Here is a 52576-nt window from a genome sequence, read left to right on the forward strand (position 1 = left end):
CCCGCGGGCCGGCGTCCCCGGGTCGGGGAACCGTCCGTCAGCGGTCACAGCCCTGCCAGCCTGGCTTCGCCCCGCGCCGCCAGCTGCTCGCGGAGGCGGGCGCCCTCGGCTGCGGGGAGCCCCGGGATCCTGGCGTTGGTTCCCGGCGATGCCGTGTGGAGCTTGACCGTGCACAGGCCCAGGCCGCGCTCCACCGGTCCCACCGCGATGTCCACGTACTGCATCCGGCCGTACGGGACGGCCATGGTGCGCTGGAAGAAGATGCCGGTCCGGATCAGGAGGTCGTCATCGCGCTCGGCATAGCCGATGGCGCGGACCTGGCGGGGAATCAGCACCAGCCGCCACACGGCCACAACCAGCATCGCCGCCGGTACCGTTATGGCCAGCCACAGCGGCGGCCACCGCCACCAGCCCTGGAGGACCATAAAAAGGGGCAGGCAGAGGATCAGGACGGTGACCAGGTTTCCCAGCGCCCATTCCACCAGCCGTACGGTGATGTACTTGGGCGACACCCGCTGCCAGGCGATACCCGGCGGATCAATCGCCGCGGTATGCATATTCACCTTCCCCGGCGGCTTCCCCGCGGACGGCGCGGCCGGGCTTGCCGTCCACGCCCTTGGTGTCGCCGTCCTCGGGCGGGATCCGGCAGAACCGCTCCACCACCAGGCCCACCACGATCATCGCCAACCCGCCGCCCGCCATGGCAAGTGCCAGCCAGGTGATCCCCTGGTCGCTACGGAGGCTCCAGACGCGCAGCTGGTCCAGGAAGATCCCAACGTGCCAGCCCAGCAGGACCGTACCCGCGTAGGCGCACGCCTGCGCGAGGACCAGGGTCCGGGCGGCCAGGAGCGGATCGAGGGCCGTCTTCTTTTTGCTGCTGTCCTTGAGGCTGTTGCGCCACTTCAGGACCCGGATCCCCAGGACCAGGGTGATGGCGACAATCACGCCCATGGTGGCCAGCGCGGTGGCCGGCAGGACAGGGGTTGCCATGCTGTACCGGTTGGTTACCACCGTGGCGGACCAGCCTGCGACTGCCAGCACGACGCCAATCAGCAGCAGGCGCAGGGGGTTGATGGGCTTCATCGTTCCTCCACAGCCCCGGCCGTGGGCATCCCGTCCAGGTCACCGAAGCCGTCAAACGGTGCCAGATCCCCGAAATCCGAGGCGCGTGACGCCAGCACGCTGATGCGTTCCCCGTCCAGCTCAGCGCCCGGTTCGATCAGCGACCACGGGTACAGCACGAAGGCGCGGCTCGCGGCGCGGGGGTGCGGCAGGGTGAGCACCGGGTCGTCGCTGCGCAGGTCGCCGTAGGTGATGATGTCGACGTCGAGGGTCCGCGGCCCCCAGCGGACTTCACGTACGCGGTGGTGCTTGTTTTCGACCGCCTGGCAGTGCGCGAGCAGCTCCAGCGGCGGGAGGCTGGTCTCCACGGTTATGACCATGTTCAGGAAGTCGGGCTGGTTGGGCGGGCCGCCCACAGCCTTGGTCTGCACGATCGGCGAGACATCCAGGAGGCGTACCTCGGGCGGATCCACGAGGTCTGCCACCGCCTCGGTCAAGGTGTCATTCCGCTCGCCAAGGTTGCTTCCGAGGGCGAGCACCGCCTTTGCGTACCCCGTGTTCACGCCGTGTCCCCGTCCACTGGCCTTTCCCGGTGTAACCGGGCCGCGCTTTGGCCCCGGACTGCACGATTGCCTCGTGCTTCGCGATGGCCTCGTGCTTCGCGGTGGACGCTGACCGCCACGTCTCCGAAAGGCACCTCGATGGGCGCCTGCGGCTTGTGCACCGTGATGTCTACGGCCTCGAGTCGGAACTCTGCCAGCAGGCTGTCCGCTATCCGCACGGCCAGGGCCTCAATCAGGTTCAGCGGTTCCCCGGTAACCCATTCGGTAATACGCTGCGCCACTTCGCCGTAGTGTGCGGTGTCGCGGACGTCATCGGATTCCGCAGCCTTGGCGAAGTCGAGGTACAACACTGCATCCACGACAAAAGGCTGGCCCTCGCGGCGTTCAAAATCAAACACGCCGTGATAGCCGACGGCGGTCACACCGGTCAGCGTAATCCTGTCCATGGGTCCCCGGCCCTTTACTGTGTTTTGGGTGCGGTCTTAGCTGCTGCCGCCAGGCGGGCGGCAACCTTGACGGCGTCCAGGCTGGAGCCGACGTCGTGCACGCGCACCGCCCAGGCGCCACGCGAGGCGCTGATGGCTGTGATTGCGGCGGTGGCGGCGTCACGCTCCTCCGGCGAGGCGGACTTGCCGGCCACGGTGAGCAGGGTGCCGAGGAACCGCTTGCGGGAAGCGCCCACCAGTACCTTGTGGCCCAGGCTGTCCAGCTGGTCCAGGTTCTGCAGCAGTTCCCAGTTCTGTGCGTCGTTCTTGGCGAATCCCAGGCCCGGGTCGATGATGATCTGGTCCTGGCTGACGCCTGCCGCGTAGAGCTTGTCGCGCACGCCGGCCAGTTCGGCTGCCACTTCCGCTGCAACGTCCGTGTACTCGGCCAGGGAGTTCATGGTGCGGGCGTCACCGCGGCGGTGGGTGAGGACGTACGGGACCTTCGTGGCGGCCACGAGTTCGGCCATTTCCGGTTCGATGCTCAGGCCGGAGATGTCATTGATAATGGCGGCGCCAGCCTGGACGGCGGCGGCGGCGGTGGATGCGTGGGTGGTGTCGATGCTGACCAGCGCGCCGGCTTTGACCAGCGCTTCGATGACCGGCAGGACCCGGCGCTGTTCCTCTTCCGGGCTGACGTCCTCGGCGCCGGGCCGGGTTGATTCGCCGCCCACGTCAATGATGTCCGCGCCTGCATAGAACATCCGCAGGCCGGCCGCGACCGCGGTGTCCGCCGTGGCGTGCTTGCCGCCGTCGCTGAAGGAGTCGGGGGTGACGTTCAGGATTCCCATGACCAGGGTGCGGTCGATGGGGAGGTCCTCAAAACGGGCTGCCGGACGCGGTTTGCGCAGGATGGGCAGCGGCGAGGTTGCGGGCCCGGTTCCCGGGGCTGCAGCTAGTGAGTCCATGGTCTGTTTGGTTACCTTCCGAGGATGAGGCTCATGGCCTCGGCACGGGTGGCCGGGTCATGAAGCTGCCCGCGGACCGCACTGGTGACGGTCTTGGCTCCGGGCTTGCGGATACCGCGCATTGACATGCACATGTGCTCGCATTCAACAACAACGATGGCGCCGCGCGGCTGGAGGTGGCGGACCAGCGCTTCGACAATCTCCGTGGTGAGCCGCTCCTGCACCTGGGGGCGTCGGGCATAGATATCCACCAGCCGGGCCAGCTTGCTCAGCCCGGTCACTTTCCCGTCATGCGAGGGGATATATCCCACGTGGGCCATGCCGTGGAACGGCACCAGGTGGTGCTCGCAGGTGGAGTAGAAGGGGATGTCCTTGACCAGGACCAGCTCCTCGTGGTCCAGGTCGAAGGTGGTGGACAGGACGTCCGCAGGGTCGTGGTGCAATCCCGCAAACACCTCCGCGTAGGCCTTGGCCACCCGCTTGGGGGTGTCCACCAGGCCGCCCCGGTCCGGGTCCTCGCCAATGGCAAGGAGGATCTCGCGGACGGCCGCCTCGATCCTGGGCCGGTCCACTTTGGAGTGCTTGGCGTGGGAGGCAGCGTCCTCCGCCAGGGTGCCGGTGGAGGTGGGAGCGTCGTCGTCGTCGAAGGAAGTCACGAAGAAAGCTTAGCCGCGAAGGGTGTCGGGCCCCGATTCGGGGACGCCTCCCTGAAACGGAGCGTCTTCCGGAACGCCCTGCGGATGCGGCGGCTGGGCGTCCAGCGGCTCATCCAGGCGGGCCTGGGTGGCTTCCTCCTGGGCCTCGCGTTCGGCCCGTTCCCGCGGGGTTTCGACAGGGCCGGCCATCTGCACCGGGCGGGTCTCCTTGGACAGCCACACCTCGCGGAAATCGCGCTTGCGGACGTCACGGAAGATGTCGGCAATCTCGGCCTGGTTCAGGGTTTCGCGTTCCAGCAGCTCCAGGGCCAGGCGGTCCAGGACGTCGCGGTTTTCCGTCAGGATGGCGTAGGCCTCGTCGTGTGCCTGGTCGATCAGGCGGCGCACTTCCTCGTCCACAACATAGGCGATCTGGTCCGAGTAGTTGCGCTCGTGTCCGGCGTCGCGGCCCAGGAACGGCTCGCCGCCGCCCTGGCCGAGGCGTACAGCACCAACGCGTTCGCTCATGCCGTATTCGGTCACCATCTTGCGGGCGGTGCCGGTGGCCTTCTCAATGTCGTTCGACGCGCCGGTGGACGGATCGTGGAACACGATCTCCTCTGCCACGCGCCCGCCCATGGCGTACGCCATCTGGTCGAGGAGCTCGTTGCGGGTCACGGAGTATTTGTCGTTCTCCGGCACCACCATGGTGTAGCCCAGGGCGCGGCCGCGGGGAAGGATGGTGATCTTGGTGACCGGGGCGGAGTTCCGGAGGGCGGCCGCCACCAGCGCGTGCCCGCCTTCGTGGTAGGCGGTGATCTTGCGCTCGTGTTCCTTCATGACCCGGCTGCGCTTCTGCGGGCCGGCCATAACGCGGTCGATGGCCTCGTCCAGGGCGCGGTCGTCGATGAGGTTGGCGTTGGAGCGGGCGGTCAGCAGCGCGGCTTCGTTCAGCACATTGGCAAGGTCGGCACCGGTGTAGCCCGGGGTCTTCTTGGCCACGGCCTTGAGGTCCACGCCGGGCGCCATCGGCTTGCCCTTGGAGTGCACCTGCAGGATCTGGTCGCGGCCGATCAGGTCCGGGGCCTCGACGCCGATCTGCCGGTCGAAGCGGCCCGGGCGCAGCAGTGCGGGGTCCAGCACGTCGGGGCGGTTGGTGGCGGCGATGAGGATGACGTTGGTCTTGACGTCGAAACCGTCCATTTCGACCAGCAGCTGGTTGAGGGTCTGCTCGCGTTCGTCGTTGCCGCCGCCGATGCCGGCGCCGCGGTGCCGGCCGACGGCGTCGATTTCGTCCACGAAGATGATGGCCGGGGAGTTCGCCTTGGCCTGTTCAAAGAGGTCGCGGACGCGGGAGGCACCCACACCGACGAACATTTCCACGAAGTCGGAACCGGAGATGGAGAAGAACGGGACACCGGCTTCACCGGCGACAGCACGGGCCAGGAGGGTCTTGCCGGTACCAGGAGGGCCGTACAGCAGCACACCCTTGGGGATCTTGGCGCCGACGGCCTGGAACTTGGTGGGCTCCTGCAGGAATTCCTTGATTTCCTGCAGTTCCTCGACGGCTTCGTCGGAGCCGGCGACGTCCGCGAAGGTCACCTGCGGCATGTCCTTGCTGACCATCTTGGCCTTGGACTTGCCGAACTGCATGATCTTGGAGCCGCCGCCCTGCATGCGGGTCATCAGGAACCAGAACAGGGCGCCCAGGAGGATGACGGGGATCAGGAGGGACAGCAGACCGGAGAACCAGTTGCTTTCAATGGGCTGGTCCGTGTAGCCCTGCGCGGGCTTGGCGTCGGTGACGGCTTTGACGACGTCGTCGGCGCGGGCGTCCACGAAGAAGAACTGGACGCTCTTGCCCTTGTCCTGGCCGTCCAGGTTCAGGTTGTCCTTCAGGGTGAGGTCAACACGGTTCTCGCCGTCGAAGATCTTCGCCTGCTCCACCTGGTTGCCGGAGAGCAGTTCAAGGCCCTTGTCGGTGTCGATCCGTGCGGCACCGCCGGGAGCCAGCGTTGCAAAAGCCACCAGGAGCAGACCGACCACGACGACGATCCAGATGCCCGGGCCTTTGAAAAAGTTCTTAGCTTTCATCTGTTCGGGGCTGGCCCCGTCCCTTCTGGTAGTGCTGCACGGCGTGTAGTTTGCGCGCGTGATGGTGCTGCGTCAGCTTCTAGCTATACACCGTCCGGACTAGATCACGCATGATGAAAAGCAAAAGTTCCCTATGGGCGTAGCCGGGCCCAGGTACCCGCTTCTCCTGCCGGCCCGGCATTGCCAACCGGCCCAGTGCCGTAGCCGGCCCAGGGCCGTACCCGGAGCCTCAGACGTGCTGGTCCAGGTAGACGGGGTTGCCGTCCGGGTCGATCACGATGCAGCTCGCAGGCCCTGACGTGTCCTCGTCGGCTTCGGTGGCAAACGGCACGCCCTGTCCTTTCAGCTGCCGCTGCAGCTCCCGAACGTCGGTGAAGGATTCCACCGGTGCGGCGTTCTGGTCCCAGCCCGGGTTGAAGATCAGCACGTTCTTCTCGAGCATGCCCTTGAACAGCCCGATGTTCGTGTCCCCGTTCTTCATGATGACCCAGTTCTGGTCCGGATCTCCTGCGTACGGAGTAAAACCGAGCTTCCCGTAGAACTCCATGGAAGCTGCCAGGTCCTGCACGGCCAGGCCCACCGAAAAACCGCCGAGCTGCATGGGAGCCTACTCGTAGACGTGCGGGGCCAGGGTGCCCACGAAGTCCAGGTTGCGGTACTTTTCGGCGTAATCCAGGCCGTAGCCCACTACGAACTCGTTGGGGATATCGAAGCCGACGTACTTGACGTCGATCTCCACCTTCGCGGCCGTGGGCTTGCGGAAAGCGGTGCAGATCTCCACGGAGGCGGTGCCGCGGGATTCCAGGTTGGTCTTCAGCCAGGACAGGGTCAGGCCGGAGTCGATGATGTCCTCGACGATCAGCACGTCCTTGCCCATCAGGTCCGTGTCCAGGTCCTTCAGGATGCGCACCACGCCGGAGGACTGGGTCCCGGAACCGTAGGAGGACACGGCCATCCAGTCCATGGACACGTGGCTGTGCAGGGCGCGTGCAAGGTCCGCCATAACCATCACGGCTCCCTTGAGCACGCCCACGATGAGCAGTTCGCGGCCTTCATAGTCTTTGTCGATCTGCGCGGCGAGTTCGGTGATCCGCTGCTGGATCTGTTCCTTGGTGTAGAGAACGTGCTTGAGGTCTGCCTGGACGTCGTTTGAATCCACCAATGGCTCCTGTGTAGATACGGGGGTGCGACTATTTTTCGGGCGGTTTTTGAGGCCGGAACACTAGCTTCCCACAGCGCGGCCCTCCACGGGGAACGGATCCGGGGCCGGCACCCTCTGGCTGCGCACCGGCGCTGTCCAGCTGGGCAAGGGACAACCGATATACGCTGACGCCGCCGGGAAGTTCGACCGGCCCCGCAGAGCCCTGCCGCCGCAGCAGCGCTTCGGCGGCCAACAGCCGCTGGTAGCTGGGCTGCTGCCCGCCGACGTCGGCCGCTGCCTTGGCGATCACGCGGAACCTGATGGCGGGGGCGAGGGCGCGCAACGCCTCCTCGGGAAGGGCCACACCGGGCCCTTGGTGCTCAGCCAGTGACGCATAAGTGCTTTCCGCCACATCCTCCAGGTAGTCGGCGTCCAGCTGCAGGATGGCCGCCGTCCGGGCGAGGGACTCTGCGACGCCGGGCCCCAGCTTTTCCTCCAGGTGAGGCAGGACCTCCACGCGGGTGCGCGACCGGGCGAATGCCAGGTCCGTGTTGGTCGGATCATGCCACGGGTCCAGCTCCTCCACTGCACAGATTTCTTCCGTATCCGCCCGGCGGAGCCCCAGGAAAGGCCGCAGCAGGATGCTGTCCCCGCTGCCGGGACGGGATGGACGCATCCCTGCCAGCGACCGCGTTCCCGATCCCCGGGCCAGGCCCAGCAGCACCTGTTCGGCCTGGTCGTCCAGCGTGTGTCCCAAAAGGATGGCGTCGGCACCCTGCCCGGCGGCGGCCGCTTCCAGCGCTTCGAGCCGGGCCTCGCGGGCGGCCGCCTCCGGCCCCATCCCGGTACGCGCCACAGTCACTGTCCGGACCTCCACCGGCGCGAGGCCGAGATCCCGAAGGGCCTTCGCGGTGTGCGCCGCCACCTGGCCGGACCCGTCCTGCAGCTGGTGGTCCACCACGACGGCGCCCGCGGTGACGGGATGGCCGTCAACGTGGCCGCGGCGCGAGAAATAGGCCGCCACGGCGGCGAGGGCCAGGGAATCCGGTCCCCCGCTGCAGGCCACCAGCAGGTGCCGCGGGTACCCGGCCTGCGCCAGCGCGTCACCCAGCATCTTCCGGGCGGTGCCGACGACGGGCGTCAGCCGGCCGGGCTTCCGTCGTCCGCTCCGCTGTGCTGCCGGCGGCGCGGGTTCGGAAGGAGAAGGTGAGGAAGGCATGGGTGCCGCTGGCGGAAGGGTAGCGTCGGGCAACTACAGCCCCATCCGCTCAAGCCACAGCTTGGCATCGTGGATTTCAGGTTCGGTGGGCAGGTGGTCCACGGATTCCCAGACCCGGTTGAAGCCTTCCATGCCGGCAACGTCCACCACGGCCCGGACGAACCGGGCGCCGTCGGAGTACTGGCGCATCTTGGCGTCCAGGCCCAGGAGGCTGCGGATGAACTTTTCGATCACGCCGCGGTCCTTGCCGCGGTCGTTGAAACGCTGCCGGATGGTTTTCACGGACGGGACAATGCTGGCGTCGACGGCGTCCATCACCACGTTCGCGTGGCCTTCCAGCAGGCTCATTACAGCCGTGAGGTGCGAGATGGCGGCCTTCTCCTCAGGATCCTGCAGCAGGTCCAGGATGGCGCCGCGGCCGGGGGTGTTCCCCGGAGCGGTGCGGTCCTTGAGGGAGCGGGCGGCTGCCGTGGCGCGTTCCATCAGGGAGTCCACGTTCCCGAGCAGGTGCCCGCTCAGGTCGTCGATCTGCTGCAGCATGTGCTCCCGCAGCCAGGGTGCCGCGGCGAACTGCACGCGGTGCGTCTGTTCGTGCAGGCACACCCAAAGCCGGAAGTCCTCCGGGGTGACATTGAGTTCCCGCTCTACGGAGACGATGTTCGGTGCCACCAGCAGCAGCCGGCCGCCGGAAGGAGCGTTGGACCCCTCGGCCAGCGCGGCAAAGGGGTCGTACTGGCCGAGGACCTTGCTGGAAAGGAAGGCCAGGACCGCTCCCAGCTGGCTGCCGGTGATGGCACCGCTGACGCTTGCCGCCGCAGGGCTCAGCGTGCCGCGCCGGTTCTCGAGCATTTTCTGCATGGCGGGCTTGAGCATCACCGAGAAGCTCTGCGTGTTGGCCTTGGCCCACGACGCCCGGTCCACCACGAGAACAGTGGAATCGCGGAGGTCCCTGGCGGCCTCCAGCCCGGAGATCTCGTGGACGTGCTCAACCGACTGGTCCGCCAGGCGGCGAAGGCTGTCGACGGCGTCACCAATTTCGGCAGCGGACAGGACGGGCCCGGCGGGGGTAAGCCGCGCGGCTGTGGAGGCGGCGAGGTCCCAGTTGATCAGGGCCGATGCCGGGCCGGACACGGCCGGTGCTGACGAATCACGTGCGGTGGACTCCATAGGTCCCATCAGAACACAGCAGGCTGGGACTCGTCCTTAAGTTCGCTCACCGGCGAACCATCCTGCCCCTCCCGGATTCGCGACGGAGCACTGCGCCAGCCGGGCACCACCGGGCCGGTCCGGCACGAGTCCTAGCGGCAGCCGCAAGACGCCAGCGCTGTCGCGGCACGGTCCAGCGCCGCCCTGTTTCCGGCTGCGCCGGGGGTGAGCCCGTTGCCGATGAAGGAGAACACCAGCAGCCGGCCGTCGGCGTCCACCACATACCCGCTCAGCGCCAGCACCGTATTCAGCGTGCCGGTCTTGGCCCGCACCAGCCCGGCACCTGCCACCGTCGTCTCGTCCGCGTACCGGGTGTCCAGTGTCCCGGTCAGGCCCGCGACGGGGAAGCCGTCCAGCGCCTCCCGCAGCCTGCTGTCCGTTCCGGAGGTGATGGCACGGACGACGTCGGTGAACTGGCGGGCCGTCACCTGGTTGCCCATGGCCAGGCCGCATACATCCACCAGCGTGGTGGAGTCCGCGAGGATCCCCGCGTCGGCAAGCTGGCCACGGACGGCCGCGGCTGCACCGTCATTGCTGCCGGCCATTCCCGCTGCAAGGGCGGCCATCCGGCCCAGCACCTCCGCCAGGTAGTTGTCCGACGTCTGCAGCATGAGGTTGACCTGTTCGGCGACGGTGGCGGACTCGGCCTTCGCCAGGACGGTTTGGGGGCTTTCCGCTGAGGGCCCGGGCGCGCGTTCGACGCCGGCCGCCACCGTCAGCCCCCCGGCCGCACCCGCGGTCCGCAGCGCTGCGGCGAACGCCTCCGCGGCCGTTAGGGCGGAGTCCTGGGGGCGCGGCCCGGCAGCATCGGGGGCAAAGCGTGCGGAATTGAGCGCGAGCGGGTACAGCGGCGCCACTTCTCCGGCAGCGACGTCCCCTTCCTGCCAGGCCGGGTTCAGCGCCGGACCGGTGAACAGGGAATCGTCCACCAGGACTTTGACCTCGCCGGTTGTTCCCGCGCCCTTCAGCGCCTCAACCGTGCCGGCCGCGAGCGTGGCAAGCCCGGCGTGGCCCAGTACCTGTTCCGTATCGGATTCCCCGGCTTCCAGCAGGACGTCTCCACCACCGGTGAGGACCACCTGCCCCGCGGCCGGCCCGGCCAGCACGCGGGTTTCGAACCGGTGCTCCGGACCCAGCGAGCGCAGGGCGGCGACGGCGGTCAGCAGTTTCAGGTTCGACGCCGGCACGCGGCTGGCAGAGCCGCCCCGGTCAAAAAGGACCTGGCCCGTCAGCGCATCCTGGACCATTCCCGTGAAAGTACCCTCGCCGTCGGCCTTCAGCAGCGGCTCGACCTGCGCGGTCAACAACTCCCGGGACGGAACCGGCGCTGGACCGCCCGGGGACACGAGGCCCTGCCGGTCCGACAGCGTGGCCGGGGCCTGCTGCCACGCGGGGGCCGGCGGTGCGGGCGGCGGGGGCGGAGGCCCCAGGAATCCGGGGGCAACCAGAAACGCGGCGGGGAGGAGAAGGGAAACCAGGAGGGCGGTCAACAGGACCAGCGGCCAGTGCCGGACAAGGCCGGACGCTCCGTGCCCGCCAACCCGGCGGGTGCGGTCGGTCCACGCGTCCGCGCCGGTTGTTTTGGTCATGCTGGTGCTGGTCCTCAAGTCCTGAAATATCCCCACAAGTTCCTGATTCCAGGGCCTCTCGCTATATTCTCAATAGTAGTCGGCGGCTCGGACATCCCCTTGTGGTGGTCCGTCACGTATGCCGCGCACCCCCTGCAATTGCCGAGGAGCATTCCATGAAGCACGACGTGACCATCGAGATCCCCAAGGGATCACGCGTCAAGTACGAAGTTGACCACGAGACCGGCCGCGTCCGCCTGGACCGCGTCCTGTTCACTGCCATGCAGTACCCCACCCACTACGGCTACTTCGAGAACACCCTCGGCGAAGACGGCGACCCGCTGGACGCACTGGTGCTCCTGCAGGACTTCGACCTGCACCCCGGCGTTATCGTCGAATCCCGCCCCATCGGCGTCTTCAACATGACCGACGACGGCGGCGGGGACGCCAAGATCCTGTGCGTACCGGTTGATGCCCGGTTCGACCACATCCAGGAAGTCAGTGACGTCAACGAGTTCCTGATCAAGGAAATCGAGCACTTCTTCACCCGCTACAAGGACCTCGAGCCGGGCAAGTGGGTCAAGGCCGAGGGCTGGGGCGACCGCGCCGCCGCCGAAGCCGAACTGGAAGCCTCCATCAAGCGCTACGTCCCCACCGGACACTGAATTTCGCGCCTGCGACGCAACGCGGGGTCTCTTCGCGCCTATTCCATCAACGGAATTGGGCCGGAAGTGACCCCGCGTTGGTGGTTTAAGGTGGAGGGTGCTCTCAGAACCAGCCTTCACCCCGCCGTGCGGACCCGTGACCGGCCGGCGGGACGGGGACGTCCTGCGCGCAGCAGGCATTCCCTATGCCACTGCTGCCAGGTTCCAGCCGCCTGCCCCGGCCCCTGACTGGACTGAGCCGCGCGCCGCCACGTCCCCCGCCCCGGCCTGCCCGCAGGGCCCCGTCCCGTTCCTCGACGACGTCCTGGGCACCCGCTACGGCGAACTTCCGGGCAGTGAGGACTGCCAAAACCTGTCCGTCACCATGCCCGCCGATCTTGCTCCCGGCGAGCGGCTGCCGGTCATGGTCTGGATCCACGGCGGTTCCTACACGACCGGTTCAGGCGACCTCGCCATCTTCGATCCGGCAGCCCTGGTGGCCGAAAACCGCGTCATTGTGGTCTCTGTGACCTACCGGCTGGGGCTGTTCGGGTTCCTGGCCACCCGGAACGGACGGCCCGCGAACCTGGGCCTGCTGGACCAGCTGGAAGCGTTCCGGTGGGTGCAGCGCAACATCGCCGCGTTCGGCGGCGACCCGGGCCGCGTCACGGCATTCGGGCAGTCCGCCGGCGGTGACGCCATCGCGCACCTGATGGCGACTCCGGAAGCGCCGTCGCTGTTCCAGCGCGCCATCATCCAGAGCGCGCCGCTGGGCATCGCCCGGGGCCGGGCCAGGATGAACCACGCCATGGGCATCGCCGCGGAAGCCGTGACGGAAGAAACCCCGGCCATGGAGGTGGTGGACCTCGAGGCGCACGTGGCGCAGGTGGCACGGAAGTTCGGCATGCTGGCCGCAATGCCTTTCGGCACCCAGTACGGGCACGCACCCCTGCCGGCGGAAAAGGAAATCGAGGCCGCATGGAACCGCACGGCCCCGAACATTGACGTCCTCATCGGCCACACCTCCGGGGAGGCGCGCCTGTTCCTGCCGCGGAGCCCGGTCCTGATGCGCCTGCTGAAAGTTCCCGGGATCGGCCCCGCCGCAGTCCGCGCCGTCGACAAGGTGGTGACCGAAACCGTCTACGGCAGGGCGTCACGGCGGTTCGCGCGCCGCCACGCACGGGCAGGCGGAAAGGCACACCACTACCTGCTGGACTGGCAGGCTCCGGGAAACCTCTTCGGCGCAGCCCACACCATCGACCTTCCGCTGCTCTTTGGCAATCGCAGCACATGGGATGGCGTGGGACTCATCGCGGGTGCTGACTGGGCGCAGGTGGACATGACCGGCCGGGCCGTACGGGCGCTGTGGAGCTCCTTCGCCCGCGGTGACGACCTCGGCGAGGCCGGAGCCATCAACGGTGCCCTCCGCTACCACAGGATCGGGGACGCGTGAGGACCCTCGGCGTTGACCTGGCCGCGGCGGCGAAAAAGACCGCAGTGGCTGTCCTGGAGTGGGATGAGGATTCCCCCGGCCATGGTTCGGCCAGGCTCGTGCACGCGGCGCTTGGCGTGGAGGACCAGGACATCGTGGACCTGTTCGGTGGCAGTGACATGACCGGGGTGGATTGCCCGGTCGGCTGGCCGGACGCCTTGGTCCCGTTCCTCACCGGGCATGCAAAGTTCGACGCCGGCCCCGTCTTGGAGCACGACGGCATCGCGGGTCGGCGGCTGCTTGCCTACCGGGACACCGACCGGTTCTGCACCGCCCGGACAGGGCTGATTCCGCTGAGCGTCTCGGCGGACCGCCTGGCGCACCCGGCGATGCGCTGCGCCGTGATCCAGGCGAAGATCGCGGGGCTGCACGGCCCCCAGCCCAGGGACGGTTCCGGCCGGCTGGCCGAGGTCTGCCCCGCGGCATCACTGAAGATCTGGGGCCTCGGCGGGCGCGGCTACAAGGGAAGCGGCGCTGCGGAGGCGCAGCGCCTCGGCGTGCTGCTCGGCAGTCTCCGGGCGCAGGCACCGTGGCTGGACCTGGCCGGGCACGAGGACGCACTGGCACGTTCGGACGACCTGTTCGACGCCGTCGTCGCCTCCCTCACCGCCCGCGCCGTGGCCCGCCGTCGTACCCTCCTGCCGGACGATGCGCACGCGGCGGCAGCCCGCAGCGAAGGCTGGATCCACCTGCCTGCCAGCGGCCTGGACGGGCTGCCTGGCTGAAGGCTAGCCGCCCAGCTTCCAGTTGCGGATTTCCTCCGGGTCCTCGCCGTGGGTCCGGGTGTGCTCCCATGCGTGCATCCGCCGGTCCTGCAGGTCCTGCCGCAGGAGCGAGTGCTTCTCGGCCAGCCCCGGCACCCGGTCGATGGCGTCGATGGCCAGCTGGAAGCGGTCGATGCCGTTGAGCATGGCCATGTCGAACGGCGTGGTGGTGGTGCCTTCCTCCTTGTAGCCGCGGACGTGCAGGCCCTCCTGATTGGTGCGCCGGTAGGCCAGCCGGTGGATCAGCGACGGGTAGCCGTGGTACGCGAAAATGATCGGCTTGTCGGTGGTGAAGATCCCGTCGAAGTCGCGCGCCGGGAGCCCGTGCGGATGCTCGCTTTCGTCCTGCAGGCGCATCAGGTCCACGACATTGACCACACGGACCTTCAGCCCCGGTGCGCCTTCCCGCAGCAGTTCCGCGGCGGCCACGGTCTCAACGGTGGGGACGTCACCGGCGCAGGCCAGGACGACGTCGGGCTCCTCGCCGGGGACCTCGGATCCGGCGAATGTCCAGATCCCCAGGCCGCGGCGGCAGTGGTTGGCGGCGTCCGCTGGGCCCAGCCAGGTGGGTGAAGGCTGTTTGCCACTGACCACGATGTTGACGTAGTCCGTCGAATCCAGGCAGTGCTCCATCACGGACAGCAGGGTGTTCGCGTCGGCCGGCAGGTACACCCGGATGACCTCGGCCTTCTTGTTCACGGCGTGGTCGATAAAGCCCGGGTCCTGGTGCGAGAACCCGTTGTGGTCCTGCTGCCAGACGTGCGAGGACAGGATGTAGTTCAGCGACGCAACGGGCTGGCGCCAGGGCAGCGTCCGGTGCACCTTCAGCCACTTGGCGTGCTGGTTGAACATCGAGTCGACAATGTGGATGAAGGCTTCGTAGCAGCTGAAGACCCCGTGCCGCCCGGTCAGGAGGTAGCCTTCCAGCCAGCCCTGGCACAGGTGTTCGCTCAGCACCTCCATGACCCGGCCGGACCGCGCGAGGTGCTCGTCGACGTCGTCAATCCGGTACTGCCACACCTTGTCGGTGACCTCGTAGACGTTCTGCAGACGGTTCGACGCCGTCTCATCAGGGCCGAACAACCTGAAGTTCTCCATGTTCAGCGCCACGACGTCCCGCATCCAGGACCCCAGCGTCATCATGGGGCTGACGCGCTCGGTGCCGGGCTCGGCAACCTCGACGGCGTAATCCCGGTAGGCGGGCAGCTTCAGCGCCCGTCGCAGCAGGCCGCCGTTGGCGTGCGGGGTGGCGCTCATCCGGTAGTCCCCGGTGGGCGCGGCCTCGGCGACGTCGGGCCGGAGCCGGCCGTCGCCGTCGAACAGTTCATCCGGCAGGTAGGAGCGCATCCATTCCTCCAGCTGCCGCAGGTGCTCGCCGTTGGTCCGGACCTCAGACAGCGGAACCTGGTGGCTGCGCCATGTCCCCTCCACCTGCAGGCCGTCCACCTTGCGCGGTCCGGTCCAGCCCTTTGGCGAGCGGAGCACGATCACGGGCCAGCGGGCCGCGCCGGTTTCCCCCGCACCCGCGGCGCCTTCCCTTCCGTTGCGCCCGCTGCGGTGGGAGTCCTGGATGGCGCGGATATCCGCGAGGCACCGGTCCAGGACCTCGGCAAAGTCCCGATGTGCCTTCTCCGTGGCGTCGGGATCATCAACGGTGACGAAGTACGGCTCGTGGCCATAACCGCGCAGCAACTGCTCCAGCTGCCGCTCCGGCATGCGGGCCAGGACGGTGGGGTTGGCGATCTTGTAGCCGTTCAGGTGCAGGATGGGCAGCACCGCCCCGTCCGTGGCCGGGTCCAGGAAGTTGTGTGAGTGCCAGCTGGCAGCGAGCGGCCCGGTTTCGGCCTCTCCGTCTCCAATCACGACGGCGGTGACCAACTGGGGGTTGTCGAACACCGAGCCGTAGGCGTGCGCCAGCGAGTACCCGAGTTCGCCGCCCTCACTGATGGAGCCGGGGCTTTCCGGCGCCGCGTGGCTGGGAATGCCGCCGGGGTAAGAGAACTGGCGGAAGAGCTCGGCCATCCCGGCCTCGTCGTTACCCACGTGGGCGTAGGTTTCGGAGTACGTTCCCTCCAGCCAGGCATTGGCGACGACGGCGGGGCCGCCATGGCCGGGACCTGCCACGAAGAGCATCTCGGTTGAGTCGCGGCGAATGGCGCGGTTCAGGTGCGCGTACACGAAGTTCAGCCCCGGGGTGGTCCCCCAGTGGCCCAGCAACCGGGACTTGGTGTGTTCCGGCTGGAGCGGCTCGCGCAGCAGGGGGTTGGAACGGAGGTAGATCTGGCCCACCGAAAGATAGTTCGCGGCGCGCCACCAGCGGTCCACGAGTTCGAGCTCTTCCCGCTGTATTCCGTCCTGCCGCACTTCATCCTGCCCGGTGCTGCCTGCCATAACCATCCTTACGTCGGGTGTGCCGCTGCAGGCGGCCGCTCCCCCCATCGCAACAGATGGAGGGGAAGGCAGGCAAGCCCCGCCGTCAGAAGCTTGCCATCCTCACAAGGGGCACCTGTAGGGTACTAAGCAAGCTTAGCTTCTGCCGAGGTGGAGGCTGGGAACATCCAACGTGGGGAGACCAAGACATGCCAGCCGAAGACGACATCGTAATTCCCGGGGTTCCATCCAGCGAGCCTCCTGCACGTGAAGAGCCCACCACCCCCCGTGAGCCTCTGCCGCCGAAACCCGACCAGCGCGCCCCTGAAGCGGTCTCCCCCACGGGAAGCCCCACCGGTGCGCCGGCCTCCGCACGGGCCCAGTCCGGCCAGTACCTGACCACGGCCCAAGGGCTCCGGTTGCATGACACCGACCATTCGCTGAAAGCCGGTGCGCGCGGCCCAATCTTGCTGCAGGACCACCACCTGCGCGAGAAGATCACCCATTTCGACCACGAGCGGATCCCGGAGCGCGTTGTCCATGCGCGGGGAGCGGGAGCCCACGGAGTGTTCCGCTCCTACGGGACCGCGGCCAAGGTCACCCATGCCGGCTTCCTTGCTCCGGACGTGGAAACACCGGTGTTCGTGCGGTTCTCCACGGTGCTGGGTTCCCGCGGGTCCGCCGACGCTGTCCGGGACACGCGCGGCTTCTCCACGAAGTTCTATACCGACGAGGGCACCTACGACCTTGTCGGGAACAACATTCCGGTGTTCTTCATCCAGGACGGCATCAAGTTCCCGGACATAGTGCACGCTGCCAAGCCGCACCCCGACCGGGAAATCCCGCAGGCCCAGAGCGCGCACGACACGTTCTGGGACTTCGTATCGCTCCACACCGAGGCCCAGGCCCACACCATGTGGAACATGTCCGACCGGGGCATCCCCCGGTCCTACCGGACCATGGAGGGCTTTGGCGTCCACACCTTCCGCCTGGTCAACGCCGCCGGTGACACCACCCTGGTGAAGTTCCACTGGAAGCCGAAGCAGGGCGTGCACTCCCTGGTGTGGGAGGAAGCCCAAATCATCAACGGCATGGACCCGGACTTCCACCGGCGTGACCTGGCCGACGCCATTGAGGCCGGCGCCTACCCGGAGTGGGAACTGGGCATCCAGACCTTCCCGGACACCGAAGACCAGATGTTCCAGGGCATCGACCTCCTGGACCCCACGAAGTTCGTCCCCGAGGAACTCGCGCCGGTGCAGCCGATCGGCCTCATGACCCTCAATGCGAACCCCACCAACTACTTCGCGGAGACCGAACAGGTGGCGTTCCACCCGGGGCATCTGGTGCCGGGCATCGACGTCACCAACGATCCGCTGCTGCAGGTCCGCCTGTTCTCCTACCTGGACACGCAGATCTCCCGCCTGGGCGGGCCCAACTTCGCACAGATCCCCATCAACCGTCCGCACGCCCCGGTCAACGACATGCTCCGCGACGGCATGCACCAGACGGCGGACCACGCCGGAGTTGCGCCCTACCGGCCCAATTCGCTGGACGGCGGGTGCCCGTTCCTGGCAGGGCAGGACATGGGGGCGTTCGTGGATGTCCCGGAAGCGGTTGCGGAATCCCTCAAGGAGCGGCGCAACCCGGCCACCTTCGACGACCACTTCAGCCAGGCCCGGCTGTTCTTCCGGAGCCTGAGCCCGGTGGAACAGGACCACGTGATCCAGGCGTACACGTTCGAGCTCGGCAAGTGCTACGAAACCGCCGTCCGCGAACGCCAGCTCCAGGCCCTGGCCAACATCGACGCCGGTCTTTGCGCCGCCGTCGCGGACGGGCTGGGCATGCCCGCGCCCGAGGCCACTGAGCAGGTCCAGGACCGCGACCCCAGCCCTGCGCTCTCCCAGGTGGGCGAAACCTGGCCGGTTGCCGGGCGGGTGGTGGGCATCATCGCCGATTCCTCCAGCGACCTGGCCCAGGTTGAGGACGCCCGGAAGGCGCTCGACGGCAGGAGCATGCTTCCGCTGGTCATCGCACCCACCGGCGGCACGCTTTCCTCCGACGGGCTTTCGGTGACGGTGCAGCGGACCTTCCTGACGGCCCGGTCAACCGAGTTCGACGCGCTGATCGTGGCCGGAGGCAAGCAGCCCGCCCCTGACGCTACAGCGGGCCGCGACGCCAAGGCCGGAGAGCCGGTTGAAACCCCAGACCCCCGGGTGGCCCTCATGCTCTCCGAGGCGTACCGGCATGCCAAAGCCATCGGCGTCTGGGGCTCCGGCTCGACCGTCCTGGGAGCGGTGGGCATCGGACAGGAGACTGTTGGCATCGCCGCCGGGGACAGCGCAACTGAAGTGGCGGCCCAAGTCGCCGGGCTGCTTGCCGCGCACCGCGCCTGGGACCGGTTCCCGGCACACGGCGTGGCTGGATCCGGAGCCGCGCCCGGGATTGGGGAGCAGTAAGCCGCAACCGCTACCTGCTCCTGAATGCCGGTGTGCCCGGGCCCGCATCGAACCTGATGCGGGCCCGGTGTTTCCTGGGCGGGAATACCGGGCACCTGTCAATGAAACAAGCCGTTTCGCAATTCCTACTTCCGGGTAGTGTGGATCCAGAATGTTCACCCTCACCATTAACCAGACGGACAGCCGGCGCGACGGTGACCGGGTTCCGCAGCTGCTCAAGGACCTGCGGCATATCCCCGCGCGCCTGGACTTTGACCGCTCGGTTGAGGACGAAGTCCAGGGCATCGTGGACTGCCCGCACCAGGCTGTGGACGCGGCCCTGATCGCACTGCGCAACGGCGCCTGGTACGTGGGGATCGGCGCCGGCCCGGTCAACGAGCCGCTTCCCAACCAGATCAAGGACGCCTCCGGTCATGGACTGGTCTACGCCCGGCGCGCCGTGGACCGGCTGCGCAACAGCAAGGAACGGATCCCCGTGGCCGTCGAGGGTCCGCTGGCGGATGTGGCGCACGACGCCGAAGCGGTGCTGAGGCTGCTCGGCCACATCGTCCGTGAGCGTTCGGGGGCGGAGTGGCGCGTGCTTGACCTGCTGACCCCGGGGGTCCGCGGCCAGCAGAAGGCCGTGGCGCAGGAACTGGGCATCACCACGCAGGCAGTCAGCAAAGCCGTGGCCAGGGCGCAGTGGAACGAGGAACACGCTGCACGCCCCGCCGCCGCCCGGCTCCTCGCACTAATCCTGGAAGTGCGCTGATCCTGGAAGTGCGCTGATTGTCCAAGCGAGCTGACGCCCGAGGCGCGTTGATGCCCGACGTCCGCTGACGGCGGAAGCCGCGTCCCGCCGTCGGGCGGCCTGCCGGGGCTTTAGTTGCCGGTGGCGGCCAGCACGGGCTCGCCGTTGAAGTATTCCAGCTGCCAGCCGTTGATGGTGTGGTGGTGGGCCAGGTTGAGGACCGCGTTGTTCACGCTGGTGAGGGTCTGGCCGGTGGCACGGCTGAGGGTGACCCGGAGCAGCGTGCCGTGGGTGACCACCAGCAGCCGCTGGCCGCGGAACTCCTCGGCGAGGGCCTCGAGCGCGGCGAGCCCGCGGGTTGCTGCCTCGTCTTCGCTTTCGGCGCCCTTGAACCCGCCGGGTTCACGGAGCGCCTCCAGTTCCGGACCTGCCTGCATGCCCTCGGCCGGGCCGAAGCTGCGCTCGGTCAGTTCCGGAACGCGGCGCGCCACCTTCAGGCCGAGGCCTTCAGCGATGATGTCCGCCGTTTCGGCGGCACGGCCCAGCGGCGAGGAGACGATCGCGTCCCATTCGTACGGGGCAAGGACGGCGACGGCGTCCCTCGCCTGCCCGCGCCCGACGTCATTCAGCGGAATGTCGGTGGATCCCTGCAGCCGGCGCTCGGCGTTCCAGTCGGTCTGGCCGTGGCGGACGAGGGCGAACGTCGTAAGGGTCATGCCTTCTATTCTGCCTTGGCTCCGGGCAGGGTCCGGACGGAGGCGACTTCGACGCGTCTCACAGCAGGCTGCGTAGCACGTGCGCCGCGCCGTCGTCGAACACCGAATGGGTGACTTCGTCGGCGACCGTGATGACTTCCTCGGGCGCCTGGCCCATCGCCACGCCCCGGCCGGCCCAGCCAAGCATTTCGATGTCGTTCCGGCCGTCTCCGATGGCAACGGTGTGGTTGGGGTCGATGCCGAGCTGGAGCCGGAGGTTTTCCAGGGCGCTGGCCTTGGTGACCCCGGCTGCTGCGATGTCCAGCCAGGCAGTCCAGCCCACCGAGTACGTCACGCCGGCAAGGCCGATATGCTCGATCGCCTCGGTGAACTCCTCAGGCGTGTTCTCGGTGCTGAACACCACCACGCGGACGGCTGTGGCCTCGAGCATGGTCTGGAAATCCACGCCCACAGCCTCGACGCCGAAGCTGGCGTCCTGGAAGCGTTCGGTGGACAGGAAGTTCCCCTCGGCGTCCTCCAGTGCGTACTTGGCGGAGGGCAGCCGCTCGCGCAGTGCCCGGAGAGCCGGTGCGGGATCGAACGTGGCCTTGTGGATGACCTCGTAGCCGTTCTCGAGCTCCGGGTGGAGCCGGAGCGTGACGCCGCCGTTGCAGCAGACGGCGTAGCCGCGTTCCATGCCGATTTTCTCGATGATGGGCAGGGTGGCGTTGAGGGACCGGCCGGTGGCGATCATGACTTCATGCCCTGCGGCGACGACCGCCTGCGCGGATTCCCGTACGCCGGGCGACATGTGGCCGTCGTGGTCCACGAGGGTGCCGTCCACGTCCAGTGCGACCATCAGCTTGCGGCCGTTGAGCCCGGAAGTGTTGTTGTAGTTGTCTCGCCGGTCATCGTTGCCGGCGACTGAGGTTTCAGTCAGCGTTGTCATTCCCACAGTGAACCAGACGTAACTGACCTGCGCTAGGACGCGCGCCACAGATTTGTTGAATACCGCGTAAACACTTACCGGGCCGCCCTGGACCGTCCCGGCCCCCAAAGAAGCTTGTCCGCGAATCCGGCCCTTCAAGGCCCGGAGCCGCGGACAAGCCCGGGAATAGAAACCCTAGAGGACCGGCAGGACCTCGAGGCCGCCCAGATACCCTTGCAGTGCCTTGGGGACGTTGACGGACCCGTCCGGGTTCTGGTGGTGCTCCAGCAACGCCACGATCCAGCGGGTGGTGGCCAGGGTGCCGTTCAGCGTTGCCACGGCGCGGGTGCCCTTGGATACGCCATCCGCGTTCACCGCACGCTCACGGATGTTCAGGCGGCGGGCCTGGAAGGTGGTGCAGTTGGAGGTGGAGGTCAGCTCGCGGTATGCGCCCTGGGTGGGGACCCAGGCTTCGCAGTCGAACTTCCGGGCCGCGGAGGTGCCGAGGTCGCCGGCGGCGGTGTCGATCACCCGGTAGGGCAGCTCGCACTTGGCCAGCATCTCCTCTTCCCAGGCGAGCAGGCGCTTATGCTCGGCGGCGGCCTCTTCAACGGTGGTGTAGATGAACATCTCCACCTTGTTGAACTGGTGCACCCGGATGATGCCGCGGGTGTCCTTGCCGTGGGAGCCGGCCTCGCGGCGGTAGCAGGAGCTCTGCCCGGCGTAGCGGATGGGACCTGCGGAGAGGTCCAGGATTTCGTCGGCGTGGTAGCCGGCCAGGGACACCTCGGACGTGCCCACCAGGTAAAGGTCGTCTTCGGCCAGACGGTAGATCTCGGCGTCGTGCTTGACGTCGAAGCCCGTGCCCTGCATCGTCTCCGGACGCACCAGGGTTGGGGTGATCATGGGGATGAAGCCCGCCTCGATGGCCTGGTCCATGGCCATCTGCAGCAGCGCCATTTCCAGCCGGGCGCCCACGCCGCGGAGGAAGTAGAACCGGGCACCGGAAACCTTGGCGCCGCGTTCCATGTCGATGGCGCCGATCAGTTCACCGATTTCCAGGTGGTCACGGGGTTCGAAGTCCGGGAACTCGCGCGGGGTGCCGACGGTCTTGACCACCACGTAGTCGTCCTCGCCACCCTCGGGAACGCCGTCCTCGATCAGGTTGGGGATGGTCCGCAGCAGTTCGTCCTGCTTGGTCTGCGCGGCGTCCGCCTCGGCGGATGCGGCCTTGACTGCGTTGGCCAGTTCCTTGACCTCGGCGAGCAGGGCCTGCTTCTCCTCGCCCTTGGCCTGCGCCACCTTCTTGCCGAACGCGTTCTGCTCGGCGCGCAGGTTTTCGAACCGGATCAGCGCTGCCCGGCGGGCGGAATCGGCGGAAATGATCGCATCCACCACGGATTCGTCCGCGCCGCGGGCGCGCTGGCTGGCACGGAACTTGTCCGGGTTTTCGCTGAGGTCTTTTACGTCGATCACCAGACAAGGGTATCCAATACGCGCACGACGGCGGGCGGCCGCCACGCGTGCCGGGCCGCGCACCGCGCGCCGGGCTACTGTTGAACCACCATGAGCGACTGGATACTCTACGTGCTGATCGGGGTGGCGCTTGCCTTCGCCATCTCCAGCTGGTGGGGCGTGCGCAAGCTCAAGGCCCTGCATGTCCGCAGCGCCGTGGGAGAAGCGGCACACGAGTCAGGGCTCGCCCGGCAGCGGGTGGCCGTGATCCTCAACCCGATCAAGGCCCGCTCCGGGGAAGCAAAGGAAACCATCCACCGTGCCTGCCTGGCCGCGGGCTGGGATGAGCCGGCCTTCTTCGAGACCACGGCTGAGGATCCCGGGTTCTCCCAGGCACACGCCGCTTTGGCGCTGAAACCCGACGTCGTCCTGGTGGGCGGCGGGGACGGTACCGTGCGGGTGGTGGCCGAGTCCCTGGCCCATACCGGCGTTGCCATGGGCGTCATCCCCCTCGGAACCGGCAACCTCCTGGCCCGCAATATTGAGCTGGACGTCAGCGACCTCCACGGCAACGTGCAGACCGCGCTCTTTGGCCGGCAGCGTTTCATCGACACCGCCAGGATGGGAATTGAGAATTCCCGGACCGGGCATTCCTCGGAGCACGTGTTCCTGGTCATCGCCGGCATCGGCATGGACGCCGAAGTCCTGGCGGACACCAACGCCGGCCTGAAGAAAGCGGTGGGCTGGCTCGCCTACACCGAAGCTGGCATGCGGCACCTGCCCGGCCGGCGGAAAAAGATCTCCATCTCGCTGGACGGCAGCCCGGAACAGGTGCGCAACATCCGCAGCGTCCTGTTCGCCAACTGCGGCCTGGTGCCCGGCGGCATCGACTTCATCCCACAGGCCATGATCGACGACGGCATGCTGGACGTGGTCGTGATGAGTCCCCGCAGCGCCCTGGGGTGGCTGCTGATGTACGTGAAGATCATGTTCAAGCACAGCGGGAAACTGCCGATCATGACGGTCTACCGGTCCGGCAGGATCGTCATCAAGTGCCCTGAACCCATGCCCACACAGCTCGACGGCGACACCTCGGGTGAGGCGACGCGCCTCACCGTGCAGGTGGACCCGAGGTCCCTGCTGGTGCGCGTCAAGGGCGGAATATAGGACGACGACGGCCGGCCGGCTGATGCTTCCGGCTGACGGATGCCTGGGCTGCTGGTGTTTCTGTTGCGCGGGCGGTCGGGTTTCGCAGGCGGTCGGAATTGCGGCTTGCGGCGGGTCAGGCGTCGGATTCCTTGGCGGCTGCGGCTTTCGCTGCGGCACGGGCCTCGGACTGCTCCCGGATCATTGCCTGTTCCTCCTCGAAGCGGAGGCGGTCAGCACGGTCTGCTTCGTCGCCGTCCCAGTCCTGGTTGTCGGCGGTGGGCCGGGGGTTGACGATCATCCCCTGGCCATCGTTTTCGGTGCTGCTGGCAGTCATGACCCGCTCCCTTCGTTAGGGGCCATCCATGTGGATCAAGTAAGCATACGCATTGTCCACAGCCCCGGGAAGTACCCGGAACGGCATTTGCCTACGCTGTGGGCGAAGCGGCGGAAGCGTTTTCCTGCAGTGACGGCGCAGGCCGCAGGATGGATGCGACCCAGTCCTTTGCGGCGGCGAACGCCTCGTCAGAGGTGTGTGCTTCCACCACTGTTTCCTGCCTGTCCGCCCTGGGGTAGGAGCCCAGGAAGCGGGTTGCGGGACTGATCCGGTGCAGGCCCGCAAGGGCGTCGGCGACACGCGCGTCGCCCGCATGCCCGTCGGCGTCGATGCTGAAGAAGTAGTGCCCAAGGTACTGGCCGGTGGGCCGCGATTCGATCCGGCTGAGGTTCACGCCGCGGCTGGCGAACTGGTCCAGGATCTCCATCAGGGCACCGGGCCGGTCCTCGGGAAGCGGAACCACGACGGTGGTCTTATCGGCACCAGTCCGCTCCGGGAGAACACCCGGACGGCTGACAAGGATGAACCGGGTGACCGCAGCCGGGTTGTCGCCGATGTGCTCGGCCAGCACTGCGAGCCCGGGTTGCTCCGTGGCAACCAGCGGCGCGCAGATGGCGGCGTCATAGTGGCAGCCCTCCTCCAAGAGCCCCATGGCCGCGGCTGCCGTGGAGGAGCCGGGGACGTATTCCGCGGCGGGAATGTTGCGGTCCATCCACACACGGCATTGCGCCCACGCGTGCCCGTGCGTGGATACTCTCCGAACGTCGGCCAGCCGGGTACCAGGGCGTGCCACCAGGACGAACGAGATGGGCACCAGGACTTCCCGGATGATGCGCAGTTCCCGCCCACCGGCAATGGCGTCCAGTGTTGCCGTGACCCCGCCTTCCACCGAGTTCTCGATGGGAACCATGGCGGCCTGCACGGACCCGTCGCGGACGAGGTCCAAGGCCGCGTTGACGCTCGACGCCGGGATTCGGGTGGCCGCCGCCGCGTCCGGTACCTGCATCAGGGCGGCCTCGGTGAAGGTCCCTTCCGGTCCAAGGAACGCGTAGGTCGCGTCGGGGCCCATGTCCGGGTTCTGCATTAGAGGACGATCGGCTTCAGCCCGTTGTCCGACACCAGCGGCTTGTCGAGCTCCAGCCACTGGTCCATGCCGCCAGCCACGTTGATGGCGGTGTAGCCCTGGCTGGTCAGCCACTGCGCGACGCGGAAGGAGCGTCCGCCGGTGCGGCAGATGATGTACAGGTCCTCGTCCGGGTCCAGTTCTTCCAGGCGCGCGGGAATCTGGTCCATGGGAATGTGGACGGCGCCTTCGGCGTGCCCGGCCACCCATTCGTAGTCCTCGCGGACGTCCACCACAACGGCGTCGTCGGGGATGTCGCGGACGGGAACGGTATCGAAATCACTCATGGGAAGTCCTGTCATGGCGGATCTGGGTCAGCATTAAGCCTAGTGCTTTCCTTCCGCGCAGGTCCCGGGAGGAGGCTACGCTTCTAGGAAACCGAAGCGTCCAGGAACCGAGGTCCCGTGCCCGCACCGCAGCCCGCCATCCATGCCTGAGCTCCACGAGCTGTCCGCCGTCGAACTGCGCAACAGCCTGCGGACCGGTGAAGTATCCGCGGCGGAAGCCACAACCCACTTCCTCGCCTGCATCGCACAACGCAATCCGCTCCTCGGGGCGTTTGTGACCGTGACGGCGGACCAGGCCCTGGCGCAGGCCCGTGACGCCGACAGCCGGTACATCAAGGCACGGGGAGGGGAACTGCCGCTCCTCCATGGGATGCCGTCGGCTTTCAAGGACCTCACGGATGTGGCGGGAGTCGTGACAACGCACGGCAGCGCGGCCGTGGACCATAAGCCGGCACCGGCAGACGCTCCGTTGGTGGCGCTCCTGAAGGAGGCAGGCGTGGTCTCCCTGGGCAAGACGCAGGTGCCCGAGTTCGGACTGACGGCATACAGCGAAAACCGGATCGCGCCGCCGTCGCGCAATCCGCACGCGCCGAGCAGGAGCTCCGGCGGCTCATCGGGCGGCAGCGCTGCCGCGGTGGCGGCCGGCATGCTGCCTTTCGCGCCTGGGACCGACGGCGGAGGTTCAGTCCGGATCCCTGCGGCAGCGTGCGGACTGGTCGGCTTGAAGCCGGGCCGGGGCACTGTTGCCGCCGGCGAAAGCCAGGGCGACCCCGCCCGGCTGGTGGTTCCCGGACCGCTGGCGAGGAGCGCCGCCGATGCCGCACTCCTGATGGATGCCATGGTGCCGGGTGGAACCTTCCTGCAGTCCGTAGACCGGGAACCGCCGCGGCTGAGGATCGGCGTCACACTGGACAGCCCCTGGTCCGGGACGTTCCCGTTCAGCCCGGACCAGGAGGCCCTGGATGCCCTCAGGGCAGGCGAGAAGCTCCTGGAGGAGGCGGGTCATGCCGTGGCCGAGGCAGGCATCCGGTACGACAACAGGTATCCGGACGCCTTCACCACGGCCTGGACGGCGGGGGTGGGCAGCGCCCGGATCAGTCCGCAACGGGAGGCCCTGCTTGCCCCGCTGACCCGCACCTTCCGCCGCCGGGCGCAGCAGCGCAGCCCCGCCAAGCTGACAGAAGCACTGGCGTTCCTGCGGCACTTCCAGCAGGACACGGTGGCGCAGTACGCCCAGTGGGACCTGATGCTGATGCCGGCGCTGGCCCAGACCCCGCGGCCTGTGGGCTGGTTCACCGGGCCGGGCCACGGGCAGGACGGCTGGCCCGCCGCGCAGTGGCATGCAGACGCGGACGCCGACTACCGCAAACAGTGCGAGTTCGCGCCCTGGTCGTCCATGGTCAACGTGTGCGGGCTGCCCGCGGTCACCATTCCCGTTTACTGGACGGGCGGCCATCCCGGTAACGGCCTGCCGATGGGCATCCAACTGGTGGGTCCCACGGGATCGGAGGCCCTGTTGTTGCAGGTCGCCGCCCAGCTGGGCTTCTAGCGGAGGACGCGTTGACCTGTTCCTAACGCAGGCTTAACCCTCTTGTAACCACGCAGGAGCAGACTCTTAAGGGCGTCACCACCCCTGCATTCTCCATCCGGCCCACGCTCGACGAGGAGTTGCCCATGAACGCCGAACTTCCCGCTCCAGGGTCCGCCGAAGCCGTGCTGCATGGCGGCGCGCCGAGGCCGGACCTGAGCAATCCGAACGTCCGGGAGGACCTGGCCCAGGCGGGCCGCTGCGCCCTGGTGCACCTTCCCACAGGCCGGACATGCCTCCTGCCCTTGCGCCATCCGGGTCCTTGCGACTTCCACGGGCCGCAGGAGGCGGAGTCGGTGGCCACAGGCGCCTGACCCGCAGCCGCTGACCGTCACCGTGCACAGCCCCCGCTCCGGCTCCGGGCCCACACACAGGGTGTCGACTCCCCGGGGTATCAGGAGGAGGATTAAGGGGCAGTCACGAATAGGAGGTCTGTGATGTGCTACGGATACAGCAAGGACTTCGGGCGGAGTTACAAGAAGGAAGCCGACCGCCAGCCTGAAGCCAAGCATGAAACCCCGGTGGAGACGCCGGAGCCGCGGGTCAAGGCACAGGACTTCACGTTCTGGGCCTTCCCCAGCTGGCGCAGGACGCCAACACCCCGCACCCCCTCCGCTGAACGGAGCAAGGAAACGGTGTAACGTCCCACCAACGGAAGGGCCTCCGCACTGGACCAGTTCACGCGGAGGCCCTTCCGCCCTGTCTGGGACGCACTACTTACGGAGAACCTGCCCATGCGCGGATACTACGTCCACACCGCTTCCCTGCGCATGGAGAACGACGGCGACCCGGGCGCACCGGGAGCCGCCATCACGGTTGCTCTGTGCGGCCACTGGCAGCATCCGCCGCCCTGTCCACTCGCGGCGCACCATACGGCTGTACAGCGCGAGGGCGGAACGCTGGGCCTGCGGACGATCTTCGCGGCGGACCCGGAGCAGGAAGGCGAGGTCCGCCGTCGGATAACCGCCGCGTTGGCGCGCGGCTCACAAGCGGGGCCTGACGGCCGTATCTCCCGCTGGCTCTTGATTGAGGCCGCAGCCGGCGAACTGGCACCTGGCGAGCTTGTGCACGCTGAACGCCTTGCCAACACGTGAGGCCGCATTGTTGTGCTGCCGCAAAGCCCGCGGCTAGGGTTGAGTGGTAAGCATGCTTAGCATTCAGGGAAGGGGATGACCATGAGCGCCGGACAGTACACGCCAGGATCCGACGGGCGGCGGGAGCCGGAAGCCGGAGTGCCTTCGGACGGCCGACCAGCCGGGCAGTACAGCAATGCGCCCTCCTACCGGCCGGACACACCGGGTGGGGGACCCGCGCCGGCTGCCGGCCCCGCGGCCGAACGCCGGGTCACCCGGACCGGAGTCATCTGGGCAGCAGTGGTCGCCGCCCTGGTCCTGCTGATCCTGCTGATCATCTTTATCCTGCAGAACCAGGAACTGGTCCTGGTCAAGTTCCTGGGCCTCGAGGGCGCCGTCCCCCTGGGCATGGCGCTGTTTATTGCCAGCGTGACCGGCGGGGTCCTGGTGGCCGCCGCCGGCGGCGCCCGGATCCTCCAACTGCGCGCCAACGCGCACCGGGCACGCGCGGGGCAGCGCCGCTAAACGGTCAGTACCCGTACGAGGTGGACGAGACGGCGATCCCGACGATCAGCAGCAGCCAGAACACGCCATAGCCCAGCAGGCACAGGTACCCCAGCACCAGGCCCGCAATGGCCATGCCCCTGCCGCCGGGCTCGCGCTTGAGCGCCATGTGCCCGGTAACGATGGCGGCGATCTGGGGCAGGAGCAGCCAGCCCATGATCACCGAGGCAATGCCGCACACCATGCTGGCGATGCTAAGGGTCTTCGGCTCGGCAGGGACCCCGTAGTAGCCCTGCTGGCTGTAGGGGCCGGCCGGCTGGCCGTAGAAGGAACCGGGCTGGCCGTAGGGCGGCATTAAGCGAGGAGGTTCGGAGCCCGCCGGCGGAACGGGCGGGGCGGCGTCGTTGCGCGGCGGGCCGGGCCACCGGGAATCAGGGCGGTCGGAAGGCTGGTCAGTCATGGTTTTCCCCCTGGATGTCGGCCTCCAGCCTATCGCCTGCAGAAGTTTCCGTCCCCGGTCACCCCAGGAGGAGCTTGGCCGCGAGGCCAAGCACGATGAGGCCAATGCCCAGGTCCAGGAAACGCCAGGTCCGGGGGCTGCCGAGGACCCCGGACAGTGCCCGGGCGCCGTACCCGAGAGCGGAAAACCACGTGATGCTGCCCGCCACGGCCCCGCCCGCAAAAACCCACCGGAGGTCCGGCCCCTGCTGGTTGGCCAGGCTGCCCAGGAGCACCACCGTGTCGAGGTAGACGTGCGGGTTCAGGAAGGTCAGCGCCACGGCGCTGGTGACAACGGATCCCCTGGACCGGGGCGCTTCCTGCGCGAGGGATGACGGCTTCAGCGCCGAAATAAAGGAGCGCGCCGCGAACCAGGCCAGATAGGCCGCGCCACCCCATCGGAGCACCTCGAGAGCCTCGGGAAACTGGGTCACCAGTGCCCCGATGCCGGCCGTCCCGCCAAGGATGAGGGCAGCGTCTCCGGCCATGCACACGGCAACCACCGCTCCGATGTGTTCCCGGCGGACGCCCTGGCGGAGGACAAATGCGTTCTGCGCACCGATGGCCACAATCAGCGCCAGCCCCGTCAGCATTCCGGTCATTCCTGTCATCAGCATGGCTTTGACGGTACGGACCAGCCGGGCTGAAGACAAACGAATGATTCTTCATTTTCATTAGAATTGCTTCATGAACCTGGAACACCTGCGGGCCCTGATGGCAGTCGTTGACGAGGGCACCTTCGAGGCCGCGGCCGATCTCCTGCGGATCACTCCGTCGGCGGTCAGCCAGCGAATCAAAGCGCTGGAGGCCTCAACCGGGCAGGTCCTGGTGCGCCGCCGGGTCCCGTGCACGCCCACCGACGCCGGGGCGGTGCTCCTCCGGATGGCCCGGCAGGTTCAGGTACTTGAGGCGGAAGCAGCAGCCGCGTTGGGGACCGGCACGGCCGCGCGGAGTGTCCTGTCCGTGGCCATCAACGCCGATTCGCTGGCCACATGGTTCGTGCCCGTCCTCGCCGCAGCTGCCACATGGCCGGACACCACCCTGGACCTGCACGTGGAGGACCAGGGGTTCAGCAGCCACCTCCTGCGCCAGGGCGATGTCATGGGTGCCGTGACCTCGGACCCCGTCCCGGTGAACGGATGCCGGGCGGAACTGCTCGGCCACATGCGCTACGTCCCGGTCGCCGCCGCGGGCCTGCGGCAGCGTTTCGCCCGGGGCAACACCGTTGACTGGGCCCGTATGCCGGTGCTGAAGTTCAATGCCAAGGACACCCTGCAGCGCGGGTTCCTGGCCGCCAAGGGCGTTGCACAGGCTCCGCCCACCCACACCGTCCCGTCCTCGGAGGCGTTTCTCGCGGCCGTCAAAGCGGGCCTGGGCTGGGGCATGCTTCCGGAACTGCAGCTCGGCGACGAACTCGCCGAAGGGTCGCTGGTCCTGCTGGGGAAAAACATCCATGAGGACGTTCCGCTCTACTGGCAGTCCTGGACGCTGGACTCTGGGCGGCTCCACCGCATGGGGGCAGCGGTCCGTGACGCCAGCCTGGGCAGGCTTCGCTCCCCCGCGCCGGGCAGCAGCCACGGCGGCAGTACGGGAAGCGGCGGCAGTACGGGTCGCGGCGGTACCGCCACCGCTGGTAGCCGGGATGCCGGCGGGGGAACTATCGCGTCAGGTACGGCAAAACGTACACGGCAAAAATAACGAAGGCCGCCAGCAGCGCCAGCCGCCCGGCACTTGTGCCGCCATGCTCGTGAGCCTTGCTGCTCCGGCCGTGCCGCGCCCCTCCCGTATGCCCTGCCGCCGGCGGAAGCTTCCGCCCTGCGGGGTGCCGTGCAACGCTGGCGCTGCGGCCATTCCCTTCGACCGGGCCCTTTTTCCCTGCACCGTTTGGCCGCGAATCCTGTGGCTGCGAAGCCTTTGTCCGCGGGCCTCCCGGCGGCAGCCCTCCAGCGGGACGGACAACAGTTCCGGCCTGGACGCCGCGGAACGCCGTGATGCCGGGCTCCTGCTCGTGCGTGAGCTGCTGCCCCAGGTGCGCATACAGTCCCACCACGGTCTGCTGGTCCAGCACAGGCGGCAGCGACTCGATCGCCCCCACCACGCGCCGGGCACCGGCGACGGCGACATCCGAGTTGGTGACGCCGAACAGGTCCGGCTGGGCTGCCATGCAGATCAGCGGCCGCACCAGCCTCCGGTGCGGCGGGGCCAACACGGATGCGACCGCGGCGCACTGGGCGAGCGCACCCTCCACCGCCTGCGTCCGTGCGTAGCGGCCCTGCCACAGCACCCCGGAGGAAACGCGCACCTCGCCGGTCCAGTTCTTGGCGTCCACAACAACAACACCGCCGGGCCCAACCAGCACGTGGTCCAGGTTGGCCTTCGGCCTTCCCGGCCAGTGCACATCGTGCAGCACGTACCAGCCGCGCGGCACCAGTTCGCTCAGTTTGTCGGCCACCACACGTTCACCCGCCGCGCCCGCGTCCCACGCCTTCGTGGCACGTTCGGCCTGGTCGAGCTGGCGCTTGAGCCTGGCAACCCTTTCAGCGGCCAGCCTGGACTGCTCGGCTGCCCCGTCTCCTGCCCCCATGGTCGGTTCCTGCTTTCCTGCCGTAACAACGCGCGGCGGCAGGCCGCCGTCGTCCTTGTCCTGCGGATCTCCGTCCGGATTTTTCGAAACTAACAGCGGGCACGGGGGCCGGTATATAGGTACTTTCCGGGGCGGGTACTCAGGTGCGGTACTTGGTTTTACGCGTATCCGACCACCGGTCTTGATGACGCGGACCGCGTCACAGGCGCGCAATGTGGGCGGGTCCGTTTTGACTCCTGCAAGGTTCTGGCATGCTGGAGCCATGGCTAGCCGCGCGGGCACAGTTGCCCAACCCCAGGACCTTGTTGACATCACTGCGCTCCTTGACGCGTACTACGACATCACCCCGGATCTGGCTGATCCCGGACAGCGCGTGGTGTTTGGTACGTCAGGGCACCGCGGCTCCAGCCTCAAGGCGTCCTTCAACGAGCAGCACATTGTTGCCATCACCCAGGCCATCGTGGAATACCGGGCGGCGCAGGGCGTCACCGGTCCGCTGTTCCTGGCCAAGGACACACACGCGCTCAGCGAGCCCGCGCAGAATTCCGCGCTGGAGGTACTGGCAGCCAACGGCGTCCAGGTGCTGATCGACGCCCGCCACGGCTACACCCCCACCCCGGCCCTGAGCCACGCGATCCTGACGTACAACCGGAACGCCGCCCCGGGCGCACCCCAGGCTGACGGCATAGTTGTCACCCCCAGCCACAACCCGCCCGCGGACGGCGGATTCAAGTACAACCCGCCGCACGGCGGACCCGCCGATTCCGACGCGACCGGCTGGATCGCCAACCGCGCCAACGAACTGCTCGAAAACGGCCTGCGCGGCGTCAAGCGGATCCAGCTGGCCGACGCCCTCGCCGCGGACACAACGGGCAAGTTCGACTTCCTCAGCAGCTACGTTGACGACCTCCCCTCCGTCCTGGACCTCGACGCCATCCGCGAGGCCGGTGTCCGCATCGGCGCCGACCCCATGGGCGGGGCCTCCGTGGATTACTGGGGCGAGATCGGCGAGCGCCACCAGCTGAACCTGACCGTGGTAAACCCCACGATCGATCCCCAGTGGGCCTTTATGACCCTGGACTGGGACGAGAAGATCCGGATGGACTGCTCCTCGCCGTCCGCCATGGCATCGCTGATCCAGCGGATGGCGGCGGGAGCGGACGGGACCGCAGCCTACGACGTCGCCACCGGCAACGACGCCGACGCGGACCGGCACGGCATCGTCACCCCTGACGGCGGGCTGATGAACCCCAACCACTACCTCGCCGTCGCCATCGACTACCTGTACCGCAACCGCAGCGGCTGGAACCCGGCCTCCGTGGTGGGCAAAACCCTCGTGTCCTCCTCCATCATCGACCGCGTGGCGCAGAGCCTGGGCCGGAAGCTGGTCGAGGTTCCGGTGGGCTTTAAGTGGTTTGTGCCCGGCCTGCTCTCCGGTGAGGGCGCGTTCGGCGGCGAGGAGTCCGCCGGCGCCTCGTTCAACAAGAAGGACGGCAGCGTCTGGACCACGGACAAGGACGGCATCCTGCTGGCCCTGCTCGCCTCGGAGATTACCGCCGTCACGGGCAAGTCACCGTCGCAGCTGTACAAGGGGCTGACGGACCAGTTCGGCGCACCCGTGTACGCACGCATCGACGCCGCTGCCACGCGTGAGCAGAAGGCCAAGCTGGGCAAGCTGTCCGCCGCCGACGTCACGGCCACCGAGCTCGCGGGCGAGGCGATCACCGCCAAGCTCACCGAGGCGCCGGGCAATGGCGCGTCCATCGGCGGGCTCAAGGTGGTCACGGAAAACGCCTGGTTCGCTGCCCGGCCGTCCGGCACCGAGGACGTCTACAAGATCTACGCCGAGTCCTTCAAGGGCGAGGAGCACCTCAAGCAGGTGCAGGCCGAGGCCAAGGCGCTGGTGGACGGCGTCATCGCCTAGCCGGTTTCCGGGGCCGATTTCGCCGGCTGGCTCCAGAGCCGCAGGACGCGCCGGATGGTGTGGTCACCATCCGGCGCCATGTCCACCAGTGCAATGCGGTCAAGCACGACGGCGTCGCCAGGGTTCAGCCGCTTGACGTCGCGCCCGGGGGCGCTGTGGTGGGAGACGTGCGGGCGGTAGCCGGACATGGTGTGCCGCGGCGTAAGGATGCGGCCGTCCACCGCTGTCACGGCCTCCACCAACGCCTCATGCAGGGCCTGCAGCGTCTTGTCGGGCTTCACCAGGCTGACGGGCACGGACCCGTTCCGGCCGAATGCGGCGTCATGTCCCACGGTCAGTTCTGCGCCGAGCGCTGCCTGTGCCGGGCCTTCCGCAAGCGTTGCGACGCGTCCGGCGGGATCGGCACCGTCCGTTGCGCCGGCGTCGAACCTTAGCAGCGTGATGTGCAGCGGCCAGTCCGTGCGCAGGAACACCGCGCCCTCAGCCACCGGCTCGACGAACGCCACAAAGATGAGGTTCCGCAGTGGTTTCCGGTTCTGCGCAGGCATGCCCCCAGTCTCCCACCTCCCCCACAAACGCCCCATCACCTCCTGCCCTTAAAGCCCTAACGCGCCATCACGACATGATGGCGCGTTAGGGAAAAGGACGCGGGAGGTGATAGCGCGTGGTGGGGATTAGACGGTGCGGACGACGTCCTCGTAGGCGAACTTCGGCTTGGCTTCGCCCCACGCGTCCTCACCGGGCTGGCCGATGTTGACCACCAGGAAGCTCTTCTGGTCACCGGCCGGGAAGAACGCTTCGTCGATGGCGCCGAAGTCGGCTCCGGTCATGGGTCCGGCGGCGAAACCGAGGGAGCGGACGGCCAGGATGAAGTAGCCGGCCTGAAGGTGGGCGTTGTTGTTGCCCGTGGTGGCGGCCAGTTCCGGGTTGGCGTCGTACATGGCCTTGGGGGCGTTGTAGCCGGGCAGGAAGTTGTCCCACTGGCCGGCCCAGTCGGTGTCGTAGCTGAGGATGGCCACCAGGGGGGCGGAAGCGGTCTTGGCGCGGTTGCCCGGCATCAGGGCGTCGACGAGCTTGGCGCGGGCCTCGTCCGAGCGGACGTAGGTGACGCGCAGGGGCTGGGAGTTGAACGCGGTGGGGCCGAACTTGGTGAGTTCGTAGATGGCCTGGGCCTGTTCCTCGGTCACTTCCCCGGTGAACGAGTTGGCCGTACGGGCCTGGGCAAAGATGGCGTCGACGGCGGCCGGATCGATAACCGCTTCTTCATGGGCAATGGTCATGGGCTTACCTTTCGCTGCGCCTCCCCGCCAGCCGGGGCGGCCTCTTCGCTGTCCATAGTTGCAACTTCAAGTACCCGCGTCCTCTTCCCGCGACGGTCCGTGACCTTGGCCACACGGCAGCGCCCATGCCGGGGCGGCGGTATTCTGGTGGCATCTGATCTTCACCGCCGGCGGCACCCCCCTGAAAGGCCCCCTCCCATGAGCATGCTCGGAATCAAGTGGAAGCTGCACGGAACCGGCAAGTCCATCAAGCCCGGCCACGTGGTGAATCCTGATGAGCGGCTCACCTGGCCGCTGACCATCGGCGTGGGCATGCAGCACGTAGTGGCCATGTTCGGCGCCACGTTCCTGGTGCCCATCATCACCGGCATGCCGCCGGCCACCACGCTGTTCTTCTCCGGCATCGGCACGCTGCTGTTCCTGGTGATCACCAAAGGCCGGGTGCCCAGCTACCTGGGCTCAAGCTTCGCGTTCATCGCGCCGATCATGGCATCGCAGCAGCAGTTCGGCGTGCCCGGTGCACTGGGCGGCGTGGTCCTGGCCGGCGCCACGCTTGCCCTGGTGGGTGCCATCGTCCAGAAGTTCGGCGCCGAATGGATCAACCGGCTCATGCCGCCCATCGTTACCGGCGCCATCGTGGCGCTGATCGGCCTGAACCTTGCACCGGCCGCCAAGCAAAACTTCGACGCCGCGCCCGTCACCGCCGTCGTCACCCTCGCCACCATCATCCTCACCAGCGTCCTGTTCCGCGGGATCCTGGGACGGCTCAGCATCCTCGTGGGCGTGGTGGTGGGCTACCTGGTGGCCATGCTCCGCGGTGAAGTCAGCTACGAAAAAATGGACGCCGCAGCCTGGGTGGGCCTGCCGCACTTCCAGACCCCGGAGTTCCACATCGGCGTCCTGGGCCTGTTCGTGCCGGTGGTCCTGGTGCTGGTGGCGGAAAACATCGGTCACGTGAAGTCCGTGGCCGCCATGACCGGCCAGAACCTCGACGGCGTCTCCGGGCGTGCGCTGATGGCCGACGGCGCCGCGACGGTCCTCGCCGGTGTGGGCGGCGGCTCAGGAACCACCACCTATGCCGAGAACATCGGCGTCATGGCCGCCACCAAGGTCTACTCGACGGCGGCCTACTGGGTTGCAGGCGTCTTCGCCATCCTGCTGAGCTTCTCCCCCAAGTTCGGGGAACTCATCGCCACCGTCCCGCCAGGGGTCCTGGGCGGCGCGGCGACCATGTTGTACGGCATGATCGGCATCCTGGGCGTGAAGATCTGGGTGCAGAACAAGGTGAACTTCGCCAACCCGGTGAACCTGACCACCGCCGCCGGCGCACTGATCATCGGCATCGCGGACTACACCTGGACCATCGGCGAACTGACCTTCACGGGCATCGCCCTGGGGTCGGCTGCTGCGCTGGTGATCTACCACGGGATGAAGGCCATCGCGAAAGCCCGCGGAACCGTGGCGGAACCGGAATCGGAGCAGGCGGGACTGCCGCCCGCTGCAAGGCAGCGCTGAACGCCGCGGCCAAGCGGCACCCCAAAAAGCGCTAGGGCCGCGGACCGCCCTTCCCGCTAGGCGACTTCCCCCGCGCCGGATTCCTCCACTGCAGGCTGTACATGCGGGAACGCGCCGCCCCTGCCAACCCGGAAGACGGGACCGGGCTTGGGCCGCTTCGCCGCCAGGAGGTCATGGCCGTGCGGCAGGATCTGGTGCAGCATCCACGGGAACAGGTATTGCCGCGCCCACATCAGGTCCTCGGCCCTTGCCTGGGTCCAGCCGTGGACCGGCACCTCCCTGGGCTCCAGCGGCTTGAGCGAGTGCGGAACGGCCAGCGCGTTCAACGTGGCTACCGCCACCGCATGGTGGCCCAGCGGCGAGAGGTGCAGCCGGTCCGGGTCCCACATCCGCACGTCCTGGAGTTCGGGCAGGCACCACAGGTCCACCATCGTGACGTGGTGGCGCAGCGCGATCTTGTGCAGGTGTTCGTTGTAGATGGCGATCCTTCCGCGGATCTGGCTGAACACCGGGGTGCCGCCCCAGTCCGGGCCTGCGAAGAGGAGGACCTTGGCGTCCGTTGCTGCCAGTATCTCGACTGCCCTGTCCATCTTCACCGCAAGCTTGTCAGGGTCGCCGCGGCGGAAGAGGATGTCATTGCCGCCACCGGACATCGCAATCAGGTCCGGCTTCAGGGCGAGGGCGGGGGCCAGCTGCCCGTCGAGGATCTGGCGCAGCAGCATCCCGCGGACGGCAAGGTTCGCGTAGGCGAAGCCCGGCTGGCCCGCGCTCAGTTCCTCCGCCACCCGGTCGGCCCAGCCCCGAAGGCCGCCCAGGCTGCGTGGCTCGGGGTCGCCAACCCCTTCCGTGTAAGAATCCCCCAGGGCCACGAACCGGCGCCAGGGGTGACTGGCCTCGGGTTCCTGGCGTACGCGCACGTCCTGCTTTTCGGTTGTCATGCCGTCCTCCTTCGCACGGTTGAGGGCGGGCGCCGCTTCTTTGCAGCCCCCGTCGCGGATGACGTTCCTTGCTGGTTGTCCTGCTCCGCCGGCGCCAGGAGGCGGAAGTCCTCGACGCTGTCGGGCGGTTCCTGTCTGCGCCCGGAAGCCGGGGCAACTGGGCTGTCCACTGCGGCGGGGCGGTCCACTGCGGCAGGACGGTCCATTGCCGCGCCGGGCGCGACGACGTTCAACGCCGCGTCCCGCAGGTCCACTTCGTGGTGCAACGCCTGCGTCTGCAGGAACCGCAGCGCACCCTCGCGGGTCAGTCCGTACTCGTTCATGAGGCTGCGCACCGCAAGGTCCACCAGGACCAGCGAGCTTTGCACGACGGCGATCCCCGCCGTCGTTTCCGCACGTTCCGCCACCCGCACCACCACGCGCAGCGCGCGGGCAACCTGGCGCACATAGCTGCGGGACCGGACCAGGTCGTCACTGTTGAAGGTGTGGGGTGCGGCGGCGTACAGGTTGATCGCCGCACTGGCGGTGCCTTCGGACACGATGGGTGCGGACAGGAGCGACTGGACGCCGTGGCCGGCGGCGGCACTGGAGTAGCCGGGCCAGCGCCGGTCGCGGCTGAGATCCGACAGCAGTACGAACTCTCCGGTTCGAAGGGCCTCCATGACCGGCCCGTCCGCGAAGGAGCACTGCTCGCGGTCCGCCTCGCGGGCCTGGTCCGTGCTGGCGGCGAGGGTATGTGCTTTGCCCAGGCGGAAGAGGGTTGCCGCCCAGGAGATACCCCGGCGCTCACCCTTGATGTCCGTCATGAAGTCATGGGTGACCTCCCAGAGGTAGGTTTCGACATCCTTGCTGTCGCACACCGGCTCCGGTGGCAATGGAAGCGGTCCCCAGCCAACCTGCCCCGAGGGTTCAGCGGCCATACTCCACGCCTTGATTGAAGCGCTGCGGCCTACTGCAAAACCTTTTCCTAGAATACGTCGCGGAAGGACGCAGGTGGGGAGAAATACACGAATCCTGCGGGTATCCACCCCCAATTCCTGAAGGGCGGTCTTACCCGGCTGTTCATTCCTTCGGCTTTGGCGTGAGGCCCGCCTTCAAGCCCGGGCACTGACCTGCGGCGTCCTCACACGAGGTCGTGCCTGAGGACCACCTCGTACGCCTCCACCTGCCGGTCTGTCACGGTGGTGGGCGACTCCAGGTGCACGGCCCCGGACGGCAGGATGCCCGCCCCGCCGGACCGTTCCATGACCTGCCACTGCGCCAGGACATCCTCCCCCGCATGGTGTTCGGGCAGCTCCCGCCAAAAACCGAAACCGCCGACGTCGTTGAGCGCCTCCCTGCGGTACATGACGCAGCCGCCCAGCCACGCCACCCGGTAGGGCACCCACTGGCCAGGCTGCAGCGACAGGTCCGCGCTGAGATGGCTGAGGTTGGCGGCGTTGTGGAGTGGCCACCGGTCAAAACCGGGGGCGCCGGGACGGATCCGCTCCGCCGCCACTCCCCCTTCCCAGGCCTCGAAGACGGCGGTCTCGTGGGGCCGCCTGTCCCCCAGGTAGGACAAGCCCTGCGGTGCCATGCCGACGAAGCCGCAGCCAAGCTCATCCAACGCCACCATCAGCCGCTCCAGCACCCCGGGGTCCAGCCAGATGTCGTCGTCAATGAACAGGCACCGGTCCGCGGTGGACTGCTCCAGCAGGAACTGCCGCTGCTCGGCCAGGCCGCGCCGCGGCAGATGGCGGAGCAGCGTCACCGGCCGCCCCTGCGCGCGGAGGACCCGCACCATTGCCGCCGCGGCGGGGTGCTCCCACCCGGGGTCACCGGCGGACTGGTCGCTGATGACGACGGCGAACGCAGGCTCCGCCTGTCCGGCAAGCCCCGCGAGGGTGACGGCGAGCTCCGCGGGCCTGTCGCAGGTCGGTACCAACACGTCCACGTCCACCTGCGGGGGCACGCCGACCGGCTGCGCCCACTGTTCTGACGATCTCCTGCTCACAACCCCTCCTGGCGCCGGCAGGTACGCCGGCAGCTGGCGAATCTGGTTCCCAAGGTCCTTTACCCAGCCGGAAGCCAGGTATGCGGCAGCAACGGAGAAGGCCCCCGTTTCCGTCCTGCCGGGTGGGCAGATCGGGAACAGGGGCCTGCTCTGGCTTGCCGAGGTGCTACTGACCGTCAGCCGGCGTCGAAGCTTTCACCGCCGTCGTCGTTGGGTTGCTCTTCCTTCGGCAGGTCGTTGCCGCTGCCGTCCGGGATACCGGCGGCCTCCTGGCCAGACTCTGAGGAGACCGGGGCGGAGCCGCGGGAGTCGTCGTTCGACTCGTCGATTTCCGCCGCGCTGGAGGGGAGGTCTGCGTCGCGGGGCACGGCATCTGCGCCCGGGCCGTCCTGGGGCTCATTGGTGTCGGCGGCGCCCTGCTGGCCGGCGTTCTGCTGGCCGGCGTCCTGCTGCTGGCCCGCGCCCTGGCCGCCGAGTTCCTGCTCGGCGGTGGGAGTGCCGTAGCCGCCCGGGGCGGATTCCGGTGCCGGGTTCTGGTTTTCCTGCGTCATGGTTCCTCCTTTTGCGTTGCGGATAAAAGCTGATGCCTAAAGGCCCTTGCCGCCGGTCACCGGGAGCACCGCCCCCGAGATGTAGGACCCGTCCTCCGAGGCCAGCAAGACGTAGGCCGCGGCGAGTTCGGCCGGCTGCCCGGCACGTTCCAGCGGCGTGTCCTGGCCGAACTTGGGCAGTTTGTCCGGCCACTCGGTGGCGGGGATCAGCGGCGTCCAGATGGGGCCGGGGGCCACGGCGTTCACCCGGATCCCCTTGGGACCAAGTTCCTGGGCAAGGGCTTTGGTGAATGCCACCTGGGCGGCTTTGGTCATGGCGTAATCGATCAGTCCCGGCGACGGGTTGAAAGCCTGGATCGATGCGGTGGTGATGATCGAGGCCCCCGCCTTCAGGTGCGGCACGGCTGCCCGCGCGCTCCACAGCAGGGAGTAGAGATTGGTCTTAAAGACGCGGTCGAATTCCTCGGTGGGCAGGCTCTCAAGGCTGTCACGGTTCTTCTGGTACGCCGCGTTCAGCACCACAACATCCAGGCGGCCGAACTCGGAGGCCGTTTCCTCCACGATCCGGGTACTGAAATCCTCTTCGCGGCCATCGCCGGCGAACAGCAGGGCACGGCGGCCGGCCTTCCGGATCCAGTCGGCGGTGTCCTGCGCGTCGGCTTCCTCTTCGGGGAGGTAGGAAATGGCGACGTCGGCCCCTTCGCGGGCAAACGCGATGGCCGCCGCCTTGCCGATGCCGGAGTCCCCGCCGGTGATGAGCGCCGCCTTGCCTTCGAGCTTTCCATGGCCCTCGTAACTGAGCTCGCCATGGTCCGGCTTGGGCTCCATGGGCGCCGTGAGGCCGGGCTGCTTTTGTTCCTGTTCCGGGAAGGGTCCTGAATGGTATCCGCCCCGGGGATCCTTTGGCTGGTCTGTTTGCTTTTCTGTGCCGCTCATAGTCCGCCTACTCAGTACGTCGGTTTTCAAAGAGCCGCAGGTGCACCGGCTCTTTGAAGCTATCCCGGCCGGTGGAACAAGTCCACCGTTCGATGGTAATAATCAGTAAACTTATCAAATGATGGTTTTGGTGCAATGCGAGCCTTGCTTCTGGGTACGGGGGGAGTAGAAAGAGAGCAGGTGGCTGGCTTGCCAGGAAGGAGACGCCATGTCCGAGGTGGAGGATTACACCGGCAGAACGGGCCGAAACGAGACCCGCGAGGAACAGCTGGACCGCAACTGGGCTGAATTGCTGCAGGAGCTGCGCGTGCTGCAGATGGGGGTGCAGATCCTGGCCGGCTTCCTGCTCACGCTTCCCTTCCAGTCACGCTTCGAAAGACTCGACGACTTCCAGGTGAACCTGTACCTCACCAACGTGGTCATTGCGACACTGACCACCGCACTCATCCTTCTCCCCGTCAGCGTCCACCGGAGGCTCTTCAGGAAGCGGCTGAAGGAAACCCTGGTGTCCAGCGGTGACACAATCGCCAAGATAACGCTGGCCGGCATCGCGCTGCTCAGTGCCGGCACCGCCGCGCTCGTGTTCGATGTGGCGGCCGGGCGGACCGCCGGGCTCACAGCCGGCGGAAGCCTGCTGGCCTTCCTGGTGGCGCTCCTGGTCTACGTCCCGATCCACCTGAACAGGAAAGCCGCGGCCGGCAAGCTGGACCAGCAGCTCTAGGACCAGAAACTCCAGGAAGGGAGCGGAACATGGGCAAATGGGCAAAGGAGCACGGGCTGCTGCTGGCGAACATCGCGCTGTTCGTTTTGTTCTTCGGAGGGATGATCCTTTCCGGAGCCGCAGCCTACAGTGAGGAACAGCAGGCCCACGGCGAGCCTGCTGTTACGGTCCTGCAGTTCCTGGCCACCGGCGACTTCCTCGAGGCTACCTTCGAGAACTGGGAATCAGAGTTTTTGCAGATGGGCATGTACGTGGTCCTGACCATCTTCCTGTTCCAGAAAGGCTCCTCCGAGTCGAAGCCGATGGGCAAGGATGCCCCGCAGGATGAAGACCCGCGGCACGCAGCAATCAAGAAGGCCACCCCGTGGCCCGTGAAGCGGGGCGGCGTCGCGCTCAAGTTCTATGAGCATTCCCTGTCCATCCTCTTCTTCGCACTGTTCCTGGCGTCGATGGCGATGCACGCGATCGGAGGCACGGAAGCCTACAACGAGGAGCAGCAAAGCCATGGCGAACCGACAGTGGGCATCCTGCAGTACATCGGCACCAGCAGGTTCTGGTTCGAGTCCTTCCAGAACTGGCAGAGCGAGTTCCTGGCCGTCGCCGTCCTGGTGGGTGCGTCCGTCTACCTTCGCGAGAAAGGCTCACCGGAGTCCAAGCCGGTGGCCGAACCCCATTACGAGACCGGCGCCTGAGCCGGACCACGAGAGGAACCGATGAGAACAATCCTGAAGACCGCCCTGCTTGCCCTGCTGCTGGCCGTCGCTCCGGCGCTGTCCGCAGGCGCAGCCTCCGCAGCCCCCCTCGCCGCACCCGCCGGGCACGCCGCCGCCGCGCAACCCGCTGACGTCCATGTCCTCGCGGGCAACACGCCCACCCCCTCTCCCGGCGACACCGCTTCCACAGGCCCGGCCAACCCGGGCACCGGCGAATCGGCGCAGAACGAATCGACACGGCTGAACTGGGCGCCGTGGGTTATCGCCGGCCTCGCGGTGCTGGTGCTGGTCCTGGTCCTGATCTGGCGCCGCCGCCGCAACACCACCATCGTGGGCTGACCGGCGGGGTTCCACTCAGGCCCGGCAGGGCGGAGAATTACGCCCCTTCGAGGACCTGGCTGGTTGCCCAGGCCAGGTACTTTCCTGCATTTGCGACGGCGTCTGCCGGGCTGGAGGCCACATCCAGGAGCTGGGCGGCTGCCACCACTCCGTGCCCGGCGAGGTCCTCGAGGGTCACCAGGATGCGCCCGGCCACCACGATGACCGGAATGCCCTTCTCGCGGGCGGCATCGGCGAGCGCAATGGGCGCCTTTCCCGTGAGGGACTGCGAATCCATGGACCCCTCGCCCGTGATCACCAGGTCTGCGCCGGACAGCTGGTCGGCGAGCCCGGTCAATCCCGCGACCAGCGCGAAGCCGCCTTCCAGGGCGGCGCCGGTGAAGGCAAGGAACGACGCCGGGAAGCCGCCGGCGGCGCCCGCGCCGGGGACATTCACGTCCCGGCCTGTCGCCTCCCGCAGGATGGCGGCCCAGTTGCGGAGCCCGGCGTCGAGCCGTTCGACCGCGTCCGGGTCGGCGCCCTTCTGCGGGGAGAAGACGTGCGCGGCGCCGGAGGGGCCGTACAGCGGGTTCCGGACGTCGACGGCGATCCGGAAAGTGGTGGCGGAGAGCCGCGGATCGAGGGCGCTGGTGTCGAGGGAGGCGACGTCGGCAAGGGACCCGCCACCGAGCGGCACCACGTTGCCGGCGGCATCGAGCGGTTTGAGGCCGAGCGCGCGCAGGGCACCGCTGCCGCCGTCGGTCATCGCCGATCCGCCGAGCCCGAGCACGATCTCGGTGGCGCCGGCGTCGAGGGCGGCGGCGATCAGCTGGCCGCAGCCGTAGCTGTGCGCCCGGAGGGCGTTCTCCGATGTCGGTTCCATGTCTGCCAGGCCGGAGGCCTGGGCGGTCTCGATGACGGCGGTGACCTTGCCGCCATCGGACTTCCGGATGGCCCAGGCGGCACCAAGCGGCGCGAGGATGGGGCCGGTGACTGCGTTCAACCGTTCCTCGTAGCCGGCGGCGACGGCCGCCTCGAGGGTGCCCTCGCCGCCGTCGGCGATGGGAAACTGCGTGGCCACTGCGTCAGGGTAGACGCGCAGCGCGCCTTCGGCGATGGCCGCGGCGGCTTCGGCTGCCGTCAGGGAGCCCTTGAACTTGTCCGGAGCGATGAGGATGCGCATGCGCTCCATCATGCCAGCAGGCAGAGGGAAAGCGCTTGCCCTACCGTAACACGGACGCGCTCTTGGGATGCTCCTAGCCTTCGCGCCACTCGTGGCTGGTGATGTGAGATCCCGCCTGCGGCCCCATCTGGAGCATGCCGCCGTCCACGGCCCACGCGGCGCCGGTAACGTAGCTGGACGCCGGCGAGGCCAGGAAGGCGATCACGGCGGCCACCTCCCTGGCATCCCCGGGCCGGCCCAGGGGTACTCCCGGCCGGTCCGTGGTGGTGGGGTCCTCATCCTCCTGGCCCGTCATCGGGGTGGCGATTTCACCGGGAGCCACGGTGTTGGCCGTGATCCCGTGACCTGCCAGCTCCAGGGCGAGCGTCTTCATGAGCCCGCCCAGCCCGTGTTTGGACGCGTCGTAGGCGGAGGACCCAACCCGGGGCTGGAACTCGTGGACACTGCTGACGGCGATCAGCCTCCCGCCCTTGCCCGCTTTGACCATGCGGCGCGCCGCGGCCTGCAGGCAGACGAACGCCCCGTTGAGGTTGGTGTCCAGGGTCTGCTTCCACTGCTCGATGTCCAGGTCCAGGAACTTGGTGCCCTCCCCCGTTCCCGCGTTGTTGACGAAGACATCCACGCCGCCCAGTTCTTCGGCCAGTTCATCGATGACGCCGGCCGCCGCCTTCAGGTCGGTGGTGTCCAGCTGTCGTACTGCCGCTTTGCGGCCGAGCGCCCTGACTTCCGCCGCAGTGCTTTCCGCCCCTGCCTTGTCCGAATGCCACGTGACGCCTACGTCCATGCCCTCCCTGGCCAGGGCAACGGCGGTGGCCTTGCCGATTCCGGAGTCTGATCCTGTGACGATGGCGGTTGAGGGCGCGAACTTGCTGGTGTCTTGCATCGGGCAGCCTTTCGGTAGGTCAGGGTGCTTGCATCGAAAAAGGGACGCGGTTCACGGCGGGGGCTGTGGCCCCGTGTGGCTGGTGCCGTGGGGTGGGATCAGGCAGGGCGGCGCAGTTCAGGCTCCTGCGGGTAGCCGCCCTCCCCTTCGTCGGGTTCGTCGGGGACAGCCATCAGCGGTACCGCGAACGTCACCGCCGGCCGGGCCTGGGGACCGTCCGCGGACTTGACCGTCAGGCTCCTGGTGCCCGGGGGCAGCGAGGGGGTGAAGACCTGCAAAACACGGGAACCGAGGACAGCCGAGTCCTTCAGTGTGTAGGTGGTGCCAAAGTGGTCCTGGAGGATGATGTTGGGTTGCGGGCCGCCCTCGGATGCCATCTGGATGTTGACCAGCAGCCCGGTGGTCCAGATTTCCACCGACAGGACGGTGAAGGCAGTGGATTCCGTGACGTGGCTTCCGTAGGTGGGCGGCAGCAGCAGGCCCCGAAGGGAGCCTGACGGGATGATTTCTCGCATTGTGGTTTCCTGGTGGTCTTGCGCCTGCGGTCGCCGAAGTGGCCCCGGATAAAGCTCCGGTGCCGCGGTGACGAGGGGGCGCGGGTGCGGCTTAGGCGTCTTCGCGGTTGGGGTTTTCCAGCCGGAAGAAGTTGGATTGCTGCCCGTCGCTGCGCTGTTCCTGATAGATGAAGTTCAGACGCCGGGAGTCGAAGGTTTCAAACCATTCCTCCCAGCTGACGTGGCGGATTTTGTCGTTCCCGCCACCGAAGTCGATCCGCAGTACGCCGAGGTGGTCGCCGTGCTCGGTGCCTTCCACTGTTGCCGGGACGCCGTTGCGCTCCTCGGCCCACTGCCGGATGACTTCGTGGTGCGTTGTTGCCAGGCTGCGGCCCTCGCGCTCGGGTTCGTCGTCCGGCGAGGTCACTTCCTGGGAGTAATCGAGGGACTTCGACGATTCCGGCCCGCGGCGGATCTTTCCTTCGTCCGGCCCGGCGCCCAGGTCGTCGCCGTCCCTGTCCGCGTCGCGCGTGTTGTTGCCCTTATCCTGCGCCATAGTGGCTGTCCTTTCCCCAATGGTCCCTAACTAGTAAGTCTACTTACCATGGAGCCTCCCGACCGGGCCCCGTGTCAAGGCCCCGGGCCGCATTCGGCGGCTAACCACAGGGTTGCAGCGGGGACTGCAGGCGTTATGTGCGGGGGCGGAGCACGGCAAAGTAGCCGGGCACCCGGCTCTGCCCCGCCACTCCGGTGGCAGGGTTGGTTTCGATCGCAACCTCCCCGTCCTCCAGCAGTTCCCAGGCCGCGGCCGGCAGGACCTTCGCCCGCTCCCCGGCCCCGAAACGGCCCGGCATGGGCAGTCCGCGGATTGCCCGCTCCAGCGGGGCGGGGATGCCCCGGGGGCTGGCCCCCAGATGCGAGACGTACTCCACCGGATTTCCCTGGAAGTTGGTCTCCGCCAGGAAGACCGTTCCGCGCTTGCCCGCAAGGAGCCTCAGGTTTTCCACCAAAGCTGCCTGGTCCGCCTCATCCAGGACATGGAGGACACCGCGGATGAAGACGTTGGCGCCGCCGTCGAAGCCCTTCTCCGCACCGGGCGCGGTCATATCGCGGACTTCAAAGCGGACGTTGGCCAGCCCTTCGGATTCCGCGCGGGCGCGGACCACCGCATGCTCCGAGATGTCCACCCCCACAACCTCCGGGAAGATCCCGGCGAGAGCACGGGTGAAGCTGCCGTGCCCGCAGCCGACGTCCACCACCGGCAGCCCGGTGTCCAGGTGGCGCAGGAGGACATCCTTGTAGCCGACGAATTCATTGTCCGTTCCGGAGTCCCACAGGACTTCTCCGCCCGGGCCCGTTGCCGTGATCCCGGCCCAGTACCTGTCCCATGCCAGTGGCCTGTCCTTGGGCGCGGAGCGGGAGAGGCGGACAAGCTTGGGGATGAGCAGGTACTTCCGCAGGGCGGACAGTACTGCTTTCGCTGGCGACGTCGCAGGGGAGGGCACCCGTCAAATATATGTCCCACACCCGGCCACTGCCGTCAGGCTGAGGCTGCGGGGTCGCCGTCCAGCGTCAGCCAGGCCATGGCTTCGGTGCGGGAGGTGAAGAAACGGGTGGGGCACGGCAGCTTGCTGACGCCGAGCACGAAGTTGGCCATCACCTTATCCACGGGCGAGGATCCCAGCAGGGCGATGCGTGATGCCTGGCAGGGCCGGCCGAACACGGCCCGGGCACCACGGCTCACCTTCTCCGTCGTCGCCATGTCCACGAGCATGGGGCGGCGGGTCTCGCCGCAGAGTTCGTTGACCCTGCGCATCGCGCTCTCCGCGTCCGCCTCGCTGATGGAGGCACCGCGGGGCCAATGCAGCTGGAGGACGCCGCCGCCGTCCAGGCGCAGGTCCGCTTTGGCATCTTCTGCCGGCTGGTCCGTCACTTTGCCCTCCTTGCGATTTTTCTGGAGCTGCCCGCCCCGCATCCCCCTACAATGTACTCAACTGGGAGGGAAGGGGTCATTGTGGCGGCTGACATGCCGTGTGACTTGGGCGTGCCGCGGACCGCCGTGGTGGCAGACCCCGACGCCGGGCGGCTGGCCCGGAACACTGCAGCCCTGCAGGACGCCGGCTTCCACGTGCTCCCCGCCGGGGACGCCGGAGCACTGGTCCAACTGCTGGCAGGAGGCCGGCCTGATGTGATCGTCGCGGACGCGCCGCTGCTCCCCGCCATTGATTCAGAGGCGCCCGTCCTGGTGATGGTGGACCTGGACAATCCTGCCGAAACGTCCGTCCGCCCCGCCGGAATCCATGACTGCATCACCAAACCGCCGGCCCCACGGGAGCTCGTACACCGCGCCTCGGCCCTGATCGACCTGGTGGCCCGCCGCACCGCGTCCCGCCAGGACGCCGAAGCCCTGCGCGAGCAACTGCGCCTGGTGTCCGCCGCCCTTCGGGCAACCAATGATCCGCAGGAGATTGCGGACCATGTGGTGGCCGGCTTCGGCACCACTTTCAAGGCCGACCATGTCCGGCTGGTCACCTTCGAGGACGAGCGGGTCCCGCGGATCAACGCCTCATGGGACAGCCCGGGGTTGGGACCGCTGCCAGACAGCGTCCTGCCGGACGAGGACGAGGCGCGCAGGACGGCCGACCTGCTGTGGGCGGGAGCCGAGACGCTCTCCTCCGAAGCCGGCGAAGCCGAGGAAGGCGAGCACGGTGGCCCCGCCCCCGCAGACGGCAGGACGACGACGGCCGGTGACGCGCCGTCGTCGGACCTTACCCCTGCGTTTTCGACCCTGGCGGTCCCCATGGGCGAAGGAAGTTCCTCGCTGGGCATCATCTGGATCACCCTGGCGGACCGGGCACGGAAGTGGTCCCGCGCGGAGCTGGGACTCATCCAGCACGTGGCCGGAAACGCCGCGCACGGGCTCATCCAAAGCCACCTGATCAGCAGCCAGCAGCAGGTGGTCAAGCAGCTCCAGCAGCTGGACAAGGCCAAGACCGATTTCCTCGCCACGGTCAACCATGAGCTCCGCACGCCGCTGACATCGATCATTGCCTACCTGGACATGATCCAGGAGAGCAGCGAGCAGCCTGTCTCCCCCGAGGTCCACCAGATGCTGGACATCGTGGTGCGGAACACCGAACGCCTCCGCACCCTGATCGAGGACATGCTCAGCGTTTCCCGCAACGGGCTCGATGACACCCTGATGCACCTCACCCCGGTCCGCCTGGGGCAGACCCTGGACATCGTGGCATCCGCGCTCCGGCCCCTGGCCCGGCAGCAGAACGTGACCATCGCTGTGGAACCGGTCCCGGAGGACCCGGAGATCCTCGCGGACGAGGTGCAGCTGCAGCAGGTGTTCACCAACCTGGTCTCGAACGCCATCAAGTTCACCCCCAGCGGCGGGCGGATCGAGGTGGGCAGCGAGTCGCATGCCGCCGAGGACGGCACCCGCTGGGCAACGGTGAGCGTCGCGGATACGGGGATCGGCATCTCGAGCGACGAAATCGACCATGTTTTCACCCGCTTCTACCGGGCGTCCAACGCCATGTCGGGAGCTATTCCGGGGACCGGGCTTGGCCTGGCGATCACCAAGGACATTGTGGCCCGCCACGGAGGCAAAATAGATGTGGCGTCCACGTTGGGCGCGGGCACCACCGTCACGGTCAGCCTCCCCCTGGACGCCGACCGCTCCCGGGCCAACTGAGCGGCCGCTGTCAGATTTTGAGCGAGGGAAGGAGGAACCCTGATGTTCGCCGACAATGATCCCCGGCTCTCCCAGCTGCTGGAAGGCATTGTCCGGCTGGCATCCGGCGACCTCAGCTCGCGGATCGAAGTGTCCCCGGCCCGTGACGAGCTGGATGCCATCATCATGGGCACCAACCTGCTGGCCGAAGACCTCCAGATCATCTACGAGGAGCTGGAGCAGCGCGTGCAGGTCCGCACCCAGCTCCTGCACGAGGCACACCTCGAAATGCAGAAGATGGCCATGCAGGACCCGCTCACGGGGCTGGCGAACAGGTCCGCCCTCATCGACGCCCTGAGGAACGCCCTCGAGGCCGCGGGCAGCCCCGGCGAGGGACCTGTCATTTTGCTCCTGGACCTGGACGCCTTCAAGTCCATCAACGACAGCATGGGCCACACAGCGGGCGACCAGGTCCTGATCACCGTGGGCGAACGGATCCGCGGAGCGGTGCGGGCCGCGGACGTGGTCGCGCGGCTGGGCGGCGACGAATTCGCAATCGTGATGCCTTCGGCCACCCCGGACCAGGCCACCGCTGTGGGGCACCGGATCCTTGCGGCACTCAAAGAGCCCATCGAACTGCCCGGCCGCAGCGTGCGCTGCGGTGCCAGCATCGGGTTGAGCGTGGGCGGTGGCGGGCAAACGCCCGAGGACATGCTGATGGAAGCCGACGTCGCCATGTACGCCTCCAAAGCCGAAGGCCAGAACCGGCTGCACCGCTTCGAGCCGGCACTGCTGCTGATGCGCCGGCTCCGCAGCCAGCTGGTGGACGACCTCCGCGCGGCCATCAAGAACGACGGGCTGATGCTGCACTACCAGCCGGTGGTGGAGCTCGCCACCGGCCGGGTTGAGGGCGTGGAGGCCCTGGTCCGCTGGAACCATCCCACCCGCGGGTTCATCATGCCCGACGAGTTCATACCGCTCGCCGAGGACGCCGGGCTGATTTCCGAACTCGGCCTCTGGGTGCTCCGCACGGCCGTGCACCAGCTCCGTGCCTGGATTGACGCGGCACTGGTGGACACCAGGTTCTCGGTCCGCATCAACATCTCGGCCACCGATTTGCAGAGCCTGCAGTTCATCGAGGACGTCCGGCAGGTGCTGAAGGAAACCGGCGTCAAACCCGAACAGGTGGTCCTGGAACTGACCGAGGTGGCGATCGTCAAGGGCAATGAGCTGGACCGCTATTCACTGGGCGGCCTCCGCGGCCTGGGCGTGGGCATCGAAATCGACGATTTCGGTACCGGTTACTCCTCCATAAGCTACCTGCGCCGCCTCCCGGTGGACCGGGTCAAGGTGGACCGCTCGCTGATCTCCGGGCTGGAGACCGATCCCAGCCAGCCGGCCTTGGTGGCGGCGGTGCTGCAGCTGGTCCGCGCCTGCGGGCTGGAAGCCGTGTGGGAAGGCGTGGAGACGGCGGAGCAGGCCGAGATCCTGCGCGGCCTGGGCTGCCTGAGCGCCCAGGGCTATTACTTCAGCCGGCCCCTTCCGCCGGAGCAGATTCCGGCCTTGTTGGCGGGACAGCAGGAAAGCGCTAACCAGTAACCAATAAACTACTGCGCTTTTGGTGCCGCCGATATACGATCAACGTGCGGTGTCTGGTTTTCCTGGCCGCGCAAGCTGGGGTGAACCGTATTCACCGGAGTTAAGGCGTTTAGAAATTGAACATTAATGGGCCACTGGGTCATTACTTCGTCAACTGGGGGCGTAGCTAATGTCGGTTCGTGTACAGGCATGGGGAATTATTGCCGCAGTCCTGGCGGACACTGATCCGTCCGGCGCGGCCGTCCGTCAACGCCTCAGCAACAGCCTCGACGAAAATCCCGGGGTCCCGGAGCGGGCCCTGCTGGAGTATCTGCTGGAAACTCGGCGCAGCGACGCCAACACCGCCGAAACGCCCGAAAGTGTACGGCAGATGCGGCTCACGCCGCCCGTGATGCCGCCAAAGCTCGCGGAAAAAGTCGATGCCATCCGCAGCATGTCACGGATCAGTGCGCTGCTCGAAAACCAGATGCTGATGACGGCATTTCAGCCCATTTACGGCCTCGCCGGCAAAACGGTGGTTGGCGTTGAAGCGCTGTCCCGCTTTGTCAGCGACGACGGCGCCGCCGCCGAGCTGTGGTTCGAGGAAGCGGCAGCGGTGGGCCTGGGTGCGAATTTGGAATTTTCCGCCCTCGGATCGGCGGCAGCAGCGGCCCGGGACCTTCCGCCGCACCTGTTCGTCTCCTTGAACATCAGCCCCACGTCCTGCCTGGACCCGCGGCTGCCCGAACTGTTCGAACACATCGACCTCCCCGCCAACAGGGTGGTGCTGGAGCTGACCGAGAGCATCGCGGACGAAGAGTACGCGCAGTTCATCGCGGCCATCAACCCGCTCCGTGACCAGGGCCTGCGGATCGCCGTCGACGATACGCATTCAGGCGCCGGGGCCCTGAGCCGGATGGTCCACCTGCGTCCCGACTTCCTGAAGGTGGGCCGGGACGTGATCGGCGGGGTGGACAACGACGGCATCCAGCGCGCCCTGGCCGCCTGCCTGGTGGATTTCACGCAGCAGATCGGCACCACCTTGGTTGCGGAAGGCATCGAAACAGTGGGGGAACTGAAGGTCCTCACCGAACTCGGAATCGACGCCGGCCAGGGCTACCTTTTGGGCCGGCCCTCGGTCCGGCCCAAAGACTGGGCTTCCTGGAACACCCGGCTGGACCCGGACGGGCTCAACCGGCAGCTGGTGGGCCCCGAGAAGACGGGCCGCAACCCCCAGGCGAACGACGCAACCTAAGCGGTTCCGCACACCAGCGGACCGGCCGGCCAACGCCCGCCGGTCCGCTTGTTTATTCTGTGCCTTTTACCCGTTCCGGGCGTCTACTCCTCGTGCCCCTGGTCGCCGCTCATCTGGTCCTCTGCCGGCGGCGTCTCTCCGGGAGGAACACCCCCGCCGGGCTCCAGCCCGGTGACGTTGCCTTCGGCGGGGTCCGGGTTGGGGGTGCGTGCCGGGTCCCGGCCGGCATCGGGGCCCGTGCCTGCCGCGTCCCCGGCTGCCCGGCCCTTGCCCGGCTGATCAGGGTTCGCGGGATCATTTTCCGGATGGTAGCTGCTCATCGTGCCTGTCCTTCCTGCCCGGCCGCGGTTCTTTGCCCCAGCTCTAGACTAATTGTAAGCATGCTGATAATTCTGGAAGGGTAGAGCGGGGCGGCAGCTGGGGCGCCCGGCACGCAATGTCAAGGAGGAGCAGTCATGGGAATCGGCGACAGCATCGGCAAGGCAGCAGAAAACGCCATGGAGGACCTGGCGGGAACGTCCAAGCCCACGGAGAAGCTGAACGTTCCGGACCCCACGGACCCTAACGACGACGTGGAGGTCCACTCCTCCATCAGTGAGGGATCCAACGCCATGGAGGCCGAGAAAGAGAAGGCACCCGGACTGAAGACCGGACCTGCACCCGGGCCGGTCTCGGAGAATCCCTTCGGTGGGGACACGGACGAGACGGACAATGACAGGGCGAACGACGACGGCGGACTGGCGGGCAGTGCCACAGCGCCGGGAGGCGCCGGCGGCCAGGGCGGCGTTTCCGGCGTGGCCGGCGGGCTGCCGGAGAGCGACCCGGACGAGCTTCGGGCCGATCCCACCGAGGGCGACCAGGACCCCTCAACCAGCACCGGACGCGGATAAGCGGCTAGGACGCTGGCGGGGGGGGGGGGGGGGGGGGGGGGGGGGGGGGGGGGGGGGGGGGGGGAGGGGGGGGGGGGGGGGGGGGGGGGGGGGGGGGGGGGGGGGGGGGGGGGGGAGGGGGGGGGGGGGGGGGGGGGGGGGGGGGGGGGGGGGGGGGGGGGGGG

At 67.8% G+C, this 52576-nt stretch carries 56 protein-coding genes and 1 pseudogene; 21 read left to right on the forward strand and 36 right to left on the reverse strand.

Annotated elements, in window-relative coordinates:
• Positions 1-44: 44 nt before the first annotated feature.
• The 12 genes from ACYQ1Z_RS15565 to dacB form a co-directional block, all read right to left on the reverse strand.
• Positions 45-557 carry a PH domain-containing protein gene (locus ACYQ1Z_RS15565; RefSeq protein WP_459793454.1) on the reverse strand — a complete coding sequence of 171 codons (513 nt, stop codon included), beginning with the start codon at positions 555-557 and terminating at the stop codon, positions 45-47.
• A complete protein-coding gene (locus ACYQ1Z_RS15570; RefSeq protein WP_459793455.1) occupies positions 538-1083 on the reverse strand; it encodes a DUF3180 domain-containing protein in 546 nt (181 codons plus the stop codon). The genes ACYQ1Z_RS15565 and ACYQ1Z_RS15570 overlap by 20 nt, the downstream gene beginning before the upstream one ends.
• Positions 1080-1625 (reverse strand): 2-amino-4-hydroxy-6-hydroxymethyldihydropteridine diphosphokinase, encoded by a 546-nt coding sequence (folK, locus tag ACYQ1Z_RS15575; RefSeq protein WP_459793456.1) that lies wholly within the window; start codon positions 1623-1625, stop codon positions 1080-1082. Before folK ends, ACYQ1Z_RS15570 begins: the two co-directional genes overlap by 4 nt.
• Entirely contained in the window at positions 1622-2071 is a 450-nt protein-coding gene (gene folB, locus ACYQ1Z_RS15580) for a dihydroneopterin aldolase (protein WP_459793457.1), read from the reverse strand. The genes folK and folB overlap by 4 nt, the downstream gene beginning before the upstream one ends.
• A 14-nt stretch (positions 2072-2085) precedes the next feature.
• Positions 2086-3018 carry a dihydropteroate synthase gene (gene folP / locus ACYQ1Z_RS15585; protein ID WP_459793458.1) on the reverse strand — a complete coding sequence of 311 codons (933 nt, stop codon included), beginning with the start codon at positions 3016-3018 and terminating at the stop codon, positions 2086-2088.
• 11 nt (positions 3019-3029) lie between these two features.
• Positions 3030-3674: a GTP cyclohydrolase I FolE gene (gene folE / locus ACYQ1Z_RS15590; protein ID WP_459793459.1), complete on the reverse strand. Its 645-nt coding sequence runs from the start codon at positions 3672-3674 to the stop codon at positions 3030-3032.
• A gap of 9 nt (positions 3675-3683) precedes the next feature.
• Complete coding sequence (gene ftsH, locus ACYQ1Z_RS15595) at positions 3684-5747, reverse strand: ATP-dependent zinc metalloprotease FtsH (RefSeq protein ID WP_459793460.1); 2064 nt, start codon at positions 5745-5747, stop codon at positions 3684-3686.
• 229 nt (positions 5748-5976) lie between these two features.
• Entirely contained in the window at positions 5977-6348 is a 372-nt protein-coding gene (locus ACYQ1Z_RS15600; protein WP_459793461.1) for a VOC family protein, read from the reverse strand.
• Between the two features lie 6 nt (positions 6349-6354).
• Entirely contained in the window at positions 6355-6906 is a 552-nt protein-coding gene (hpt, locus tag ACYQ1Z_RS15605) for a hypoxanthine phosphoribosyltransferase (protein WP_459793462.1), read from the reverse strand.
• 31 nt (positions 6907-6937) lie between these two features.
• Positions 6938-8002, reverse strand: a complete 1065-nt coding sequence (gene tilS / locus ACYQ1Z_RS15610) for a tRNA lysidine(34) synthetase TilS (RefSeq protein WP_459793507.1) — start codon at positions 8000-8002, stop codon at positions 6938-6940.
• Between the two features lie 138 nt (positions 8003-8140).
• The gene (locus ACYQ1Z_RS15615) at positions 8141-9274 is read right to left on the reverse strand and encodes a zinc-dependent metalloprotease (protein WP_459793463.1); all 1134 of its coding nucleotides are present in this window, start codon (positions 9272-9274) and stop codon (positions 8141-8143) included.
• 131 nt (positions 9275-9405) lie between these two features.
• The gene (gene dacB / locus ACYQ1Z_RS15620; RefSeq protein WP_459793464.1) at positions 9406-10902 is read right to left on the reverse strand and encodes a D-alanyl-D-alanine carboxypeptidase/D-alanyl-D-alanine endopeptidase; all 1497 of its coding nucleotides are present in this window, start codon (positions 10900-10902) and stop codon (positions 9406-9408) included.
• A gap of 155 nt (positions 10903-11057) precedes the next feature.
• On the opposite strand from dacB, the gene ACYQ1Z_RS15625 reads away from it, so the two are divergent.
• The 3 genes from ACYQ1Z_RS15625 (at position 11058) to ACYQ1Z_RS15635 (ending at position 13742) form a co-directional block, all read left to right on the forward strand.
• Complete coding sequence (locus tag ACYQ1Z_RS15625) at positions 11058-11546, forward strand: inorganic diphosphatase (protein WP_013599443.1); 489 nt, start codon at positions 11058-11060, stop codon at positions 11544-11546.
• A 97-nt stretch (positions 11547-11643) separates the two neighbouring features.
• Positions 11644-12978, forward strand: coding sequence for a carboxylesterase family protein (locus tag ACYQ1Z_RS15630; protein ID WP_459793465.1), 1335 nt, complete (start codon positions 11644-11646; stop codon positions 12976-12978).
• The gene (locus tag ACYQ1Z_RS15635; protein ID WP_459793466.1) at positions 12975-13742 is read left to right on the forward strand and encodes a DUF429 domain-containing protein; all 768 of its coding nucleotides are present in this window, start codon (positions 12975-12977) and stop codon (positions 13740-13742) included. The genes ACYQ1Z_RS15630 and ACYQ1Z_RS15635 overlap by 4 nt, the downstream gene beginning before the upstream one ends.
• Before the next feature lie 3 nt (positions 13743-13745).
• Here the strand turns inward: ACYQ1Z_RS15635 and ACYQ1Z_RS15640 are convergent, their stop codons facing one another.
• Positions 13746-16172: a phosphoketolase family protein gene (locus tag ACYQ1Z_RS15640; protein ID WP_459793467.1), complete on the reverse strand. Its 2427-nt coding sequence runs from the start codon at positions 16170-16172 to the stop codon at positions 13746-13748.
• 188 nt (positions 16173-16360) lie between these two features.
• Here ACYQ1Z_RS15640 and ACYQ1Z_RS15645 point away from each other — a divergent pair, with 188 nt between their 5' ends.
• Both ACYQ1Z_RS15645 and ACYQ1Z_RS15650 read left to right on the forward strand, forming a co-directional pair.
• The gene (locus tag ACYQ1Z_RS15645; RefSeq protein WP_459793468.1) at positions 16361-18610 is read left to right on the forward strand and encodes a catalase; all 2250 of its coding nucleotides are present in this window, start codon (positions 16361-16363) and stop codon (positions 18608-18610) included.
• A 151-nt stretch (positions 18611-18761) separates the two neighbouring features.
• Positions 18762-19361, forward strand: a complete 600-nt coding sequence (locus tag ACYQ1Z_RS15650) for a hypothetical protein (RefSeq protein WP_459793469.1) — start codon at positions 18762-18764, stop codon at positions 19359-19361.
• A 110-nt stretch (positions 19362-19471) separates the two neighbouring features.
• Here ACYQ1Z_RS15650 and ACYQ1Z_RS15655 read toward each other — a convergent pair whose 3' ends face one another.
• The 3 genes from ACYQ1Z_RS15655 to serS form a co-directional block, all read right to left on the reverse strand.
• Positions 19472-20056, reverse strand: coding sequence for a histidine phosphatase family protein (locus tag ACYQ1Z_RS15655; protein ID WP_459793470.1), 585 nt, complete (start codon positions 20054-20056; stop codon positions 19472-19474).
• 58 nt (positions 20057-20114) lie between these two features.
• Positions 20115-20984 (reverse strand): HAD family hydrolase, encoded by an 870-nt coding sequence (locus tag ACYQ1Z_RS15660; RefSeq protein WP_459793471.1) that lies wholly within the window; start codon positions 20982-20984, stop codon positions 20115-20117.
• A gap of 174 nt (positions 20985-21158) precedes the next feature.
• On the reverse strand, positions 21159-22439 hold the full coding sequence (gene serS / locus ACYQ1Z_RS15665; RefSeq protein WP_459793472.1) for a serine--tRNA ligase: 1281 nt from the start codon (positions 22437-22439) through the stop codon (positions 21159-21161).
• A gap of 90 nt (positions 22440-22529) precedes the next feature.
• Here serS and ACYQ1Z_RS15670 point away from each other — a divergent pair, with 90 nt between their 5' ends.
• On the forward strand, positions 22530-23585 hold the full coding sequence (locus tag ACYQ1Z_RS15670; RefSeq protein WP_459793473.1) for a diacylglycerol/lipid kinase family protein: 1056 nt from the start codon (positions 22530-22532) through the stop codon (positions 23583-23585).
• A 115-nt stretch (positions 23586-23700) separates the two neighbouring features.
• Here ACYQ1Z_RS15670 and ACYQ1Z_RS15675 read toward each other — a convergent pair whose 3' ends face one another.
• The 3 genes from ACYQ1Z_RS15675 to ACYQ1Z_RS15685 form a co-directional block, all read right to left on the reverse strand.
• A complete protein-coding gene (locus ACYQ1Z_RS15675; protein ID WP_459793474.1) occupies positions 23701-23901 on the reverse strand; it encodes a hypothetical protein in 201 nt (66 codons plus the stop codon).
• A 91-nt stretch (positions 23902-23992) separates the two neighbouring features.
• Positions 23993-24985, reverse strand: a complete 993-nt coding sequence (gene pheA / locus ACYQ1Z_RS15680) for a prephenate dehydratase (protein ID WP_459793475.1) — start codon at positions 24983-24985, stop codon at positions 23993-23995.
• Positions 24985-25311 carry a rhodanese-like domain-containing protein gene (locus ACYQ1Z_RS15685; protein WP_459793476.1) on the reverse strand — a complete coding sequence of 109 codons (327 nt, stop codon included), beginning with the start codon at positions 25309-25311 and terminating at the stop codon, positions 24985-24987. Before ACYQ1Z_RS15685 ends, pheA begins: the two co-directional genes overlap by 1 nt.
• 142 nt (positions 25312-25453) lie before the next feature.
• On the opposite strand from ACYQ1Z_RS15685, the gene ACYQ1Z_RS15690 reads away from it, so the two are divergent.
• From ACYQ1Z_RS15690 to ACYQ1Z_RS15710, 5 genes are all read left to right on the forward strand, one after another.
• Positions 25454-26860, forward strand: a complete 1407-nt coding sequence (locus ACYQ1Z_RS15690) for an amidase (protein ID WP_459793477.1) — start codon at positions 25454-25456, stop codon at positions 26858-26860.
• 125 nt (positions 26861-26985) lie between these two features.
• Entirely contained in the window at positions 26986-27213 is a 228-nt protein-coding gene (locus ACYQ1Z_RS15695; RefSeq protein WP_459793478.1) for a hypothetical protein, read from the forward strand.
• Between the two features lie 123 nt (positions 27214-27336).
• A complete protein-coding gene (locus ACYQ1Z_RS15700; protein ID WP_459793479.1) occupies positions 27337-27540 on the forward strand; it encodes a hypothetical protein in 204 nt (67 codons plus the stop codon).
• A 93-nt stretch (positions 27541-27633) separates the two neighbouring features.
• Complete coding sequence (locus ACYQ1Z_RS15705; protein ID WP_459793480.1) at positions 27634-27993, forward strand: hypothetical protein; 360 nt, start codon at positions 27634-27636, stop codon at positions 27991-27993.
• 81 nt (positions 27994-28074) lie between these two features.
• Positions 28075-28497: a LapA family protein gene (locus ACYQ1Z_RS15710; RefSeq protein ID WP_459793481.1), complete on the forward strand. Its 423-nt coding sequence runs from the start codon at positions 28075-28077 to the stop codon at positions 28495-28497.
• Positions 28498-28501: 4 nt separating this feature from the next.
• On the opposite strand, the gene ACYQ1Z_RS15715 is transcribed toward ACYQ1Z_RS15710, so the two are convergent.
• Together ACYQ1Z_RS15715 and ACYQ1Z_RS15720 are read right to left on the reverse strand one after the other, a co-directional pair.
• Positions 28502-28936 carry a DUF4190 domain-containing protein gene (locus tag ACYQ1Z_RS15715; RefSeq protein WP_459793482.1) on the reverse strand — a complete coding sequence of 145 codons (435 nt, stop codon included), beginning with the start codon at positions 28934-28936 and terminating at the stop codon, positions 28502-28504.
• Between the two features lie 58 nt (positions 28937-28994).
• Positions 28995-29567 (reverse strand): LysE/ArgO family amino acid transporter, encoded by a 573-nt coding sequence (locus ACYQ1Z_RS15720; protein WP_459793508.1) that lies wholly within the window; start codon positions 29565-29567, stop codon positions 28995-28997.
• A 94-nt stretch (positions 29568-29661) separates the two neighbouring features.
• Here ACYQ1Z_RS15720 and ACYQ1Z_RS15725 point away from each other — a divergent pair, with 94 nt between their 5' ends.
• Positions 29662-30672 carry a LysR family transcriptional regulator ArgP gene (locus tag ACYQ1Z_RS15725; RefSeq protein ID WP_459793483.1) on the forward strand — a complete coding sequence of 337 codons (1011 nt, stop codon included), beginning with the start codon at positions 29662-29664 and terminating at the stop codon, positions 30670-30672.
• Here ACYQ1Z_RS15725 and ACYQ1Z_RS15730 read toward each other — a convergent pair.
• On the reverse strand, positions 30632-31558 hold the full coding sequence (locus tag ACYQ1Z_RS15730; protein ID WP_459793484.1) for a nuclease-related domain-containing protein: 927 nt from the start codon (positions 31556-31558) through the stop codon (positions 30632-30634). The two genes, ACYQ1Z_RS15725 and ACYQ1Z_RS15730, sit on opposite strands and share 41 nt — an antisense overlap.
• 262 nt (positions 31559-31820) lie before the next feature.
• Between ACYQ1Z_RS15730 and pgm the strand changes: the two genes are divergently transcribed.
• The gene (pgm, locus tag ACYQ1Z_RS15735; protein WP_459793485.1) at positions 31821-33482 is read left to right on the forward strand and encodes a phosphoglucomutase (alpha-D-glucose-1,6-bisphosphate-dependent); all 1662 of its coding nucleotides are present in this window, start codon (positions 31821-31823) and stop codon (positions 33480-33482) included.
• On the opposite strand, the gene ACYQ1Z_RS15740 is transcribed toward pgm, so the two are convergent.
• Positions 33479-34030 (reverse strand): 2'-5' RNA ligase family protein, encoded by a 552-nt coding sequence (locus ACYQ1Z_RS15740; RefSeq protein WP_459793486.1) that lies wholly within the window; start codon positions 34028-34030, stop codon positions 33479-33481. The two genes, pgm and ACYQ1Z_RS15740, sit on opposite strands and share 4 nt — an antisense overlap.
• A 126-nt stretch (positions 34031-34156) precedes the next feature.
• Positions 34157-34762 (reverse strand): malonic semialdehyde reductase, encoded by a 606-nt coding sequence (locus ACYQ1Z_RS15745; protein WP_459793487.1) that lies wholly within the window; start codon positions 34760-34762, stop codon positions 34157-34159.
• A gap of 198 nt (positions 34763-34960) precedes the next feature.
• Here ACYQ1Z_RS15745 and ACYQ1Z_RS15750 point away from each other — a divergent pair.
• Positions 34961-36312, forward strand: a pseudogene (locus tag ACYQ1Z_RS15750) (uracil-xanthine permease family protein).
• A 21-nt stretch (positions 36313-36333) separates the two neighbouring features.
• On the opposite strand, the gene ACYQ1Z_RS15755 reads toward ACYQ1Z_RS15750, so the two are convergent.
• From ACYQ1Z_RS15755 to ACYQ1Z_RS15775, 5 genes are all read right to left on the reverse strand, one after another.
• Entirely contained in the window at positions 36334-37215 is an 882-nt protein-coding gene (locus tag ACYQ1Z_RS15755) for an SGNH/GDSL hydrolase family protein (protein WP_459793488.1), read from the reverse strand.
• The gene (locus ACYQ1Z_RS15760; RefSeq protein ID WP_459793489.1) at positions 37212-38135 is read right to left on the reverse strand and encodes a GAF domain-containing protein; all 924 of its coding nucleotides are present in this window, start codon (positions 38133-38135) and stop codon (positions 37212-37214) included. The genes ACYQ1Z_RS15755 and ACYQ1Z_RS15760 overlap by 4 nt, the downstream gene beginning before the upstream one ends.
• Before the next feature lie 203 nt (positions 38136-38338).
• Positions 38339-39208: a glycosyltransferase family 2 protein gene (locus tag ACYQ1Z_RS15765; RefSeq protein WP_459793490.1), complete on the reverse strand. Its 870-nt coding sequence runs from the start codon at positions 39206-39208 to the stop codon at positions 38339-38341.
• A 176-nt stretch (positions 39209-39384) separates the two neighbouring features.
• On the reverse strand, positions 39385-39759 hold the full coding sequence (locus tag ACYQ1Z_RS15770; RefSeq protein ID WP_459793491.1) for a hypothetical protein: 375 nt from the start codon (positions 39757-39759) through the stop codon (positions 39385-39387).
• 36 nt (positions 39760-39795) lie between these two features.
• A complete protein-coding gene (locus ACYQ1Z_RS15775) occupies positions 39796-40695 on the reverse strand; it encodes an SDR family oxidoreductase (protein WP_459793492.1) in 900 nt (299 codons plus the stop codon).
• Positions 40696-40903: 208 nt separating this feature from the next.
• Between ACYQ1Z_RS15775 and ACYQ1Z_RS15780 the strand changes: the two genes are divergently transcribed.
• Genes ACYQ1Z_RS15780 through ACYQ1Z_RS15790 form a run of 3 tightly spaced genes read left to right on the forward strand, consistent with a single transcriptional unit; the run spans position 40904 to position 42468 of the window.
• On the forward strand, positions 40904-41416 hold the full coding sequence (locus tag ACYQ1Z_RS15780; protein WP_459793493.1) for a DUF6328 family protein: 513 nt from the start codon (positions 40904-40906) through the stop codon (positions 41414-41416).
• 29 nt (positions 41417-41445) lie between these two features.
• Entirely contained in the window at positions 41446-42108 is a 663-nt protein-coding gene (locus ACYQ1Z_RS15785) for a DUF6766 family protein (protein ID WP_459793494.1), read from the forward strand.
• 21 nt (positions 42109-42129) lie between these two features.
• Complete coding sequence (locus ACYQ1Z_RS15790) at positions 42130-42468, forward strand: LuxR family transcriptional regulator (RefSeq protein WP_459793495.1); 339 nt, start codon at positions 42130-42132, stop codon at positions 42466-42468.
• A 37-nt stretch (positions 42469-42505) separates the two neighbouring features.
• On the opposite strand, the gene ACYQ1Z_RS15795 is transcribed toward ACYQ1Z_RS15790, so the two are convergent.
• The 6 genes from ACYQ1Z_RS15795 to ACYQ1Z_RS15820 form a co-directional block, all read right to left on the reverse strand.
• Positions 42506-43630, reverse strand: coding sequence for a glycerate kinase (locus tag ACYQ1Z_RS15795; RefSeq protein WP_459793496.1), 1125 nt, complete (start codon positions 43628-43630; stop codon positions 42506-42508).
• A gap of 73 nt (positions 43631-43703) precedes the next feature.
• Positions 43704-44513: an SDR family oxidoreductase gene (locus tag ACYQ1Z_RS15800; protein ID WP_459793497.1), complete on the reverse strand. Its 810-nt coding sequence runs from the start codon at positions 44511-44513 to the stop codon at positions 43704-43706.
• A 98-nt stretch (positions 44514-44611) separates the two neighbouring features.
• Positions 44612-45028, reverse strand: a complete 417-nt coding sequence (locus tag ACYQ1Z_RS15805; RefSeq protein WP_459793498.1) for a hypothetical protein — start codon at positions 45026-45028, stop codon at positions 44612-44614.
• A 91-nt stretch (positions 45029-45119) separates the two neighbouring features.
• Positions 45120-45563: a Rho termination factor N-terminal domain-containing protein gene (locus ACYQ1Z_RS15810; RefSeq protein WP_459793499.1), complete on the reverse strand. Its 444-nt coding sequence runs from the start codon at positions 45561-45563 to the stop codon at positions 45120-45122.
• Positions 45564-45696: 133 nt separating this feature from the next.
• Positions 45697-46512 (reverse strand): class I SAM-dependent methyltransferase, encoded by an 816-nt coding sequence (locus ACYQ1Z_RS15815; protein ID WP_459793500.1) that lies wholly within the window; start codon positions 46510-46512, stop codon positions 45697-45699.
• A gap of 35 nt (positions 46513-46547) precedes the next feature.
• Positions 46548-46940 (reverse strand): DUF7793 family protein, encoded by a 393-nt coding sequence (locus ACYQ1Z_RS15820; protein WP_459793501.1) that lies wholly within the window; start codon positions 46938-46940, stop codon positions 46548-46550.
• A gap of 93 nt (positions 46941-47033) precedes the next feature.
• On the opposite strand from ACYQ1Z_RS15820, the gene ACYQ1Z_RS15825 reads away from it, so the two are divergent.
• From ACYQ1Z_RS15825 to ACYQ1Z_RS15835, 3 genes are all read left to right on the forward strand, one after another.
• Positions 47034-48710 carry an ATP-binding protein gene (locus tag ACYQ1Z_RS15825; RefSeq protein ID WP_459793502.1) on the forward strand — a complete coding sequence of 559 codons (1677 nt, stop codon included), beginning with the start codon at positions 47034-47036 and terminating at the stop codon, positions 48708-48710.
• 42 nt (positions 48711-48752) lie between these two features.
• Positions 48753-50288, forward strand: a complete 1536-nt coding sequence (locus tag ACYQ1Z_RS15830; protein WP_459793503.1) for a putative bifunctional diguanylate cyclase/phosphodiesterase — start codon at positions 48753-48755, stop codon at positions 50286-50288.
• Between the two features lie 169 nt (positions 50289-50457).
• Entirely contained in the window at positions 50458-51522 is a 1065-nt protein-coding gene (locus tag ACYQ1Z_RS15835; RefSeq protein ID WP_459793504.1) for an EAL domain-containing protein, read from the forward strand.
• Positions 51523-51605: 83 nt separating this feature from the next.
• On the opposite strand, the gene ACYQ1Z_RS15840 is transcribed toward ACYQ1Z_RS15835, so the two are convergent.
• Positions 51606-51842, reverse strand: coding sequence for a DUF6480 family protein (locus tag ACYQ1Z_RS15840; protein WP_459793505.1), 237 nt, complete (start codon positions 51840-51842; stop codon positions 51606-51608).
• Between the two features lie 135 nt (positions 51843-51977).
• Here ACYQ1Z_RS15840 and ACYQ1Z_RS15845 point away from each other — a divergent pair, with 135 nt between their 5' ends.
• A complete protein-coding gene (locus ACYQ1Z_RS15845; RefSeq protein WP_459793506.1) occupies positions 51978-52412 on the forward strand; it encodes a hypothetical protein in 435 nt (144 codons plus the stop codon).
• Positions 52413-52576: the final 164 nt, after the last annotated feature.

Source organism: Arthrobacter sp. AD-310 (assembly GCF_054656615.1).

Coding starts and splice junctions, on each gene's coding strand:
- ACYQ1Z_RS15565 (WP_459793454.1), bottom strand. CDS start 557: ATGCATACCGCGGCGATTGATCCGCCGGGTATCGCCTGGCAGCGGGTG.
- ACYQ1Z_RS15570 (WP_459793455.1), bottom strand. CDS start 1,083: ATGAAGCCCATCAACCCCCTGCGCCTGCTGCTGATTGGCGTCGTGCTG.
- folB (WP_459793457.1), bottom strand. CDS start 2,071: ATGGACAGGATTACGCTGACCGGTGTGACCGCCGTCGGCTATCACGGC.
- folP (WP_459793458.1), bottom strand. CDS start 3,018: ATGGACTCACTAGCTGCAGCCCCGGGAACCGGGCCCGCAACCTCGCCG.
- ftsH (WP_459793460.1), bottom strand. CDS start 5,747: ATGAAAGCTAAGAACTTTTTCAAAGGCCCGGGCATCTGGATCGTCGTC.
- ACYQ1Z_RS15600 (WP_459793461.1), bottom strand. CDS start 6,348: ATGCAGCTCGGCGGTTTTTCGGTGGGCCTGGCCGTGCAGGACCTGGCA.
- tilS (WP_459793507.1), bottom strand. CDS start 8,002: ATGCTGGGTGACGCGCTGGCGCAGGCCGGGTACCCGCGGCACCTGCTG.
- ACYQ1Z_RS15615 (WP_459793463.1), bottom strand. CDS start 9,274: ATGGAGTCCACCGCACGTGATTCGTCAGCACCGGCCGTGTCCGGCCCG.
- dacB (WP_459793464.1), bottom strand. CDS start 10,902: ATGACCAAAACAACCGGCGCGGACGCGTGGACCGACCGCACCCGCCGG.
- ACYQ1Z_RS15625 (WP_013599443.1), top strand. CDS start 11,058: ATGAAGCACGACGTGACCATCGAGATCCCCAAGGGATCACGCGTCAAG.
- ACYQ1Z_RS15640 (WP_459793467.1), bottom strand. CDS start 16,172: ATGGCAGGCAGCACCGGGCAGGATGAAGTGCGGCAGGACGGAATACAG.
- ACYQ1Z_RS15645 (WP_459793468.1), top strand. CDS start 16,361: ATGCCAGCCGAAGACGACATCGTAATTCCCGGGGTTCCATCCAGCGAG.
- ACYQ1Z_RS15650 (WP_459793469.1), top strand. CDS start 18,762: ATGTTCACCCTCACCATTAACCAGACGGACAGCCGGCGCGACGGTGAC.
- ACYQ1Z_RS15655 (WP_459793470.1), bottom strand. CDS start 20,056: ATGACCCTTACGACGTTCGCCCTCGTCCGCCACGGCCAGACCGACTGG.
- ACYQ1Z_RS15660 (WP_459793471.1), bottom strand. CDS start 20,984: ATGACAACGCTGACTGAAACCTCAGTCGCCGGCAACGATGACCGGCGA.
- ACYQ1Z_RS15670 (WP_459793473.1), top strand. CDS start 22,530: ATGAGCGACTGGATACTCTACGTGCTGATCGGGGTGGCGCTTGCCTTC.
- ACYQ1Z_RS15675 (WP_459793474.1), bottom strand. CDS start 23,901: ATGACTGCCAGCAGCACCGAAAACGATGGCCAGGGGATGATCGTCAAC.
- pheA (WP_459793475.1), bottom strand. CDS start 24,985: ATGCAGAACCCGGACATGGGCCCCGACGCGACCTACGCGTTCCTTGGA.
- ACYQ1Z_RS15685 (WP_459793476.1), bottom strand. CDS start 25,311: ATGAGTGATTTCGATACCGTTCCCGTCCGCGACATCCCCGACGACGCC.
- ACYQ1Z_RS15690 (WP_459793477.1), top strand. CDS start 25,454: ATGCCTGAGCTCCACGAGCTGTCCGCCGTCGAACTGCGCAACAGCCTG.
- ACYQ1Z_RS15695 (WP_459793478.1), top strand. CDS start 26,986: ATGAACGCCGAACTTCCCGCTCCAGGGTCCGCCGAAGCCGTGCTGCAT.
- ACYQ1Z_RS15700 (WP_459793479.1), top strand. CDS start 27,337: ATGTGCTACGGATACAGCAAGGACTTCGGGCGGAGTTACAAGAAGGAA.
- ACYQ1Z_RS15705 (WP_459793480.1), top strand. CDS start 27,634: ATGCGCGGATACTACGTCCACACCGCTTCCCTGCGCATGGAGAACGAC.
- ACYQ1Z_RS15710 (WP_459793481.1), top strand. CDS start 28,075: ATGAGCGCCGGACAGTACACGCCAGGATCCGACGGGCGGCGGGAGCCG.
- ACYQ1Z_RS15715 (WP_459793482.1), bottom strand. CDS start 28,936: ATGACTGACCAGCCTTCCGACCGCCCTGATTCCCGGTGGCCCGGCCCG.
- ACYQ1Z_RS15720 (WP_459793508.1), bottom strand. CDS start 29,567: ATGCTGACGGGGCTGGCGCTGATTGTGGCCATCGGTGCGCAGAACGCA.
- ACYQ1Z_RS15725 (WP_459793483.1), top strand. CDS start 29,662: ATGAACCTGGAACACCTGCGGGCCCTGATGGCAGTCGTTGACGAGGGC.
- ACYQ1Z_RS15730 (WP_459793484.1), bottom strand. CDS start 31,558: ATGGGGGCAGGAGACGGGGCAGCCGAGCAGTCCAGGCTGGCCGCTGAA.
- pgm (WP_459793485.1), top strand. CDS start 31,821: ATGGCTAGCCGCGCGGGCACAGTTGCCCAACCCCAGGACCTTGTTGAC.
- ACYQ1Z_RS15740 (WP_459793486.1), bottom strand. CDS start 34,030: ATGCCTGCGCAGAACCGGAAACCACTGCGGAACCTCATCTTTGTGGCG.
- ACYQ1Z_RS15745 (WP_459793487.1), bottom strand. CDS start 34,762: ATGACCATTGCCCATGAAGAAGCGGTTATCGATCCGGCCGCCGTCGAC.
- ACYQ1Z_RS15755 (WP_459793488.1), bottom strand. CDS start 37,215: ATGACAACCGAAAAGCAGGACGTGCGCGTACGCCAGGAACCCGAGGCC.
- ACYQ1Z_RS15760 (WP_459793489.1), bottom strand. CDS start 38,135: ATGGCCGCTGAACCCTCGGGGCAGGTTGGCTGGGGACCGCTTCCATTG.
- ACYQ1Z_RS15770 (WP_459793491.1), bottom strand. CDS start 39,759: ATGACGCAGGAAAACCAGAACCCGGCACCGGAATCCGCCCCGGGCGGC.
- ACYQ1Z_RS15775 (WP_459793492.1), bottom strand. CDS start 40,695: ATGAGCGGCACAGAAAAGCAAACAGACCAGCCAAAGGATCCCCGGGGC.
- ACYQ1Z_RS15780 (WP_459793493.1), top strand. CDS start 40,904: ATGTCCGAGGTGGAGGATTACACCGGCAGAACGGGCCGAAACGAGACC.
- ACYQ1Z_RS15785 (WP_459793494.1), top strand. CDS start 41,446: ATGGGCAAATGGGCAAAGGAGCACGGGCTGCTGCTGGCGAACATCGCG.
- ACYQ1Z_RS15790 (WP_459793495.1), top strand. CDS start 42,130: ATGAGAACAATCCTGAAGACCGCCCTGCTTGCCCTGCTGCTGGCCGTC.
- ACYQ1Z_RS15795 (WP_459793496.1), bottom strand. CDS start 43,630: ATGCGCATCCTCATCGCTCCGGACAAGTTCAAGGGCTCCCTGACGGCA.
- ACYQ1Z_RS15800 (WP_459793497.1), bottom strand. CDS start 44,513: ATGCAAGACACCAGCAAGTTCGCGCCCTCAACCGCCATCGTCACAGGA.
- ACYQ1Z_RS15805 (WP_459793498.1), bottom strand. CDS start 45,028: ATGCGAGAAATCATCCCGTCAGGCTCCCTTCGGGGCCTGCTGCTGCCG.
- ACYQ1Z_RS15810 (WP_459793499.1), bottom strand. CDS start 45,563: ATGGCGCAGGATAAGGGCAACAACACGCGCGACGCGGACAGGGACGGC.
- ACYQ1Z_RS15825 (WP_459793502.1), top strand. CDS start 47,034: ATGCCGTGTGACTTGGGCGTGCCGCGGACCGCCGTGGTGGCAGACCCC.
- ACYQ1Z_RS15830 (WP_459793503.1), top strand. CDS start 48,753: ATGTTCGCCGACAATGATCCCCGGCTCTCCCAGCTGCTGGAAGGCATT.
- ACYQ1Z_RS15835 (WP_459793504.1), top strand. CDS start 50,458: ATGTCGGTTCGTGTACAGGCATGGGGAATTATTGCCGCAGTCCTGGCG.
- ACYQ1Z_RS15840 (WP_459793505.1), bottom strand. CDS start 51,842: ATGAGCAGCTACCATCCGGAAAATGATCCCGCGAACCCTGATCAGCCG.
- ACYQ1Z_RS15845 (WP_459793506.1), top strand. CDS start 51,978: ATGGGAATCGGCGACAGCATCGGCAAGGCAGCAGAAAACGCCATGGAG.